At 47.5% G+C, this 57,391-nt stretch carries 57 protein-coding genes, 1 other RNA gene and 1 pseudogene (2 of these 59 only partly in view); 21 read left to right on the forward strand and 38 right to left on the reverse strand.

The features are described 5' to 3' along the window. On the forward strand, positions 1–794 hold the 3' portion of the coding sequence (locus tag ACIFO6_RS10150; RefSeq protein WP_430040498.1) for a YkvI family membrane protein. 313 nt of this gene lie to the left of the window's left edge; the window shows 794 of its 1,107 coding nt (coding positions 314–1,107); the start codon falls outside the window, past its left edge; the stop codon is at positions 792–794. Here ACIFO6_RS10150 and ACIFO6_RS10155 read toward each other — a convergent pair. Further along, positions 791–1,915 carry a glycosyltransferase family 4 protein gene (locus ACIFO6_RS10155; RefSeq protein ID WP_430040500.1) on the reverse strand — a complete coding sequence of 375 codons (1,125 nt, stop codon included), beginning with the start codon at positions 1,913–1,915 and terminating at the stop codon, positions 791–793. The two genes, ACIFO6_RS10150 and ACIFO6_RS10155, sit on opposite strands and share 4 nt — an antisense overlap. 194 nt (positions 1,916–2,109) lie before the next feature. Here ACIFO6_RS10155 and ACIFO6_RS10160 point away from each other — a divergent pair, with 194 nt between their 5' ends. Then, a complete protein-coding gene (locus ACIFO6_RS10160; RefSeq protein WP_430040502.1) occupies positions 2,110–3,303 on the forward strand; it encodes a GGDEF domain-containing protein in 1,194 nt (397 codons plus the stop codon). Positions 3,304–3,411: 108 nt separating this feature from the next. Here the strand turns inward: ACIFO6_RS10160 and ACIFO6_RS10165 are convergent, their stop codons facing one another. Together ACIFO6_RS10165 and ACIFO6_RS10170 are read right to left on the reverse strand one after the other, a co-directional pair. Further along, complete coding sequence (locus ACIFO6_RS10165; RefSeq protein WP_430040504.1) at positions 3,412–4,194, reverse strand: pseudouridine synthase; 783 nt, start codon at positions 4,192–4,194, stop codon at positions 3,412–3,414. Next, the gene (locus ACIFO6_RS10170) at positions 4,191–5,774 is read right to left on the reverse strand and encodes an RsmB/NOP family class I SAM-dependent RNA methyltransferase (protein ID WP_430040625.1); all 1,584 of its coding nucleotides are present in this window, start codon (positions 5,772–5,774) and stop codon (positions 4,191–4,193) included. Before ACIFO6_RS10170 ends, ACIFO6_RS10165 begins: the two co-directional genes overlap by 4 nt. Before the next feature lie 163 nt (positions 5,775–5,937). On the opposite strand from ACIFO6_RS10170, the gene ACIFO6_RS10175 reads away from it, so the two are divergent. Beyond that, positions 5,938–6,465, forward strand: a complete 528-nt coding sequence (locus ACIFO6_RS10175; RefSeq protein WP_430040506.1) for a thioredoxin family protein — start codon at positions 5,938–5,940, stop codon at positions 6,463–6,465. 98 nt (positions 6,466–6,563) lie between these two features. Here ACIFO6_RS10175 and ACIFO6_RS10180 read toward each other — a convergent pair whose 3' ends face one another. From ACIFO6_RS10180 to ACIFO6_RS10190, 3 genes are read right to left on the reverse strand one after another with little or no spacing between them, the layout of a single operon-like run. Next, complete coding sequence (locus tag ACIFO6_RS10180; protein WP_430040508.1) at positions 6,564–7,139, reverse strand: DUF309 domain-containing protein; 576 nt, start codon at positions 7,137–7,139, stop codon at positions 6,564–6,566. Beyond that, positions 7,140–7,952, reverse strand: coding sequence for a GTP pyrophosphokinase (locus ACIFO6_RS10185; protein WP_430040510.1), 813 nt, complete (start codon positions 7,950–7,952; stop codon positions 7,140–7,142). Between the two features lie 34 nt (positions 7,953–7,986). Then, positions 7,987–9,081 (reverse strand): quinone-dependent dihydroorotate dehydrogenase, encoded by a 1,095-nt coding sequence (locus ACIFO6_RS10190; RefSeq protein ID WP_430040512.1) that lies wholly within the window; start codon positions 9,079–9,081, stop codon positions 7,987–7,989. Between the two features lie 219 nt (positions 9,082–9,300). Here ACIFO6_RS10190 and ACIFO6_RS10195 point away from each other — a divergent pair, with 219 nt between their 5' ends. Continuing rightward, entirely contained in the window at positions 9,301–9,447 is a 147-nt protein-coding gene (locus ACIFO6_RS10195; protein ID WP_014280871.1) for a hypothetical protein, read from the forward strand. Between the two features lie 26 nt (positions 9,448–9,473). Here the strand turns inward: ACIFO6_RS10195 and ACIFO6_RS10200 are convergent, their stop codons facing one another. The 3 genes from ACIFO6_RS10200 to ACIFO6_RS10210 all read right to left on the reverse strand — a co-directional run bounded on the left by ACIFO6_RS10200 (position 9,474) and on the right by ACIFO6_RS10210 (position 12,747). After that, positions 9,474–10,904 carry a L,D-transpeptidase gene (locus ACIFO6_RS10200; RefSeq protein WP_430040514.1) on the reverse strand — a complete coding sequence of 477 codons (1,431 nt, stop codon included), beginning with the start codon at positions 10,902–10,904 and terminating at the stop codon, positions 9,474–9,476. A 157-nt stretch (positions 10,905–11,061) separates the two neighbouring features. Then, the gene (locus tag ACIFO6_RS10205; RefSeq protein ID WP_014280869.1) at positions 11,062–11,304 is read right to left on the reverse strand and encodes a ferredoxin; all 243 of its coding nucleotides are present in this window, start codon (positions 11,302–11,304) and stop codon (positions 11,062–11,064) included. Between the two features lie 162 nt (positions 11,305–11,466). Further along, positions 11,467–12,747, reverse strand: coding sequence for a DNA polymerase IV (locus ACIFO6_RS10210; RefSeq protein ID WP_430040516.1), 1,281 nt, complete (start codon positions 12,745–12,747; stop codon positions 11,467–11,469). Positions 12,748–12,994: 247 nt separating this feature from the next. On the opposite strand from ACIFO6_RS10210, the gene cimA reads away from it, so the two are divergent. After that, positions 12,995–14,611, forward strand: a complete 1,617-nt coding sequence (gene cimA, locus ACIFO6_RS10215) for a citramalate synthase (RefSeq protein ID WP_430040518.1) — start codon at positions 12,995–12,997, stop codon at positions 14,609–14,611. Positions 14,612–14,655: 44 nt separating this feature from the next. On the opposite strand, the gene ACIFO6_RS10220 is transcribed toward cimA, so the two are convergent. From ACIFO6_RS10220 to ACIFO6_RS10235, 4 genes are all read right to left on the reverse strand, one after another. Further along, positions 14,656–15,312, reverse strand: a complete 657-nt coding sequence (locus ACIFO6_RS10220; RefSeq protein ID WP_430040520.1) for a TlpA family protein disulfide reductase — start codon at positions 15,310–15,312, stop codon at positions 14,656–14,658. Between the two features lie 146 nt (positions 15,313–15,458). After that, positions 15,459–16,202, reverse strand: a complete 744-nt coding sequence (locus ACIFO6_RS10225) for an exonuclease domain-containing protein (RefSeq protein WP_430040521.1) — start codon at positions 16,200–16,202, stop codon at positions 15,459–15,461. Then, complete coding sequence (locus ACIFO6_RS10230; protein WP_430040523.1) at positions 16,199–17,281, reverse strand: DUF294 nucleotidyltransferase-like domain-containing protein; 1,083 nt, start codon at positions 17,279–17,281, stop codon at positions 16,199–16,201. Before ACIFO6_RS10230 ends, ACIFO6_RS10225 begins: the two co-directional genes overlap by 4 nt. A 48-nt stretch (positions 17,282–17,329) precedes the next feature. After that, positions 17,330–18,733 (reverse strand): ammonium transporter, encoded by a 1,404-nt coding sequence (locus tag ACIFO6_RS10235; protein ID WP_430040525.1) that lies wholly within the window; start codon positions 18,731–18,733, stop codon positions 17,330–17,332. Between the two features lie 296 nt (positions 18,734–19,029). On the opposite strand from ACIFO6_RS10235, the gene ACIFO6_RS10240 reads away from it, so the two are divergent. Both ACIFO6_RS10240 and ACIFO6_RS10245 read left to right on the forward strand, forming a co-directional pair. Continuing rightward, positions 19,030–19,461, forward strand: coding sequence for a MerR family transcriptional regulator (locus tag ACIFO6_RS10240; RefSeq protein WP_044646349.1), 432 nt, complete (start codon positions 19,030–19,032; stop codon positions 19,459–19,461). A gap of 42 nt (positions 19,462–19,503) precedes the next feature. After that, the gene (locus ACIFO6_RS10245) at positions 19,504–20,175 is read left to right on the forward strand and encodes a zinc metallopeptidase (RefSeq protein ID WP_430040528.1); all 672 of its coding nucleotides are present in this window, start codon (positions 19,504–19,506) and stop codon (positions 20,173–20,175) included. A gap of 96 nt (positions 20,176–20,271) precedes the next feature. Here the strand turns inward: ACIFO6_RS10245 and ACIFO6_RS10250 are convergent, their stop codons facing one another. Both ACIFO6_RS10250 and ACIFO6_RS10255 read right to left on the reverse strand, forming a co-directional pair. Beyond that, positions 20,272–21,201 carry a LysR family transcriptional regulator gene (locus ACIFO6_RS10250; protein ID WP_430040530.1) on the reverse strand — a complete coding sequence of 310 codons (930 nt, stop codon included), beginning with the start codon at positions 21,199–21,201 and terminating at the stop codon, positions 20,272–20,274. A 98-nt stretch (positions 21,202–21,299) separates the two neighbouring features. Beyond that, positions 21,300–21,923: a rhomboid family intramembrane serine protease gene (locus ACIFO6_RS10255; RefSeq protein WP_430040532.1), complete on the reverse strand. Its 624-nt coding sequence runs from the start codon at positions 21,921–21,923 to the stop codon at positions 21,300–21,302. 119 nt (positions 21,924–22,042) lie between these two features. Between ACIFO6_RS10255 and tpx the strand changes: the two genes are divergently transcribed. Continuing rightward, positions 22,043–22,561, forward strand: a complete 519-nt coding sequence (gene tpx / locus ACIFO6_RS10260; protein ID WP_430040534.1) for a thiol peroxidase — start codon at positions 22,043–22,045, stop codon at positions 22,559–22,561. Positions 22,562–22,663: 102 nt separating this feature from the next. On the opposite strand, the gene ACIFO6_RS10265 is transcribed toward tpx, so the two are convergent. The 4 genes from ACIFO6_RS10265 to ACIFO6_RS10280 form a co-directional block, all read right to left on the reverse strand. After that, on the reverse strand, positions 22,664–23,056 hold the full coding sequence (locus ACIFO6_RS10265) for a DUF1499 domain-containing protein (protein ID WP_430040536.1): 393 nt from the start codon (positions 23,054–23,056) through the stop codon (positions 22,664–22,666). A 213-nt stretch (positions 23,057–23,269) separates the two neighbouring features. Then, positions 23,270–23,463: non-coding RNA, 6S RNA (ssrS, locus tag ACIFO6_RS10270), on the reverse strand. 52 nt (positions 23,464–23,515) lie between these two features. Next, positions 23,516–24,283: a YesL family protein gene (locus ACIFO6_RS10275; protein ID WP_430040538.1), complete on the reverse strand. Its 768-nt coding sequence runs from the start codon at positions 24,281–24,283 to the stop codon at positions 23,516–23,518. A gap of 217 nt (positions 24,284–24,500) precedes the next feature. Continuing rightward, a complete protein-coding gene (locus ACIFO6_RS10280) occupies positions 24,501–26,090 on the reverse strand; it encodes a DEAD/DEAH box helicase (RefSeq protein WP_430040540.1) in 1,590 nt (529 codons plus the stop codon). A 324-nt stretch (positions 26,091–26,414) separates the two neighbouring features. On the opposite strand from ACIFO6_RS10280, the gene ACIFO6_RS10285 reads away from it, so the two are divergent. From ACIFO6_RS10285 to ACIFO6_RS10300, 4 genes and pseudogenes are all read left to right on the forward strand, one after another. Next, positions 26,415–27,236 carry a YitT family protein gene (locus tag ACIFO6_RS10285; protein ID WP_430040542.1) on the forward strand — a complete coding sequence of 274 codons (822 nt, stop codon included), beginning with the start codon at positions 26,415–26,417 and terminating at the stop codon, positions 27,234–27,236. Between the two features lie 172 nt (positions 27,237–27,408). After that, entirely contained in the window at positions 27,409–27,597 is a 189-nt protein-coding gene (locus ACIFO6_RS10290; RefSeq protein ID WP_430040544.1) for a hypothetical protein, read from the forward strand. A gap of 183 nt (positions 27,598–27,780) precedes the next feature. After that, positions 27,781–28,755, forward strand: a pseudogene (locus ACIFO6_RS10295) (putative glycoside hydrolase); the annotation flags it as partial. A 194-nt stretch (positions 28,756–28,949) separates the two neighbouring features. Next, positions 28,950–30,320, forward strand: a complete 1,371-nt coding sequence (locus ACIFO6_RS10300) for an MATE family efflux transporter (protein WP_430040626.1) — start codon at positions 28,950–28,952, stop codon at positions 30,318–30,320. A gap of 12 nt (positions 30,321–30,332) precedes the next feature. On the opposite strand, the gene ACIFO6_RS10305 is transcribed toward ACIFO6_RS10300, so the two are convergent. The 4 genes from ACIFO6_RS10305 to ACIFO6_RS10320 form a co-directional block, all read right to left on the reverse strand. Continuing rightward, complete coding sequence (locus tag ACIFO6_RS10305) at positions 30,333–30,536, reverse strand: DUF3906 family protein (protein ID WP_014280850.1); 204 nt, start codon at positions 30,534–30,536, stop codon at positions 30,333–30,335. A gap of 118 nt (positions 30,537–30,654) precedes the next feature. Then, complete coding sequence (pfkA, locus tag ACIFO6_RS10310) at positions 30,655–31,626, reverse strand: 6-phosphofructokinase (RefSeq protein ID WP_283655472.1); 972 nt, start codon at positions 31,624–31,626, stop codon at positions 30,655–30,657. A gap of 23 nt (positions 31,627–31,649) precedes the next feature. Next, complete coding sequence (locus ACIFO6_RS10315; RefSeq protein WP_430040547.1) at positions 31,650–32,729, reverse strand: tetraprenyl-beta-curcumene synthase family protein; 1,080 nt, start codon at positions 32,727–32,729, stop codon at positions 31,650–31,652. Positions 32,730–33,254: 525 nt separating this feature from the next. Next, positions 33,255–33,452, reverse strand: coding sequence for a cold shock domain-containing protein (locus tag ACIFO6_RS10320; RefSeq protein ID WP_010348936.1), 198 nt, complete (start codon positions 33,450–33,452; stop codon positions 33,255–33,257). Positions 33,453–33,625: 173 nt separating this feature from the next. On the opposite strand from ACIFO6_RS10320, the gene ACIFO6_RS10325 reads away from it, so the two are divergent. The 6 genes from ACIFO6_RS10325 (at position 33,626) to ACIFO6_RS10350 (ending at position 38,554) form a co-directional block, all read left to right on the forward strand. Next, positions 33,626–33,859 (forward strand): hypothetical protein, encoded by a 234-nt coding sequence (locus ACIFO6_RS10325; RefSeq protein WP_044646374.1) that lies wholly within the window; start codon positions 33,626–33,628, stop codon positions 33,857–33,859. A gap of 7 nt (positions 33,860–33,866) precedes the next feature. Continuing rightward, positions 33,867–34,055 carry a hypothetical protein gene (locus ACIFO6_RS10330; protein ID WP_149094898.1) on the forward strand — a complete coding sequence of 63 codons (189 nt, stop codon included), beginning with the start codon at positions 33,867–33,869 and terminating at the stop codon, positions 34,053–34,055. A gap of 199 nt (positions 34,056–34,254) precedes the next feature. Beyond that, positions 34,255–36,051: an oligoendopeptidase F gene (gene pepF, locus ACIFO6_RS10335; protein WP_430040627.1), complete on the forward strand. Its 1,797-nt coding sequence runs from the start codon at positions 34,255–34,257 to the stop codon at positions 36,049–36,051. Between the two features lie 56 nt (positions 36,052–36,107). After that, on the forward strand, positions 36,108–36,530 hold the full coding sequence (locus ACIFO6_RS10340) for a LapA family protein (protein ID WP_430040550.1): 423 nt from the start codon (positions 36,108–36,110) through the stop codon (positions 36,528–36,530). A gap of 14 nt (positions 36,531–36,544) precedes the next feature. Beyond that, entirely contained in the window at positions 36,545–37,582 is a 1,038-nt protein-coding gene (locus tag ACIFO6_RS10345) for a M42 family metallopeptidase (protein WP_430040552.1), read from the forward strand. Between the two features lie 72 nt (positions 37,583–37,654). Next, positions 37,655–38,554 carry a LysR substrate-binding domain-containing protein gene (locus ACIFO6_RS10350; protein ID WP_430040554.1) on the forward strand — a complete coding sequence of 300 codons (900 nt, stop codon included), beginning with the start codon at positions 37,655–37,657 and terminating at the stop codon, positions 38,552–38,554. 20 nt (positions 38,555–38,574) lie between these two features. Here ACIFO6_RS10350 and ACIFO6_RS10355 read toward each other — a convergent pair whose 3' ends face one another. The 10 genes from ACIFO6_RS10355 to hemE all read right to left on the reverse strand — a co-directional run bounded on the left by ACIFO6_RS10355 (position 38,575) and on the right by hemE (position 50,139). Continuing rightward, on the reverse strand, positions 38,575–39,564 hold the full coding sequence (locus tag ACIFO6_RS10355; RefSeq protein WP_430040556.1) for an aldo/keto reductase family protein: 990 nt from the start codon (positions 39,562–39,564) through the stop codon (positions 38,575–38,577). 291 nt (positions 39,565–39,855) lie between these two features. Next, positions 39,856–41,802, reverse strand: coding sequence for an ABC-F family ATP-binding cassette domain-containing protein (locus ACIFO6_RS10360; protein WP_430040558.1), 1,947 nt, complete (start codon positions 41,800–41,802; stop codon positions 39,856–39,858). 120 nt (positions 41,803–41,922) lie between these two features. Then, positions 41,923–42,507 (reverse strand): TetR/AcrR family transcriptional regulator, encoded by a 585-nt coding sequence (locus tag ACIFO6_RS10365; protein ID WP_430040560.1) that lies wholly within the window; start codon positions 42,505–42,507, stop codon positions 41,923–41,925. Positions 42,508–42,524: 17 nt separating this feature from the next. Beyond that, positions 42,525–43,331, reverse strand: a complete 807-nt coding sequence (locus ACIFO6_RS10370) for a DUF92 domain-containing protein (protein WP_430040562.1) — start codon at positions 43,329–43,331, stop codon at positions 42,525–42,527. A 214-nt stretch (positions 43,332–43,545) separates the two neighbouring features. Continuing rightward, complete coding sequence (locus ACIFO6_RS10375; protein WP_430040563.1) at positions 43,546–44,169, reverse strand: fumarylacetoacetate hydrolase family protein; 624 nt, start codon at positions 44,167–44,169, stop codon at positions 43,546–43,548. 34 nt (positions 44,170–44,203) lie between these two features. Continuing rightward, positions 44,204–44,977 (reverse strand): glycerophosphodiester phosphodiesterase, encoded by a 774-nt coding sequence (locus ACIFO6_RS10380; protein ID WP_430040565.1) that lies wholly within the window; start codon positions 44,975–44,977, stop codon positions 44,204–44,206. Positions 44,978–45,051: 74 nt separating this feature from the next. Next, on the reverse strand, positions 45,052–46,512 hold the full coding sequence (locus tag ACIFO6_RS10385; protein ID WP_430040567.1) for a CapA family protein: 1,461 nt from the start codon (positions 46,510–46,512) through the stop codon (positions 45,052–45,054). A 156-nt stretch (positions 46,513–46,668) separates the two neighbouring features. Continuing rightward, positions 46,669–48,114, reverse strand: a complete 1,446-nt coding sequence (gene hemG / locus ACIFO6_RS10390) for a protoporphyrinogen oxidase (protein ID WP_430040569.1) — start codon at positions 48,112–48,114, stop codon at positions 46,669–46,671. A 7-nt stretch (positions 48,115–48,121) separates the two neighbouring features. Further along, the gene (gene hemH / locus ACIFO6_RS10395; RefSeq protein WP_430040571.1) at positions 48,122–49,060 is read right to left on the reverse strand and encodes a ferrochelatase; all 939 of its coding nucleotides are present in this window, start codon (positions 49,058–49,060) and stop codon (positions 48,122–48,124) included. 14 nt (positions 49,061–49,074) lie between these two features. Next, positions 49,075–50,139: a uroporphyrinogen decarboxylase gene (hemE, locus tag ACIFO6_RS10400; RefSeq protein ID WP_430040573.1), complete on the reverse strand. Its 1,065-nt coding sequence runs from the start codon at positions 50,137–50,139 to the stop codon at positions 49,075–49,077. Between the two features lie 231 nt (positions 50,140–50,370). Between hemE and ACIFO6_RS10405 the strand changes: the two genes are divergently transcribed. After that, on the forward strand, positions 50,371–51,591 hold the full coding sequence (locus ACIFO6_RS10405) for an MFS transporter (protein WP_430040575.1): 1,221 nt from the start codon (positions 50,371–50,373) through the stop codon (positions 51,589–51,591). A gap of 122 nt (positions 51,592–51,713) precedes the next feature. Here ACIFO6_RS10405 and ACIFO6_RS10410 read toward each other — a convergent pair whose 3' ends face one another. Then, positions 51,714–52,358, reverse strand: coding sequence for an O-methyltransferase (locus tag ACIFO6_RS10410; protein ID WP_430040577.1), 645 nt, complete (start codon positions 52,356–52,358; stop codon positions 51,714–51,716). Positions 52,359–52,515: 157 nt separating this feature from the next. Here ACIFO6_RS10410 and ACIFO6_RS10415 point away from each other — a divergent pair, with 157 nt between their 5' ends. Together ACIFO6_RS10415 and ACIFO6_RS10420 are read left to right on the forward strand one after the other, a co-directional pair. Beyond that, positions 52,516–53,676, forward strand: a complete 1,161-nt coding sequence (locus tag ACIFO6_RS10415; RefSeq protein ID WP_430040579.1) for a THUMP domain-containing class I SAM-dependent RNA methyltransferase — start codon at positions 52,516–52,518, stop codon at positions 53,674–53,676. Positions 53,677–53,915: 239 nt separating this feature from the next. Continuing rightward, a complete protein-coding gene (locus tag ACIFO6_RS10420) occupies positions 53,916–55,925 on the forward strand; it encodes an LTA synthase family protein (protein ID WP_430040581.1) in 2,010 nt (669 codons plus the stop codon). 153 nt (positions 55,926–56,078) lie between these two features. Here ACIFO6_RS10420 and ACIFO6_RS10425 read toward each other — a convergent pair whose 3' ends face one another. From ACIFO6_RS10425 to ACIFO6_RS10440, 4 genes are all read right to left on the reverse strand, one after another. Beyond that, entirely contained in the window at positions 56,079–56,348 is a 270-nt protein-coding gene (locus ACIFO6_RS10425; protein WP_430040583.1) for a hypothetical protein, read from the reverse strand. A gap of 93 nt (positions 56,349–56,441) precedes the next feature. Continuing rightward, positions 56,442–56,663, reverse strand: coding sequence for a DUF1450 domain-containing protein (locus ACIFO6_RS10430; protein WP_430040585.1), 222 nt, complete (start codon positions 56,661–56,663; stop codon positions 56,442–56,444). A 23-nt stretch (positions 56,664–56,686) separates the two neighbouring features. Next, complete coding sequence (locus tag ACIFO6_RS10435) at positions 56,687–56,989, reverse strand: iron-sulfur cluster assembly accessory protein (RefSeq protein ID WP_430040587.1); 303 nt, start codon at positions 56,987–56,989, stop codon at positions 56,687–56,689. 182 nt (positions 56,990–57,171) lie between these two features. After that, on the reverse strand, positions 57,172–57,391 hold the 3' portion of the coding sequence (locus ACIFO6_RS10440) for a hypothetical protein (protein ID WP_430040589.1). It continues 47 nt past the right edge of the window; 220 of the gene's 267 nt are visible here — the last part of the coding sequence; its start codon lies off the right edge, out of view; it ends in the stop codon at positions 57,172–57,174.

The raw sequence follows: 57,391 nt of genomic DNA on the forward strand, positions 1-57,391 counted from the left end.
CCGGCTCCGTTTTCGTGGAACGCCTTCACCTGCATTACCAGACCGGACTGCTCATTACACTCATTGGAACGTATCTGCTCCTGAGTAAAGGCATCAAGGCTATCCTGCATATGAACACCATTGTTGTCCCTATGATGATGATCATGTCTATCCTGCTTGTTCACAGCACACTCTCTATGCCAAATCCCCAGAGCTTTATTACAAATACGTCCGATTATAGCATGCTGCGAGCTTGGCTTTCTCCACTGCTGTATACTTCCTTCAATCTGGCAATGGCCCAAGCAGTGCTTGTACCACTCGGCAGCCAAACCTTCTCCCGCAAAACGATCCGCTGGGGCGGGATTTTGGGCGGGATTGGCGTCGGGTTTATGCTCATGTCTGCTCACTTTGCCATGTCGGCACATATGCCAGGAATTCGGCAATTTGAGATCCCGATGGGAAGCATTGCTTACCGCCTAGGGGCCCTGGTCGAGATCATTTACGTTTTACTCATTTTCATGGAAATTTTCAGTACCTTCGTGGCCGACATTTACGGTGTCAGTCTGCAAATCCGCCAGCATATCCAAATTTCACCTAAGCTCATCACACTATTCATTATGCTCACATGTTTTCTAATCAGTCAGTTTGGTTTCAGCTCACTGCTGTCTGTTCTATATCCTATTTTCGGGATACTTAGCCTGATGTGGGTGGGCAAGCTGATCATGGCAGGACGGGGGAGACCCTTCCGTTCCTCGCGTCCTCGCTCCAGCTTCCGGCATTCTGATTCAAAAACAGGTGATACACGCCATGGCTAGTGCTGGAATTTCAAATACATTTTCTTTAGCTCATTAACAGCCCTGCTCAGGGAATAGCTCGATTTAGCCTTGTCGCAAGCAGATCGCGCCAGCTCATAACGATAAGCAGGGTCTGCGATGACCTTTTCCAATGCGTCTGCCAGTGCCCTCGGACTGTCGGGTGGCACAAGCAGACCATTTACCCCATCCTCAATTTGCTCCGGTATTCCTCCCACCTCTGTACCCACCAAAGCCAAACAGCTCAAAGCCGCCTCCGCAAATACGGAACCAAAGGCTTCCGCTCGTGAAGGCAAAACAAACACATCAAAGAAAGGCATAAATTCTTCCGGATGAAGGGTGTATCCATAAAAAATCGTTTCATGGTAAATATCCAGCTGCCGCGCCATCTCTTCCAGCTCGGGTCGAATGGGACCATCTCCGATAATATGCAGCACATAATTCTGATTTCTCTTTTTCAGCTCGGCACAGGCCTGTAACAAAGTATCCAGCCCTTTGGCAGGGACAAGGCGACAGACAGTTATAAGCTGTGTCACTTCATTTTCATGTGGTATGGGCTTGAAGCGCTTCTCATCATATCCATTCGGAATGACCACAATATCTTGCGAATTTTGTACATAAGGCGTCAAGTAATGCTGGAAAGAGCGGGATACTGCAATCAGGCGATCCGCCTTATGCTCCAACTCCCGATATAAGGACACCAGAAATTGATGCTCAGGCCCATTCTCCTCTATTTTACCGTTTAGAATTAACTCCTTCTCATAAGAAGAGTGAATCGTCTGAACGAGCGGGATATCGGGAAAAACAGTTTTCATAGCAATCCCGGCAATTGGATGATGAGCATGAATGAGATCAAAGGGCTTCTGAATGCGAAGCCGGGTCCACCACAAATAGTCACGGTACGTCTGTATATATTTTTGGACAATCGGATATTGTTCATATTGCGTCCAGTCAAAGGTATCAAACAATACTTCTTCCCTGCCCTTGTTGCGAATTCGTTTAGGGATTGAAAATAGCTCCATTTCCCAACGCGAGGACATAAATCGCTCTTGCAGATATGGAATCATAGATGAAACGCCGCCCGGTTGCTCGGGTGGGAAAAAGAGAGCCTGTAGCAATTTCATGACGTGCTTCCCCTTTCAAGCGTTGTACTGCCCGGAACACAGGTTGTATGTATAGGTTTCCGGATTTTCTGAAAAATGATATATTGAGAATAATTGCTAAGTACAAAAGAAAATTATAACATTTTAAATGGAATAATTCCTGTCTATTGTATGGGAACCAGATTCCCCGTTCAATAGACTCACTATCTATACAGATGGAGTCGGTGACGTTGACGTTGTTGTCCTTATCGGGAACCTTCGGTTTCCCATCTCTGGCCGGGGCTGTAAGTGCCGCCTGCGGTTTGTATATTATACTCATGATGGCGCTGATGTGTGTGATCATATATAGCAGACAGCGAAAAAAAGCCTATATCCTTTTTTCGGTTGCCGCTATTTTTATTATGACATATGAAGCCATGAATCTCTATTCGGCAGGTGGCGGCAACATGCCGCTACAAGGCATCGTGTGGCAAAATACGCTGGAGGCGACCGCCTTTGTGCTTACCAATGCCGCCGTATTTCAGCTCTACCGGAAGCTAAAACGTGCGGGAGCATGGACTTTGCTGTTGCTGGGAGCGCTACTGATATTGCCGGTTGGCGCATGGGCTGCCGGAATACTACCCAGTTGGATCAGCGCAGCAAATCTCGTCGGGTTCACCCTGCTTTATCGACTCATTGTGCTTACTTTGAGCCTTGTGTTCATCATCCCACGAATCGGTCAGCCCAAAAAGTTTGCGCTGGGCTTACTGTTCTATTTACTTTGGCTTGGATGTCTGTGGTTGCGAGGTGACATTCCGGCAGAAAAAGGTGCAACCAGTACAGTCCTATGGATGTCATTTTTGCCATTGCTGTATTACACTACGTTGTTTCTAATCCTGTTCGAACGGATTGTGGAGCTGCTTCAACGGATTTACCGTTCCTCCATTACTGATGGTTTGACTGGCCTGTATAACCGTAAATACTTCTCTGGGCGATTGCGGCGATATATGGAGCAAGGAATCCGCGTGTCGGTCATTTTTTGCGATATTGATAATTTCAAAAAGCTGAATGATACACAGGGCCATGCCCGCGCGGATGATGTGCTTAAACAGGTTGCACAGATTATGGAAGAAGAACTGGATGAAATTGGACTGACTGGAAGATACGGCGGCGAGGAGCTGGTCGCGATGGTCGTTGATCGGCGGGCCAAGGTCGGACAGGTCGCAGAACGAATCCGTAAACGGGTTGCAGACGAAAGTATCGTGACCATCAGCGTCGGGCATAGCACGTTAAAAAAGGAAATGAACCCGGATGAACTGGTTAAACAGGCCGATCAGGCTATGTACATATCCAAAACAACAGGCAAAAACAAGGTCACGGCTTATAAGGAAACAGAAGTGAAGAAAAGCCGTGCAGCGCGCGCACAATAAACATGCAGTCTGCCATATGTTAGCTGTAAATCATAGTCCATATAGTAAAATGACGCACAGGGAACTCCCATAAGAGCCTGTGCGTCATTGTTGCTTCCCCTACTCCCATCAAGCCTCTGACGTTGCAGATGCCAAATCCCGGCCGATCCATGCCAGCTCCTCGTTTGTCAGCTCACGATAGCTGCCCAAGGGTAGCTGATCATCTAGCGTTAACGGACCCATCGCCGTTCTTTTCAAATACGTAACCTTTTTGCCAACCGCCTCAAACATGCGCTTCACCTGATGAAACTTTCCTTCATGGATCACAAGTGAAATGGTTGAAATGACTTCTTCATCTGCCTCTTGTGCTTTTTCATGACGAAGAATGGTCAATTGAGCCGGAAGGGTAACATAGCCGTCATCCAGCTCTACCCCTGCTGCAAATTGACGTATATCCTCCTCCGTGACATGTCCCGACACCGTAGCCTCATACGTTTTGGGAACATGTCGCCGTGGAGACAAGAGTTCATGCGCCAGCTTACCGTCATTCGTTAGCAATAGTAGTCCTTCCGTATCCTTATCGAGCCGTCCAACCGGGAAGGGCTCAAAATGCCGTTCCTCCGCACTCAGCAAATCCAGCACTGTTCGCTCTCTTGTATCCTCGGTTGCGGATATAACGCCTGGCGGTTTATGCAGCATGATATAAATGTATTCCCGAAAAATAACCCGTTCCCCGTTCACTTCAATCTGATCGTTATAAGGATGAACCTGCAAGCCGCTATCCTTGATGGTTCGACCGTTCACGGTGACCGTCCCTTGCTTTACCTGTCTCTTGATATCACTGCGCGAACCATAACCCATATGGGTTAGAACCTTGTCCAAACGCTGCGTCTGTCTTCCCTTCCCACTCATACTGATGTCCACCTCCAGCCTGTAGGGTATTCATTTTTGAGCATACCGTCCTGCCATTTGCCCCATCCGGCAGAATATCCGTCAATGCATATGAGAGTGTAACCTTTGGGCTGTGCTTCGTTCTGCAGCGTCATTTGCTGAGCAGGGATGGATAACGTTTCACCTTTCAAATAACGGATGGCATCCGTGTCTGAACTCGAAAGGTTTATACTCCTGACCGCCTCAGAAGGGCGCAAAGCTACCGCCAGCGGATGCGAAGGCACAAACCGACCATTCTTGTCTGTTCCCATAAACCAGCCCGGACGGACCACCTTAAGCCCGTCCAGACGATAGGATTCCAGCGGCGACTGATAAATCCGATCTCCATAGACTACCGTATGGCCTGCAAATGACGCCTCAAGCTGCTCCTGTACAAAATAGCGATAGGACTCCAGTACATCATGTTGTCCGCGTCCATCCCATTTTGCCGTATCTTTACCAGCACGAGACTTGTTCCCGAAACCAAAACCGCGTGCATTCGTTCCTTTACCCGATTTCCCGTCCATCCCTTTTCCATTCCGTTTGTAATCTCCAGTTACAGAGCTGTCCTGTCCGTTTGCCATTGGCGCTTCCTTGATGGACAGTAAACGATTATCCGCTTTAGCTGTACGACTGCCTTGATGCTGCAACACAGCGATAAAATGACCCTCACCCTCTATAAGATGGGGCCAAAGGCGTGCCATTCCACGCAGTTCTGGATGGGCTGCCGCGACTGCTTCACTCACCCATTCCGGGTGACCTGAAGCAAAGCCCGTTCCTGAAGGAGCAGGAACAACGTCAAAATCAGGATGTGCCTCCAGAAACTCAGCAATCATCCCTTCATTTTCTTCCGGTGCAAAGGTACAGGTCGAATAAACAATTCTTCCTCCGTCACTTAACATAGTTGCTGCCACTCGCAAAATATCCCGCTGCATAACTACACATTTGTCCACCGAATGGTTTTCCCATTGCTTCGCCATATCCTCATCCTTGCGAAACATCCCTTCCCCCGAACAAGGTGCGTCAATTAATATTTTGTCAAAAAAATGAGGGAAGGCATCTGCGATTCGATCCGGGCTTTCATTCAACACCACAGCATTTCGCACACCGTATAATTCCACATTTTTAGCCAACGCCTTGGTTCGATCAGCGCTAATATCATTCGTTACGAGCAGACCGCTTCCTTGCAGCTTGGCCGCGATTTGGGTCGATTTCCCACCCGGTGCAGCACACAAGTCCAATACAGCCTCACCCTCAGCAACATTCAGCAATTCTACAGGAGACATTGCACTTGGTTCCTGCACATAGTACAGTCCTGCATGATAATAAGGATGCAACCCCGGCTTGGTGCCGTAGGGAACATAAAAACCTGTATCACACCAAGGATTTGGTCGCAGTTCAAACGGCGAAATCGCCTTAAACGCCTCCACCGAAATTTTTAACGTATTGACGCGTATCCCAGCATGAGGCGTATGATCATAAGCAGCCATAAAAGCCTCAAACTCGTCGCCGAGCAGTTGCTCCATGCGCTTCACAAATGCAGTAGGGAGCTGTACACCCATAATTGTAATCATCCTGTCCAGTTAAAATAAAATTTATTGTACCATACTCAGCCTGTTAAGCTGCAATATCCGTGTGATTTACAAACTTTCACTACAAGCTGTAATGTTGTATAATAATATGATTCATAGCTACATATTTTGTATTTTGATAGGAGAGATGGCATTGAACACCCAAAAATCCAACAAAAAAAAGCTTATACCTGTCATTGGCTTTTTTGTTGTGCTCGTCATTTTGCTTGGGGTGCTGCTCGCTTTAAATTCAGGCACTAAAAACAAGCTGTATGGCGTTTCCACAGCCTCATTAAAGCCTGCCACCCAAGAGTTGCTGAATGATCCCAACTATCAGCAGATTATTAAACCGGAGGATCTTCAAAGCAAAATTGACAAAAAGGAAAACTTTTTCGTCTATCATTTTGCATCCGACTGTGTACATTGCCGCGCCACCACTCCCAAGCTAATGCCTTTGAGCAAGCAGGAGAACATCACCATGCACGAATTTAACCTGCGTGAGTATGAGGACGGCTGGGACAAGTACAAAATCGAGTACACCCCTACGCTCATCTATTACGAAAAAGGCGTAGAAAAAGAGCGTATGGTAGGTGGTTTGAAGGAAAATCCTTCCGACAACGGCTACACACTCGATGAGTTCAAAGCCTTTTTTGAAAAATATAAAAAGAATGTAACTTCCTAAACAATCTCCTAAACGACGTTCACACGGTTTAGACTACTGAACGATAAAACAGCCCGATCCCCTGAAACGGATCGGGCTGCTTGCTTTATAGACACGCCTCAGATTACGTCGTGCCCTTCCGTACTAGCCGAGGCAGAGCAGGAGCGGTGAGCCGCCTGTCTGCGCCTCACCGAAGCCTCAAGCGCCTGCTGACGCTGCTCATGCTTTTCCCCACGCCGCGGGCCTCTCTGCTGCGGGATGTTGGCTGGTATGGACGACGATGCGTCCTCCACATCCTGACGCAGCCCGGGATTGACGATTTCAATCGTCAAATCCCGATAAACCGGCGGCTGGCGCTGGGGATCTGCCGAGCCACCTACAACAGCCGCGGCAAGCTGGCGGGCGCAAGCGCGCGCCTCGTCCACCAGCTTCGCCATATTAATGCCCAGCGCCTGCGGAGACGCATGCTCCAGCTTGTGTACCGCGCTGTCCAGCATCATATGTCCGCCTCGAAAATTTCCGTTGCGAAAATGATACAGCCCAACAGCAATTTGCAGCAAACCTTTATATACAGGGTCACGGTCCAGCTTTATCCACAGCTCTTCCAGTACCTCGTGACATTCAAAATAATCCCGATCCCGATTGAAGTATACCAAATAAGCCACATACAACGGTTCATAGGAAACATTCACCATTTAATACTCATCCCTGTCTTCCTCCTTGGTAGAAGCCGCCAGCAATTCCTTGACTTCATCATGGAGCAGCTTGATCCCTTCCATGTCGTGCCGTTCCCACAGCTCATTGAACCTGCGCTGCGCATCAATCGTTTCACTGATCTTATGATAGAAATACAGACGGTGCATACCCGTCAGCACCTTGGATACGATATTCGCTTCATCCTCAAACTTCTTCTGCGCTTCTAATATTTCAAGACGCATCGAAGACATCTCATTATCCAGTACAAAGGCCGCCTCAGCTGCCTTTTTCAACCGTGTCCGCATATTATCCGGCAAGCTTTCCCGATACTTATAGCTAAGGGAATGCTCAATGGTTGCCCAGAAATTCATAGCCAAGGTACGGATCTGAATTTCAGCCAACACAATTTTTAATCCAAGCGCTGTCTGCACTGGATATTCTACAATCATATGAAAGCTGCGATATCCGCTATCTTTATAATTGGTGATATAGTCCTTTTCATACAGTACAGTCAGATCCTTGCGTCTTCGAATATACTCGGCTACCCGCCGGATATCCTCAACAAATTGGCACATGATGCGGATTCCTGCAATATCCTCGATTCCCGTCTCCAGCTGATCAGAAGGAACCTGTAATCTCTTCGCTTTATCGAGGATGCTTGATATTTTTTTCACCCGTCCGGTTACGAATTCGATAGGAGCGTATTCCTCGCGCTTTTTCAGCTCCGCACGCATTGTTTTGAACTTGACCTTAAGCTCCTCCACCGCCTGATCATATGGCAGCAAAAATGTTCCCCAGTCTCTTCCGTCCATCCCCGTACCTCCTGTCTCTTCCGACAACACTTTTTTATCTGTGATCTGCACCAACAGCCTCGGTAATGTGTCTAAAGCCGTCCTTTCGCAGCAGCTCGCGCAGACCGGCATGTAATGTCCGGTTCACTTCCGGTCCCTCATAGATCAATGCTGTATAAATTTCAATCAGGCTTGCGCCTGCTTTAATTTTGTCGTAAGCATCACGACTGCTGAAAATGCCGCCCGATCCGATAATCGGCAGCTTGCCATCTGTTTGGCGATACACTCGTCCGATGACCTCTGTAGAACGGTCACGCAGGGGCTTACCACTCAGCCCGCCCGTCTCACTCGCATTCCGATGCGTCAGGCCAGCCCTCGAAATTGTCGTATTCGTCGCGATGATACCGTCTACTCCACTGGCCGCAATCGCATCTGTCATATATTCCAGTTCCTCATCTGATACGTCCGGCGCAATTTTGACCAGTACAGACTTGGCTCCGCCATACTTCGTCGCCTGTACTCCCATCTCTGCTCGAACAGCTTCCAGCAGCGATTTGAGCTCACTGCCATGCTGGAGCTTTCGCAAATCCGGCGTATTCGGTGAACTGATATTCACTACAAAAAAATCCGCATACGGATACAGCGCAGAAATACACTTCTCATAATCCTTATGGGCATCCTCATTAGGCGTGTTTTTGTTTTTACCAATATTAACAGCGACCGGAACAGGCCGATGTTTTAGCGCAGCCAGACGTTTAGCCATGCTTTCCACACCCAGATTGTTAAAGCCCATCCGATTCACTAACGCCTCATCGGGAGGCAATCGGAACAAACGAGGTCGGTCATTGCCGGGCTGTCCCACAGGTGTCACCGTGCCTACTTCCATAAAACCAAACCCGATCGAGGAAAAGCCAGCAACTGCTTCCGCATTTTTATCCAATCCCGCAGCCAGTCCAATCGGGTTGGGAAAATGAAGGCCGAACAGATCAACCGCAAGATCCTCCGTTTCCTTGACTCCGTACATTCCCCGCAGCGTTGCTGCTCCACCGGGAAGCGCCCCAGCATACTTCAAGCCATCAATGACGACATGATGGGCCGTCTCTGGACTCATTTTGAAAAAAACAGGTTTCACAATCCTTCGATACAACACGATTCATCCACTCCGTTCTATGCCCTTGCGCAATCCTAAAAAAACATCTCTACAAAATAGTTTAGCTTTTTCCATACCAAAAAGAAAGTAATTTGCGGCGTGCAGTATCAGGAACAATTCGTTTGTCATGGAGACGTCATTGAAAATGTATAATCAAACCATTTACAATGGAGATAGTAAGACAGGGCTATAGCCCGTCAGAAAAGAGGGATTGCCGATATGAAGACCAAGCGCAAGCCGCCAAGTCTGCAAAAGAAAAAGGACGAGGTGAACAAGAAAGCGATTGTATGGACCGCCGTCAGTTTTGTTCTCCTCATCATTGTGATTGTTCTGGTCGTTGTTTTGGCACAGGCAGGAAATCGTTAAACTTCATGCAGGAATAGCATCTTAAGCTAATTTAGCCAGTGATAGGTTTTGCGGGGATTGGTCTGGTCGTGCTGCGGCTCAGTCGTAAATCGGGAGCCAGGCACAAGCACTTGACTAGGCAGTCCCCCGTTACCAATGATCACCTCTGTACCCGAAGGTACGAGAGCAAATAACTCCTCCACATCCTCTTTGCCCATGCGAACGCAGCCTAGCGACTCATTTTTACCAATGCTGTCCGACTCGTTGGTGCCGTGGATGGCATAATTCGTTGCAGACAGCTGCATACCGCGGCTGCCAAACTCACCGTTGGACTTACCGTTCGGATTTACGACTTTATCCGTAATCACAAACTTTCCTTCCGGAGTTCGATCTCCACCCAATCCGATAGGATAATTGCGGATCAGCACATTGCCACTCACCAATCCAAGCCTGTGTTTCGACTTGTCTACCACAATCCGCAGCGGCTGCCCCAGAAAAGGCCGTCCATACAGCGACGACGCCAGCAAAGGACTGCTTTCAGCCGACGAGCCAGCTTGTTGACTTGTTGCTCCTTTAGCCCTCTGTCCCTGTGAAGCAAGTAAATTACGCATAGGTGTAAAAGCCTTCTTCATTCCGTCTGCCGTACCGTACATCATATTATCCGGAAAGCTTCCGGTCAGCTCATCGAGACTTCGAGGAAGACGTTGATGCTGCGTACGAAAAGCACGCATGGAGCTATTCAGCACAGCCAGTTCTTCCTGTCCCACAGCCCAATTCAGACCTGCCTTTCGAAGCTTTTCACTGTCAGACGGCTTACAAGCACACGCTGCTGCGTCGTAAGACTGGACAGCCAAGCCTCCATTTCCTTTGTTTTGCAAGCTAAGCAGCGGCTGCATACGATCTCTCCAGAGCATCCAGGAACCGCTTTGCTCCATGCCCAGCACTGTGGTCTCGGCTGGTAGACGACTAGCCTTTGCCAACATATCTGCAAGTGCCGTTCCTGCTGAACTGCCTGTGCGCGCTTGGGCCGTAAACACGCCACCAGCACCAAGCCCACCGATCTGAGCCACTTCATCCGGGTCATAAGTCTGTACTCCTGCCACTTGGACATTGTCGGTTGCCACAGGCTCTGTTCCTGATGGAACGGATGCACTTTCCCTCGAATGGCCCGGCGAATTGGCTGAAGGCACCCATATCAGAAGAAGTACCATCAACGTAGTTAACAAATAACGCGTTCGAGCCGTTCTCCGCGTCTTCTCCTTTGACATCTGAACCAGTTTATCCTGATACTCCATCCATACGTCTGCCGGAATCTGTTTATGCTCGAAGGCTTCGAACACCTCCCCCGCGCGATTGAAGCAATAATTTGCTTTGCCCTCCTGACCACTGCTCTCATACTCTTTTCCGAGCAAATACCAAGCCATTTTATTATCAGGGTGCTTTTTTACATACGATTTAAGATGAGGCGAATGATTCATCGGATCCTCCTGATCGTGTAGTCTTGCCCTATTGTTTACTATGTATATCGGCCAAAATAGATCATATGGATAGCACATAAAAAAAACAGCACTGGCAGCACCTTTTCACCGTTATACGGCAAAGAGTGCTGTCGGTGCTGTGCCTATCCAAGTAGACTTAACCTTCTTTATTGAATGGCTCGTCTGCAACTTTAATAGAATCAGTAGGGCAACCGTCGCAAGCATCCTGCATATCATCAAACAGGTCGTCTGAAATTGCCTTGATTCCTTGGTTTCCATCTCCATCAAAGATCACTTCAGCCAAGCCCTCATCGTCATAATCATAAATGTCCGGTGCTGTAGCACCACAGGCTCCGCACGCAATGCATGTATCTTTTTCTACCCAAGTGTATTTAGCCATAACTCTCCTCTGCCTCCTATACAATCAAACAAACCAGCTTTTGCATTCTATTCACATATTAATACAAACAATAAATTATTACAAATTATTTTCATTGATCCTTTATGCAAAAAATACTTATAGCGTACACCTCCGCTGCTTCGTATAAACTCACCAAAAAGTTTACTCAGGCGTCTGGAGATTGTCTTTTTGCAGCGAAGTTCCGCGCAGCTTGGAGTTCCGAAGAAGTACCGAAGGGTCATCTCCAAGCATCCCGGCGGTCAGAACTGCATTTTCGCCAAACTTGTCCCGTAGCGCATCCATCGTTTTCAGCAGGCTTTCCTTTTTGGGCTGGTCCTTGTATTCAAAAAGATCCATTTGAACGGCTGCTTCTTCCTTCGGGACTAACTGCTGAAGCGTAATTCCCAGCAAACGCACAGGTTTGCCCTCTCCCCAATGCCGCCGATACAGCGCACAAGCTTCCTTATATATGTCCTCTGCACTTTCCGTAGGACTACTCCTTACCTGAGAACGCGTAAAGGTTTTCATCTCCGGCGTCCGAATGGTCAATTGAATACCTCCTGCCAGCATGCCATGCCGTCGAAGCCGACGGGCTACCTGATCGCTGATATTGAGAAGCACTCGTTGGGCTTCCTCCAGCTTCACCACATCCATGGGCAAGGTGGTGGTGTGTCCGATGGACTTGTTCGGCTCCCGCTCAATATTGACCGGAGAATGATTAATCCCGTTAGCAGCCAGCTTTAACCACGAGCCAGTCACGCCAAATACGCCGATCAACATATGCTCGTCTGCCTTGGCCAATTGGCCAATGGTGCGAATGTTCATTTGCCGAAGCTTGTCGGCTGTTTTTCGTCCCACACCAAACAATTGACCACAGGGAAGATTCCACAAAATATTGGGCACATCGCGCAAGCGCAAAACAGATATCCCACGTGGCTTTTTCAGGTCAGAGGCCATTTTGGCCAGCAACTTGTTGGGTGCCACACCGATGGAGCAGGGCAGTCCCAGTTCGTCCGCTACTCTGCGCTGAATTTCCCCCGCGATCTCCATAGGCGTTCCAAACTGCCTGGAACCTGTAATGTCCAGATAACATTCATCAATTGAAGTTGCCTCCAACATAGGCGTATACGAATAAGCAATGCTCATAAAAGCTTTGGAATAACGACGGTACAGGTGAAAATCAGGCTGAATCACAATAAGCTGCGGACAAATCCGCCGGGCTTGCTGGACGACCATCCCTGTTGAGATGCCCAATCGCCGGGCTTCATAGGAGCAGGTTACGATTACACCTCTGCGCAGCTCACTGCTGCCCGCGACGGCGGTAGGTAAACCCTCGTACTTCTCCGGTTCCTCCGCTGCATGAACAGAACAGTAAAATGCGTTCATATCGACATGCAGAATAACCCGCCCACCAATCGGATAATAAGCACTGACATCTCTCATGCTCAACCCTTCTTTTAACTATAAATTATAAAATGACTCTATGCCCTATTTTACATGAAATTAAAAGTTTTGCGGTCAAAAATGATATTTATATATTACATTTGAAGTCATAAGTTGATATAATCAAAAATCATACGAAACAAGGCAAGCTGACACCTTTGTATTTTCACGCGTTAAATGATTAAATAATCTGCTTAAAAAAGCAAAGCACTACCAATCTAATGCAATCTGCGAAGGAGGAGTCCTCATGTCCACCGCTATCTCTATCTTCGATACAACACTGCGCGACGGAACTCAAGGAGAAGGAATTAGCTTGTCTGCTGACGACAAATTGAAAATCGCCAAAAAACTCGATGATCTCGGTGTTCATTATATTGAAGGCGGGATTCCCGGGAGCAACAGCAAGGATATCGAATTTTTCAAACGAGTGCAGGAGTTGGGACTCAAGGCCAAGATTGTTGCCTTTGGCAGCACACGCCGTAAAGATAGCATAGCGGCACAGGATGCCAATTTGCAACGGATTCTGGAATCCGGCGCTCAAGCTGCTACTCTCGTCGGAAAATCATGGGATTTCCATGTACACACAGCCCTACAGACGACGCTAGAAGAAAATCTGTCCATGATTTACGACTCCATCGCCTTTTTAAAGCAAGGGGGCATGGAGGTTATTTTTGATGCCGAGCATTTTTTTGACGGATATAAAAATAATCCTGAATACGCACTTGCCGTTATGAAAAAAGCAGAAGAAGCAGGCGCAGATTGGCTCGTTATGTGCGATACTAACGGCGGTACCATGCCGCATGAAATACAGGAAATTGTCAACATACTGCAAAGCCAGCTGACAAGTTCACAGTTGGGCATTCACACACACAATGACTGCGAATTGGCTGTTGCCAATACACTGAGTGCAGTGCAGGCAGGCGCGAGACAAATTCAGGGTACGATTAACGGATACGGCGAGCGCTGTGGTAACGCTAATTTATGCTCCGTCATTCCAAATTTGCAGCTCAAGCTCGGCTACGATTGTTTGGACTCAGACAAACTAAAGCAGCTCCACAACACGGCCCGCTTTGTCAGCGAAGTCGCCAACGTGAATTTGCCTGTGAACCAGCCTTATGTCGGTAATGCTGCCTTTGCTCACAAGGGCGGTATCCACGTATCAGCTATTCTGCGCGACTCGCGAACCTATGAACACATCGCCCCCGAACTGGTGGGCAACAAGCAACGGGTGCTGGTCTCTGAACTAGCCGGACAAAGCAATGTTGTGTCCAAAGCTCAGGAGCTGGGTATTACCCTTGATCCGTCCAGCAATGAGGCACGTGGCGTCATCAGCCGCATTAAGGAGTTGGAGCATCAAGGCTACCAGTTTGAAGGAGCCGATGCTTCACTGGAGCTGCTCATTCGTGAAGCGGGCGGTGAAGTGAAGGAAATGTTCTCATTTGAGTCCTTCAAGGTGCTGGTTGAAAAAACAGCAGGGCGTGCGGTTGTATCCGAAGCATTCCTTAAGCTGAATGTTGCAGGTACAAGCGTTTATACTGCCGCCGAAGGCAACGGTCCGGTCAACGCACTTGATAACGCACTGCGTAAAGCTCTTTCTCAATATTTCCCGTCACTGCGCGATATGCATCTGGCTGACTACAAAGTACGTGTACTTGACGAAAAAGATGCCACCGCTGCCAAGGTACGTGTGCTCATTGAATCCAAAAATTACGAGGACGTCTGGAGTAACGTGGGCGTATCCGAAAATGTAATTGAAGCCAGTTGGGAAGCACTGGTGGACAGTTTCCGTTATGCGTTGCTGGAAGCACCATCTCCGAAAAATCAGCAGACCGACCTATCGCCCCAAGGACTGGTAAATCACTGATTTGATGAGTGCTTATTTTGTTAATAAGCGGTGTCTTTCGCGGTCTATTCGGCCCCCAAAGACACCGTCTTTTTTTGCAGCAACTCTATTTTTCGTTCCAGCTCTCCTTCGCTGAGCATGCCGATTATGATTTCACGTACCTGTCCATGACGGTCAACCATGATATGAGTTGGAAAAGCCGCACCCCCAAGCCGTTCAAACAGCGCCCCTTGCTCATCAAGCAAAACTGGAAATTGGAGCTTTAGGGAGCGGGAAAACTTTTGCACATCCTCCAACCGATCATAGCGTGTTACATTAATACCATATACGTCCACATCGTGCTTGTACTTGTTATATAGCTCATTCAGTACAGGTGCCTCCAAACGGCACGGATCACACCATGAGGCCCAGAAGCTGATTATCAGCGCTTTATTACGCTTGGCTCCTATATTGTAGGACTTGCCGTCCAAGCCTTTTAAAATTATGGCAGGAAGCGGTTGACCAGGCTGTATCTTTTGCATCACTTCTATAGTATCTAACTCTGTATTTGTCCCTTTGCCAGCTTCAAGCCTTTCTCCGTCCTCATTTTCCTCCTGAGTTTGCACATTTTTAGCCGGTATGCTTGCCGCATACGTATAAGTCATGTTTGTTTCTACTCCCCATAAAGCCACTCCTACCACCAGCATAACCATCAGGATTTTAATAAAAACAACTTTTTTCACAGTCCAATCACCCGGCCTTTCATCTGGATTACTCTCACCTTCTCCATATGGTGCCCCTTCTGCTCCCACCTCTAACCCTTCCAATCTATACAGATGCAAAAAAACAGCAAACCCACGAATGATCGCAGACTTGCTGTAATGTTGTTCTATATTGAAGCTTGGCTTAAATGAGCATACACATCTGCCAAATTGGTTACATTACGCTTCAGCATTTCCTGAACGTACGCCACCCACAGCTTTGCCGTCATTTTCGCGTCCTCTAAGGCATGATGCCGTCCCTGAATCCGTATGCCCTGATAGGTTAGCAATTCATCCAAACTATACGTTTGGTGCTGCTGCGGCTCCAGCCATTTGGCGAGCATCATCGTATCCAGAACACGATGGGTCAGCTGCACTTTAGATGTTTTCCATAGCGCAGCATTCAAAAAAGCCTTGTCGTGAGCGCTGGCATGCGCTACAAGCACCCGTCCTCCTACAAAGGACATAAAATCATGCAGCCCATCCATAAGCGGCAGAGCCTCATCTGTCATTTCCCGGGTAATCCCGGTAAGCTCCGTAATGTGCTCAGGAATTGCTGTACGTGGATTGACAAGCGTGTAAAACTGCTCTTTTTCCATAATCGTATCCCCGACCACCCTAATCGCACCGAACGATAAAATCTCATCTCCGTGCTGCGCTGAAAATCCCGTGGTTTCCAAATCAAAAACAACCGTCTCCAAACGCTCTAACGGGGTCCGCAATACTTCAGAGCGCCGTTGCTCCCGGGTCAAGGAACGGATAAAGGCCATCTGCTGAGCCGTAGGAGCTCCCATTACAGAAGCGATGGCTGATGGCACCCCTCCTCTGCGAAGAGCGCTCCAAAAGCCGCCTCCCTGCGTTGGCTCCTTCATGACCTTCTCCCTTCCGTAAACCGCAATTGTCTTTGCAGCGCACGATGCAGCCGCCGCACCGTTGAAAGCGCCTCACGCAGTTCATGCCAGCCCTTATCTTGCTTTAACGGTTTGACAGCAAGGTAGCCCTTGCTAAGCAAAAGCCCGTTCTTCTCCTGCACCGACGTAGCCATCCGAAGCTGAAGCGCGATCCGAAAGGCGCGCTCGCAAGCATCCAGCAAAGGAGACGGTGCTGCTTCCAGCAGCGCGAGCCGCCTGAGCCTTTTCAACGTAGAGGTCTCCTCCACCCCGTGCTGCAAAGCCCAAAACCGTACGGCATTTACCAACGGGATGTATAAACCGTATTTCACATCAAAATCGCCCGCGTGCTCCCCGAAGCGCTCGGTAACGATCTGACCCAAAATATTAAGTGTCGCTTTATGCCTTACCGTGTTCCTAAGTACCGCGGACGGCAAATCGGGATGCTTGCGCAGCAACGCATAAAAGCTTCGTTTCCATTCTGCTGACAATCGCCCATCTCCAGCGATATGCCTCATATCAGACGAGATAATCAGATACCGAATCGGCTCCCATGCAAAATCATCCGACCATGTTGTCAGCTGCTCCTGCCATTCAGACAATGTTTGTCGCCATAGCGGCTCTGAACACATCACTTTCCCTTCACATTTGGGATATCCCAAATATTCCAGCATTGCAGATATCCTCTGGCCGAACTCCATAAAATATGATTCTTTCCCGACAGATGCAGTGTCACTAATAATCATACCGTTATCTTGGTCACTCCATAGCGTCGACTCCGAGCGTCCCATGCTGCCAAAGGCTATAAATGCGTAAGGGACGGGAGGAGGGCCGAAGCCATCCTCAACCATCCCTTTTTCGCACATATGCACAGCTCTGGCTGCAATGCGGTCATGCATATCATTCGCCGTTTGTAACCAGTCTGATAACGGAGCGGAGGCTTGGGAAGCCAGCAGCCATTTTTGAGAATCGACCCTGGCCTGCCTTAGCGATTCAGGCGTATCTGCATGATCAATCGCTTCGGCTGAACTCACCCAAGGTGCCGTATTTTGCAGTTCCATACTTCCATCTCCTCCGCTCATCCTTACTGGCTCTTTATATTTTACATATTAGCTTACAGTCCCAGAACGCTTCTCAGCCTCGGCAACCAGTTTCATTTGCTCAGGATAGCCGTACGTACCATGCTCGCTGATATCCAGCCCCATCGTTTCTTCTTCTTCCGTAACTCGAATTCCCATAATGGCTTTCATCGCACCCAGAATAATGAAGGAAATGACGAATACGAAAGCAAATGTCCCTACCAGTCCAAGCAACTGTACTCCCAATTGCGTAAATCCGCCACCATAGAACAGCCCGGCTTGACCAACACCTGTTATTTTCACCAGCTCAGGAGTAGCGAACAATCCTGTGGATATCGCACCCCACATCCCTGCAATACCATGGACGGAAAATGCATATACCGGATCATCTACTCTTGCACGCTCAAACCATTGTGCTGTGAAGAAGGTAATAATCCCTGCTACCGCACCGATGACCAGAGCCGCCCAAGGAGCTACAAATGCGCACGCCCCTGTTATTGCGACCAAAGCCGCCAGTACACCGTTCAGCATGGACGGAATATCCGCTTTTCCATAGACCATCCAGGATACCAGTAGAGCAAATACTCCACCTGCCGCCGCAGCAAGATTCGTGGTTACCGCCACATACCCGAAGAAACCGTCATTCATGGCCGATACAGCACTACCCGGATTAAATCCGAACCAGCCAAACCAGAGAATAATAACACCCAGTATGGAATACACCTGATTATGTCCAGGAATAATATTCGGCTTACCGTCTTTATTGAACTTGCCCAAACGCGGTTTCAGCAGCAGTGTAGCGACAAGTGCCGCCGTAGCGCCCGTCAGATGGACTACCGTCGAGCCGGCATAATCCTGCATGCCCAGCTTGCCAAGCCATCCGCCTCCCCAGACCCAGTGAGCTACAACCGGATAGATCACGATGGAGAACAAAATACCGAAAATGATGTATACACTTAACTTTGCACGCTCTGCCATTCCCCCACATGCGATAGAAAGAGATACAGCAGCAAAAGCAAAGTGGAACAAAAACATGATTGTAATGGGAACATCCAGACCTGAAAGGGAGTCAAACGATACAGCAGCATCCGTGCCGCTCATGAAAAATCCCGTCAGCCCCATAAATCCGTTGCCGCCATCGTTACCGAAGCCTAGTCCGAACCCGAGAGCCCAGAATGACAATGCAGCAACGCCCGTGGTGAGTATCGTTTTACCAGCGACATGACCCGCATTCTTCATTCGTGTGGAGCCAGCCTCCAGCAATGCAAATCCCGCCTGCATGAAAAACACAAGAATAAATGCCAAGAAGGTAAACGCTGTGTTTAATCCAGCTTGAAGCTGAATATTTGTCGGACCATCAGCAGCGAATGCCCCCACCGGAAAAGCCAGTACCGTCAGCATGGACAGTAATGCAACAAACCACTTTTTTCTCATGAAGCCCACTCCCTCGAATGTTAAGTTTCTTTACATTTCGTGAAATTCTTATTGTCATTATAATCAGAATACATGAAATTTGACAAGATTTTTTTTATTAACTTAAAAAAAAATCAATATCGAACTTCACATGTTATGTTTACTAACTATTAAAGTAGCTTGTATCATACCCTAAAAAAGCATGACGTTTGACTGTACGGTTGGGAATCATGTAAAATATTTTTATAAGCACTCTGTTTGCAGATGCGTAATATGGAAGGCTGAATGAAGAGCGCGAGGTGAGGACAGATGGGGATATGAAGCTATTTCGAATTGGCGAGCTAGCCAAGACGGCTGGTGTCAGCGAACGGACCATTGATTATTATACGAAGCTTGGTTTGATCACACCTGAAGAACGATCTTTGAAAAATTATCGGCTATACAATGATGAAACTTTAAAAAGACTTGAACGTATTAACCAAATGAAACAAGAGAAGTATAGCCTCGAGGAAATCAAACAGACCTTAATGAAGTGGAATTCAGTTTCAGGCGAAGAGCATGTCACCGACAAGCTGACAAGTCTGGAGATGCACATGCAGCGCTTGGAGCGCGAAGTCAATGAGCTACAACCTCTTTTGGGGCAGCTCAAGCCCGTTCAAGCGCGTAAGCTGCTTACAGGTCTACTACCGCAAAGCGCCGCTTGTATCGAAGCTCTAAAGTATTTGCTGGAGCATAGCTCCATGATGTAGATTCCCGGGCTGTATGATGAAATAATAATGGAGGGTTGCTTTATGATGGGAATGTATATATTGATTATTCTTGCGTTCGGCTTATCCTTATGGGCGCAATTTCGCGTGAAAGGTACGTTTAACAAATGGTCTAATGTGCCCAACGAAAACGGCATGACAGGCTACGATGCCGCCCGGCACATGCTGGATCGCAACGGTTTGCATGATGTGCCCATTGAACCTGTGCCCGGTGCGTTATCTGACCACTATGATCCGATGCAACGAATAGTACGCTTGTCCGAGCCTGTGTATTATGAAAAATCTATTTCCGCAGTTGCTGTGGCTTGTCATGAGGTTGGTCATGCGATTCAGCATAAAGAGCATTATCCTATGCTCGCACTACGTCACCGGATTTTCCCGGTTGTCAATTTTGCATCCGGTATTGCACCGTTTCTGCTGATTGCCGGGTTCCTGTTCAGCTACACTAACCTGATCGGCATAGGCATTATCTTTTTCTCAGCTACTGTCGCCTTTCAATTAATCACATTGCCAGTCGAATTTAATGCTTCCAACCGAGCCCGTGAAATTATGGTGTCCGAAGGATTTATCCGCAGTGATGAAGAACGAGGTGTAGCTAAAGTATTGAATGCTGCTGCATTAACATACGTGGCCGCTGCCCTCGTTTCCTTGCTGGAGCTGATTCGCTTGATCGGCATCTTCAACAGCCGTGACTAATCGCTTTTGTAGCAAAAAAGGTTGTTCCTCCGCCATGATGATGGTAGAGGAACAACCTTTTTATGTTCTATCCAATTCTCTATACTCACCTGTCCGTCAGTCCGCTTTAACACTTCCATCCGTCACAGTGCCACTACCTTGAAGTCCAAAATATTGCAACAAAAAAGTGCGGAACGATTTGGCAACCAACGGAAGCTTGTCATCTCTGCGGTGAATTAAGCCAATGGTTCGCGTCACCTCGGGATCAACAATCGACACTCTCGCGGGTTGGAGCGGATTGGTTTGGAACAACGCCATCTCCGGCAAAAGGCTGACCCCCATGCCTGCGGCAACTAATCCACGGATCGTATCCGTCTCCTCGCCTTCAAAAGCGATGTCCGGCGTAAATCCGGCCTCTAGACAAGCCTGCCAGACAATCGGACGCAAGGAGTAACCATCTCTGAACAGAATGAACTTTTCTCCTTTAAGCTGATCCAGCGTGATGTGCCCGGCTGAAGCCAAAGGATGGTTAGGGGGCAGGACCGCAAACAGTTCCTCAGTAAGCACCACATCTCCCTCGACATGGTCATGACGATCTGGAAAAGGGGATACAAAAGCCAAATCCACCTCACCCGCTAACACATCACGGATCAAGCTCGGATACATTCCCTGTTTAAATCTGAATTTAACATTTGGATACCGTTTACGAAATTCAGCTACAACCGTAGGAATAAGATGAATGCCCAAACTGTGCGGGAAGCCTATACGAATTTCTCCACCCTCCGGGTCTAAAAACTCATGGACCTCCAGAACAGCCCGCTCCAAATCCTTTATAATCGTTTCAACCCGCTTGCAAAATAACTGTCCCACCGGTGTAAGCTGCAAGTTGCGGCCCTTTTGCATAAAAAGATTCACACCCAGCTCCTCTTCAAGCTGATGAATTTGCCGACTGACCGCAGATTGCGCCACATGCAGCTCCTCGGCCGCCTGAGTGACATGTTCCTTTTGCGCTACCTTCATAAAGTATTGCAACTGTCGTAGTTCCACTCCGTTATTCGCTCCAATCTGTTTTTCAACATCAGGAAGAAGAGGTTAGGTGAACCTCTCCCTCTTTTTTGCTGTGCTGACTTACGATAAAGCCGTCTTTAGTGACGTTTACGTTGGCCAGTCAATCTGATCATCAATCCATACAGGAAAAACCCGCTGAGCAGTCCTCCAAAATGGGCGGTCCAGTTAATGTTCGCCACAGCAAACGAAAACAGGATGCCAAAGCCGAGCAGCGTGTACAGTGTTTTGCGCGAAGCCTCATCCATAAGTGTCCGCTGGAACAGGGCAACGTACAGAAATGCACCGTAGATGCCATATATCGCTCCTGAGGCCCCTACAGAGACCGTAGTTTCCGCTACCATGTTGTAATGCGCAATAGACATTACGTTTCCTACAATGCCTGTAGCAAGGTACAACAGTACGTATCGAAAGGACCCTAGCAGACGTTCCAGCGGCGGAGCAAATACGAGAATCGCAAAGGAATTAAATAAAAGATGATCAAACCCCGCATGTAAAAACATAGCTGACACATACCGCCATAACTGGTCGGTAAAGGGCTCCTCATTGATCAAGGCTCCATACCGAATCAGTGTTAAACTATTTTCCGATCCACCATGAACAGTCAGCACAATAAACATCACGATATTGATAAGCAGGATCAAACAGGTTACCGGGTAAAAACGCAAATAACTCTTCCAGTTCTCATAACGTAAAAAAATCAAGGCAATCCTTCCTTCATGGGTGTCTCCACCTTATTCAAATTGGACAATGTCTTTTATAAAAGATTATAATAGATTTCGGCACCGATAACCAATGCTAAAAACCAAGGAGGCTATTACATATGGCACAAGAACGTAAAGAAGTTGCTACTTTTAAAGGCAATCCTTTGACTCTCGTGGGTCCTGAACTGAAAGTTGGAGATCAGGCACCTGATTTTAAATTGCAAAAAAATCTGCTGGAAGCTGCTACGCTTCAAGACTTTGCAGGTAAAGTCAAGCTAATCAGCGTTGTTCCTTCTCTTGATACAGGCGTGTGTGACGCACAAACCCGTCGTTTTAATCAAGAAGCGGATTCTCTTGGGGATCAAGTCGTGATACTGACTGTCAGCGTGGATCTGCCGTTCGCCCAAGCTCGTTGGTGTGGTGCTGCGGGCATTGACCGTGTATTGACACTATCTGATTACAAGGACCATTCCTTTGGAGATGCCTATGGGGTGTTCATTAAGGAATTCCACCTGGATCATCGCGCTATTTTCGTTATTGATCAAAACGATAAAATCGCTTATGTAGAATACTTGAGCGAAATGTCTGAGCATCCTGACTATGAGCAAGCGATTACAGCGGTGAAGAAGCTCGTTTAATTCATGCCACTTACGTTGATTCGAATATTAAAAAAGCGAGTGAAGGGCTGCCTTCCTCGCTTTTTTACGTTATCTGTCACTTTGCTGCCCACATGTCTGCAATCACTGTACAACCTTATGAGTGGACAGTTTCTTGTCAATCACAGCGAACAACTGCAAGATAATGCGATAATTTGCACCCATGTCCCCCAGCGATCCACGTGAAGCGGAATAAATATCCACAGCGCTCCGAACTGGCGAAACGGACAATATAGAAACGGTAATATCCACCGTTCTGCCGAATGCTGTTCGCTTCTCAAGCGTAATCTCACCTACGGATGGTACTTCATGCAACACCTTGTAGCCAGGAATCTTTTTTAAAACGGACGATACCTCCTCCCAGGCCTTGTCTCTCGATAAGCTATAATAGCGCGTCTTCAATTGGGGGTCTTTGACCCGGTCGCTTGTACCTTCTTGGCTGCGCACAATCCCTACCAGAGTCCTCTTCAACGACAAGACATTTCCTCCTTCATGATAATCGTTGCTGAATACAGCACATTGATTTCCCTTTGCTGCAAGCGCTTTTATAAAAAAGTTAAAACAACAAAGTAAACCCGATCATACCTGCGGTATGCGATTGAGTACCTTATTTCTTATTTTAGCATTGTTACATACAAAAAACACCCTGTTTCTGCACGGAGCAGTATCAGGGTGTGTTGATTACATTATAGAGTACCCGCCGATGCCGTCCGACCATAGCGTCTTCTGAACCTGCTTTAGCAGGTGGGTGACCGCAGGACAAACTTTTGAAGTCCCCTTGTCAGAATTGACAGGGCTTTTCAGCTGTCCACCCGTATTGATCTCCCTAGACATTGTCATTGGTTCAAAACAACAAATGACCGTAACGTGCATCGCAGGATGTGACCTTATTATAGCGCTTCTCACTTGGAAAGTAAATGCTAGGAGAAATCTGTTTTATTTTTGGAGGTTATCACTTTTTTTGTCTTCCGTGCTTGCTGCCTCTTCGTCTTTCTGTTTCATCTTTTCCATCTGATCCTGCATTTTGAGGAACGTTCCATAAAAATTAAAGAAAGCGAACCAGGCTACCACACTACCAATGAAGAACAAGAACAGCACAGGGTATTTGACCCCAATAAAGATAACAACCGCGCTGCCGAGCATGGTAGAAAATACACGGAACGGTCGAATGAGCGTCAGCAAGACCGCATTTTTGATCAGTTGTCCGATGGACATATGATAATGAGCAACCATCGAGAAAAAGTTAAACATGGATACGAGCAAAATAATGATGAGAATAAGCATGATAATGCCTACAATTTGCAAATTGCTGAGTTGTGTCATATACACGGTATAATCCACATACATAATGACAAACAGCAGCGTGTAAAAGATGCCTCCGATCAGGCTCTGCTTGTAGTTTTCCTTGTATCCTTTAAAAAAGGTACGAAACACACTTGAATCCGTATCGCCCATTACCCATTTACGAACGACGCTAAACATGGCCGTTGTAGCCGGGAATAAAGTAAGCGGTGCCAAAACAGCCATCGCCCAATTCATTTGTAAAGATTCATTAACCAAGTTCTGATTCATCACAAGTAGTTTGAGTATGAGACAGAACATAAAAGGCGACGAGCATAACACCCATAACAAATTGGTAGCCGCCAGTCTGGTAATCCATTCAGTCAGGCGATAAATACCACCCATAGCTCCTTTAAACTCCAACGTTAATCTCTCCCTCCGCAAGCCTTGGCAGTTCCACGGCTCATGTTGCTGTGCCTGTATTCCGGCTGTGACTATATCATACCGTATTTCATCCCCAATACGCCAGTGAAATCAATACTTCAGCCGTCGATGCAGATTGCTAAGAATTTTATACTTTTTGATCATATAACAAAAAACCGAAGCGAGAATCACTTCGGCTTTCCTGTTATTTCAAATCTTATTCAGAAGAGGAATCTTCGCGTCTTGCAGGACGACGAGTTTCTCCGCTACTGCTTGGACGTGGTCTGCGATCTCCGCTATTGCGGCTCGCGGAATCACGGTTGTAGCTACCGCCTTCTTTACTGCCACGGTTGTAGCCACCATATCCGCCTTTGCTGCCACTACCACTGCCGCCAGTACGGTTGGAGTTATAACCACCGTTACTACGTCCGCTGTAGTTAGACGGCTTGCGTCCGCCGGAACGAACATCCGGTTTACGACGTTTTGCACGAATTGGATCTTCCGGAGTCAGTTCAACAGACGCTTCTCTCTTCTCGCCAGTCATCAGCTTCAGAGCTGCGGAGAGAAGTTGTACGGAGTCATACTGCTCCAGCATTTGAATAGCCAAACCTTTGTATTCGTTCAGCTCACCGCTTTCTACAGCCTCCAGGAGACGTTCTGCGATGATGCGTTGTTTGCCTTCCAAAGCTTCAGCCAAGGTTGGAAGCGGCTTACGCGCAATACGGTGACGAGTTACACGTTCAATGAAATGCAGATGATCAATTTCACGAGGCGTTACGAAAGACCATGCTTCCCCTTCTTTACCAGCACGTCCAGTACGTCCAATACGGTGAACATAACTTTCCGGATCTTGTGGAAGGTCAAAGTTCACAACGTGAGTTACACCTGAAACGTCCAAACCGCGGGCAGCTACATCAGTTGCTACGAGCACGTCAATGCTTCCATCGCGGAATTTGCGCATTACAGCATCACGTTGGTTCTGAGACAAGTCACCATGCAAACCATCGGCAGAATATCCACGTTTTTGCAGAGCTTCAGCCAGCTCGTCTACCCGACGCTTGGTGCGACCAAATACGATAGCTAGTTCTGGAGATTCCATGTCGATCAAACGGCTCAAAGCTTCGAATTTTTGACGTTCAGGAACTTCAATGTAGGCCTGATCAATCAGTGGAGCACTAACTTGTTTAGGGATAACTGAAACATGCTCAGGGTTTTTAAGGAATTGTTCAGCCAGTCTTTTGATATTAGGAGGCATCGTAGCCGAGAAAAGCATCGTTTGACGCTCGTCTGGAACCTGCTTCAGAATGGATTGGATATCTTCCATAAAGCCCATATCCAACATTTCATCCGCTTCATCCAAAACGACGGTGTTCACGTCTTCCAGCTTGATGGTTTTGCGGTTAATATGGTCGAGCAAGCGACCTGGTGTACCAATGATAATTTGAGGTTTCTTTTTCAAAGCGCGAATCTGGCGCACGATATCTTGTCCGCCATAGATCGGCAGGGTACGAAGGCCTTTGAAACGGGACAGCTTTTCGATTTCTTCAGCTACCTGAATGGCAAGCTCACGTGTAGGAGCCATAATCAGCGCTCTGATTTTGTCGTCGTTTTTAGAGATTTTGCTGATCAACGGAATACCAAAAGCTGCGGTTTTACCTGTACCTGTTTGGGCTTGGCCAATCATATCTCTTCCTTGCAACGCAAGAGGAATGGATTGGGATTGAATCGGCGTCGCTTCTTCAAAACCAAGCTCTGTAATCGCCTCAAGTACTTTCGGTTCAAGATTAAATTCTGCAAATGTCGTCAAATTTATTCAAACTCCTTCATAATGGTGGATGTGGTGGACAATCCACAATGTTGTCTGTATTCTTAAGTAGCGATATTATTGTATAGGTTTTCCCAATACAGTAACAGTTTATTTAGACCTATAACTGCATCTTTCTGTATAAACTCGGGTAACCTTATCCGATACATCTTAAACGAATTTATCCTTTTTAAAACAGTTTAAATTTTAAGTGTTTCTCTGGACAGAAGGTCCCTACTCAAGAATATCCACATCGCATTATAACACAAAACAATTCATGAATACCAGCAAGTTGCTTTCCGTATATATTAAATGAGGTGAAAAACGTTGTTAAGAATAGTGTTAAACTGTTTTGTTGTCATTTTGGGAGCCGCTGCTATAGCAAGCGGTTTTAATCTGTTTCTCGTGCCCCACCACCTGTTGAGCGGTGGAGTAGCAGGGCTTTCCATGTTAATCGGCTACTTTTCAAAATTCGATATCAGTGTGATGTACTTTGTCCTGAACATCCCAATGCTTATTGCTGGCTGGTTTATTTTAGGCAAACGATTTATTAGTATGAGCATTTTGTCTGTTATCGCCACAACATGGATTTTGGCCTGGATTCCGGTGCAACCTCTCGTTAAAGATCCGCTGCTTGCCTCCGTTTTTGGTGGAGTGCTGATTGGCGTTGGAGCAGGGATCTCCTTTCGGGTGGGAGGGTCTACTGGCGGTTTTGACATTATCGGCTCCATCGTCACCCGTTACCGTGATTTCCCTGTAGGGACTGTGCTCGTCGGTTTGAATGGGCTGGTTATTCTGGCAGCGGGATATTTGAACCAGGACTGGAATATTGCCCTTGTGTCCATGTTATCCATTTTCGTGACCGGCAAGGTTTTGGATCAGATTTATGTGAGTCACACCAAAATAACCGTTTACATCATTACTGGGCATACCGAGAAACTGCTCAGCCGAATGCTGACGACGCCACGTGGAGTCAGTAAAATTAAAATTGAAGGTGCATTTTCTCATACCGAAAAGGATATGCTGATGACAGTTACAACACGCTACGAGCTGGCAGAACTGAAACGCATTATTAAGCAAGTGGACCCCTCTGCTTTCGTTAATATCGTGGAAACAGTAGGAGTCATGGGCTCTTTCCGCCGAAGATAAGCATGAACCCAAGTGTCAAAATGTCATTTCTGTGGTACACTATACGTGCGCTGTTCCCATATTATATAAAGACCAGCTTTACCTGCTATTTCACAGGCAATTTGCTTTTCCGATTCGTACCGAATGATTCTTATGGAATGATTCCGAGCAGGAAAGGGTGATTTTTGTGGAAATGGAAACGGTAAAACTGTCCGACATTGTCTTGAGATGGTATCCAGAAATGCTCCCGTTTCTCAAAAAGAATGAGCTGGACTCGATGATTGTACTTCGGGACGGGATGGCCATTCTCAAGCCCACGGATGCGCTCGAAATTATTCAGTACAGTATTTGTGAGCATCAGGACAATATGTATCTTCATTAAGTATCTCCATTAAATCTCTCCACCAAGTGCCGCTTCTTCCGGTTGTAATTCGCAACCACGAAGAAAGCGGCCTTATTTATGCCATTTTACGGATTCAATAAACACGGGTTGGGTTAATCATGTAAGACTATGCCTGATGATTCCAGTATTGGTTAAAGCGACATACATAAGGAAGAGAGTTAGGGCATTTATGTCACAGCTTATAGCGCAGGCGGTTCGCGTATGACCGAGCTGCTTGAACTGCTAGACAAAACAGAGCTCAATTCTATGGTTATTGATATTAAGGATGATGCAGGTTACATCACTTATCCAACGACCAATCCCGCGCTGTTGAAATTGGGTAAGCCGCAAAAATTTATTGGAGATATCTTCAGTTTGATGGAGCGATTGAAAAAGCATAACGTTTACCCGATTGCCCGTATTGTTGTATTTAAAGATACAGTATTAGCCAACAAGAATCCCGACATGTCCTTCCGTAATCCTGACGGCTCTGTCTGGAAAAACGGCAAGGGTGATGGCTTCGTTAATCCCTACAATAAAGAGGTTTGGGATTATAATATTGCTATTGCCAGGGAGGCAGCAAAGCTGGGCTTCAAGGAAATTCAGTTTGATTATGTACGTTTCCCTGAAGGCTTTGAGAAAAGAGCCGACAAGCTGAAATATACCAAATCCAGTCAATCACGTGTAGAAGCAGTCGCTGAGTTTGTGCAATATGCCCATAAAGAGCTTGCTCCACTGGGTGTGAGGGTATCCGTAGATATTTTCGGGTATGTCGCATCCGTTCCCGCTGCGGAAGGAATCGGACAGGATTTCGCCAAAATTTCCGAAAACGTGGATGTCATTTCTCCTATTATCTATCCAAGTCACTATACAACAGGCTGGTTTGGTGTAAAGGACCCTGACAAAAATCCGTACCAGACCATTAAGGGTTCGATGGCGGATACGCACAAAAAGCTTGACCCGACAGGTAAGCTGAAACCGATCATTCGTCCATGGATTCAGGGTTTTACCGCAAGTTGGTTGGGAAGCGGTCATTATGCCAAATATGGTAAAACCCAGGTCGAGGAACAAATTCGAGCGCTCAAGGACATGAAAGTGGATGAATATTTACTCTGGAATGCTACAAATCGCTATACGAGCGGAGTAACGTACAAATAATCCATGTATCCCGGTCTTATATTACTTTTAAGGAATACACTAAATCATTTAGAGATTTCCAAGGCTGCCCCATTCGTTCATTATGGGTGCAGTCTTTTTTGTTGCTGTTCAAATGCTGCCGCATCCCTTACAATAAATACTTGACATGTTATGATATATACGTTTGATAACTCCAAGTAAGTGAGGACATGAAAATGCATTTGACTCTAACTAACAGTCAGAAATGGAAGCAGCTTTTTAACATTTTGCTCCCTATTCTGGTAACACAGCTTGCACTATCTGCGATGACTTTTTTTGATACTAATATGTCAGGACACTTTTCTTCTGCCGATTTGGCTGGTGTGGCCATCGGAGTGAGTCTGTGGGTACCCGTGCAAACAGGTCTCAACGGAATACTTATGGCCATCACCCCTATTGTATCGCAGTTGGTTGGAGCACAGCGCAAGGACAAGGTTTCTTACTATGTCATTCAGGCGCTGTGGCTCTCACTCACTCTATCTATGATTGTTCTGATTGCAGGTATTTTTCTCGTTAAGCCCATTCTTCATGGAATGAATCTGGAGTTGAGGGTTCATAACGTGGCCTTGTACTACCTTTGTGCGATGGCCTTCGGCATTGCCCCGCTCTTTGCCTATACGGTCCTTCGGAGCTTTATGGATGCACTAGGACAAACTCGGTTTACAATGACCATCACACTGATGTCGTTGCCTATCAATGTCTTGTTGAATTACTTACTTATCTATGGAAACTGGGGTTTTCCCCGTCTGGGTGGTGTGGGCTCTGGAGTAGCAACTGCCGCCACATACTGGATTGTTATGCTTGTCACTGGCATCATCGCACATCGGGGAAGGATATTTGCCGAATATGGGGTTTTCAGCAAGATATACGGCATCGCTGCTAGCGCTTGGAAAGAGCTTATCAAGATCGGCGTACCCATCGGCTTTGCGATCTTTTTCGAGACCGCTGTCTTCGCAGCTGTTACCCTCTTCATGAGCAGTTATAATACGCCTACAATTGCGGCTCATCAGGCCGCTATGAACTTTGCGACAACGCTGTATATGATTCCACTCAGTATTTGTATGGCGCTCACGATTCTAGTGGGGTATGAGGCAGGGGCAGGACGATCGCGGGATGCAAAAATATACAGCGTAATGGGGATCAGCTGTGCAATTGGTCTGTCATTGATCACGGCTGTTGTGCTTGTGATCTGGAGCGAACAAGTAGCGCAGCTGTACTCCACCGATCCACAGGTTATTCTGCTAACGCAACATTTCCTGCTCTATGCGATTTTCTTTCAAATATCCGACGCTATAGCTACACCTACTCAAGGAGCACTGCGTGGATATAAGGATGTCAATTCGGCCTTTCTGATTACGTTTCTGGCCTATTGGGTTATCGGACTTCCTATAGGATATATTATCGCACGTTGGACATCATTTGGTCCCTACGGCTACTGGATTGGCTTGATTACAGGTTTGGCCGCGGGAGCAGTGGCACTTCTCCTCCGCCTGCTGGCTGTACAACGACGTTTTACTGAAAAAAAACGACACGCAGAGGCTGTTTAGCCTTTGCGTGTATCAGCGTGTCTCCATGACATAGGCAGTACCCGAAGTTATTCTTTTTTTCTCCACAATAGCGACTTCGTTCAGTTTCGGAGGATACAGAAAATGTCTCTCCACATGCTGATCCACAGCCTGAAATGCCTGCTCCTCATTTTCCGCAACGAGAATAACAGTTAAGGCTCCTTCCGAGCTGTCTACTTCGATTTTGAACAAATACATGGTTTATTTCCTCCAGATCTGCTTTAAATGTTAAAAAATAAGCGGATGACAGGGGTCATCCGCATGAGTTTAAGAATTCCTAGATGTGAACCAATTTGTTACATAAAACGGCTATTCATTACTGGGACAACCGCAAAGCCAGCTCGTAAAGCTCCATGTTGAATTCTTTTTTCGTATTTACGACCTTGTCAATATCAGTGGCTACCAGCTTGCCATCAATCGTTCCGCAAGCCTTGTCCGATATACCCTCAATCAATTGACGAACAGCAAAGTCACCCAAACGGCTTGCCAGATTACGGTCAAATGCGGTTGGTGTGCCTCCACGTTGAATGTGTCCAAGCACCGTTACACGCGGCTCATAATCCGGACAGTTTTCCTGGATTACCTGTGCTACGGTTTCACCTTTGCCTGCGCCTTCAGCAACGATAATGATACTGTGGCGTTTGCCGTGCTTAAAGTTTTGCTTCATCCGATCAGATACTTCATTCAGGTCAAACTCTACCTCGGGTACCAAAATCGTTTCCGCACCGGAAGCCAGACCTGCATGCAAAGCAATATCGCCGCAATGACGTCCCATAACTTCTACGATAGAAGAACGCTCGTGCGATGACATGGTATCACGTAGCTTGTTGATGGCGTCCACTACGATACTAACCGCCGTATCAAAACCGATCGTATAGTCAGTGAAGGAAATGTCATTGTCAATCGTACCTGGAAGACACATTGTTTTAATTCCTTGCTTGGTCAGTTTGTTAGCCCCTTGATAGGAACCGTCGCCACCGATCACGACTACGCCATCAATTCCACGGTTACGCAAAATTTGTGCGCCTTTTTTCTGCCCTTCTTCAGTCGTAAATTCCTTGCATCTTGCAGATTGAAGTACAGTACCCCCACGTTGGATAATATCTCCGACACTTCTCAAATCCATCGGGAAAATATCATCATTCAGCAGGCCCTGATATCCGCGCTGAACCCCGAATACTTCAAGTCCAAAATACAAGCCGCTGCGCACAACGGCGCGAACTGCGGCGTTCATCCCCTGTGAATCTCCACCACTCGTTAATACTGCGATTTTCTTAACTGCTGTCATGATTTATGACCTCCTCAAAATGTTCATAAAAGCCTTCTTATCCATCGACTGTTTAATAAGAAAAACAAACGCATAAGCGGACTGTTTTTCATTAAACGTTTCGAAACCGCGCGCACTTCCTGCTGCTCGCTAACTTTGGGGTCGGATAAATATAACGCCAGCAATCCCTCGATAATCATCCGGTGAAAGGAGCTGGCAGGGACATCTGCAATATCAACCCGCGCCCGATTCACAACGTAGGCGATCCGGTCCAGCATCATGTCGGTATCTTCATAGTAATTGCAGAAGTTAAGATCTCCGCCCTTCCGGTCTTCGTCTTGATCGATTAGATAATCCAGCAAAATATGAAGACTGCACACATGTGGAAAATACGATGCATGTATTGAGGCAGCCCCCGCATCCGTGAGATGCCGGTCGCTGGCAGCAAGAAACAGCATAAAGACCCCCAGGGTTGAACCGGTAGCCGCAGCAAATTCGTTCCAGCGCAGCTCCGGTGTACGGCCCTTATGAACCGACCACCAATCCAATAGCGCTTGTTCGCGCAATTCGGGTTTAATATGCTTGTAAACTTGCAAATCCGTGTATAATCCCGCCAGATCCTGAACGTAAGGCATTGCCGCCTCATACCCCGGAAGCCTGCTTACACAAGACTGACAGGTTGTCACCAGCCCGGTCAAATAACCGCCATCCTCCTGCTCACGACGCAAAGCGTAATAATTCACTGGCTTGGCTGCTGGGTTGATCGCATCTAGCATAGACTGATGCAACAGCCTGAAATCATCCGGGTCCATGGACGTGCTGCGATCACACAGGTTGTCCAGATAATCGCTAATCGTCTGGTACGCCACAATAAGCGGAATTAACGTCTGCCGGGCAGACATATTCCCTGCGGCATAAACCGCCCCGCCTACACAGTGAAACGTCTTTTCCGCTATGCTTGCAAGTGCCTGACTTCTCAGCTCGGGATCCGGAATCTGTTTAGCCTTGTGTTTCCAATTTCCCAATTCCTGCTTCGTTTCGGGGAGAATGTGCTTGTACATTCGGCTCATTAGACCTATGGGGCCTCTCGGAACTTGATAACGTCCTTGCTCAACATAACTCAAATGACGGTGCCTCCACATTGTTGTCTACGTAATTATACCTATCCAAACCATACTCATTATAATATGATCGTCCTTTTAGCACAAATGAACAACCTCACTTTTTCTTTAATATTTAAGAAAAATGAGCCATTTTCAAAAAAAATCTTTATACCTGTCATGACCACATACACAAAAATTGAAATTAAACAAAATTTACCCTGATAAAATTTTTATTTCAAAATAGGTTAAAAGCCCTGCCTATCCCTCATCCTCTACTGGCTTTAAGCCTTGAAAGGCATCCCAGTTCCAATATCCCGTATCCGTTAATCAAATTCATCAACGCAATTGCACTGGAGGAGACAGCACTCTTCTGTTTTCATTACGGTATAATACCCTATTCCAGCTCAGCTTTCTCATATCATAAACTTTTTTTTGCAAAAAAGCGCAGTCCCTTAAATTACAAGGAACTGCGCTCTAAATTCATCGTTTAACCGTAATATATAAGACATCCGCATGAGCGGAACATTTCTTACTATTCAGTTACACTTACAGTTTATTTACGTTAGCTGCTTGGGGTCCACGGTTACCTTCAGTGATTTCGAATTCAACCGCTTGACCTTCTTCCAAAGTCTTGAAGCCGTCGCCCTGGATTGCGGAGAAATGTACGAATACGTCCTCGCCACCATCCACTTGGATGAAGCCATAACCTTTTTCTGCGTTAAACCATTTTACTGTACCTTTCAAGTGAACAACCTCCTAAAAATACCGCCATATATGGCGAATATCCATATTATACTTCATGCTTTTTCACAATGCAATTGATGTTTTGAGGGCTTTTGCAGGCTGGAATGATTTGCTTTTGCGGCGGAAACTGCGGTATCATGAACCAAAACATCTTTAAAATCGGAGACATGCATATGATGAAAAAACACGAAATATACAAAAAAGACAATTGGAACATGATGACTGTCGAGGTGCAGGGCCGTTACATCGTTTTACGGGAAATATCCGATGACTGGGGCGAAGAAGCCCACACGTTTTTGAGCCGTCCGGCACTGATGCATTGGGCTCAAAATCGGTTTCCCAAGCAGTCCTTTCAAGATAACGAGGAAGAGTGGCAGCAGATCATGAACGCTTTCAAACAGGTATAGCGCATTCATGGTATCCAATAGCTTTCTCATCTTCATTATTCTGGCCTTTACGCTGGGCGGAGTGCTGATCATGAAACGTGATACGTTACCGACTCCTCTCAAAAAGTGGATGGCCCTCACTGCCGTAATCATGGTTTGCTTTGCCTTTTATCTTATTGTATACAGCTTATTAAATATAGGTTCCGACCCAAGGTAAAGAAAATTATACTTTTGGGCGCAGGAGGTCATACTATGGCATAACAAGCCATGGTATAAGGAGGATATGCCGTTACATGCATGCCACAAAACCTCTTGCTCTGCTGCTCACGGTCAGCGTGGCGGTTTCTTCATTTTGGCAGCCGTCCCTTACCGCCGCAGCCCCACCCCACATTTCGTTCGATCAGAGGAGGCTCTCCATGAGTGAAATCGTAAAACGCGCAGATGCGCCTGCGGAGAATACCTGGAAGCTTGAAGATCTGTTTCCAGACCGCAAAGCATGGGATCAAGAGTACGAAGAAGTTAAACAACTAGCCAAAAAGGCTACACAATTCCAGGGCAAGCTGAATTCAGCCGAAGTGATTGTCAATTGCTTTAAGCTGGAAGATGAACTATCGCTCAAAACCGAGCGCGTATACGTATACGCGCATCTACATCATGACGAGGATACGGCTGAACCTACATATCAGGGCCTTTCACAAAAAGCCAAAAAATTAGGCGTTGAGGTTAGTGAAGCCCTGTCCTTCGTGACACCTGAAATTTTGGCGCTGCCTGACAATCAGCTCGATGCATTAATTGATGATCCGAAGTTGGCAGATTATCGCTTTACGCTCCAAGAAATGAAACGGGAGAAAGCGCATATTTTGGGTAAGTCGGAAGAAGCCCTTCTCGCACAGGTTGGTAACCTAGCTCAAGCACCGCAAACTATTTTCGGTATGCTGAACAATGCCGATATGAAATTCCCCAAAATCAAGGATGAAAACGGCAAAGAGGCTGAGCTGACACATGGCAGCTATATTCAATTTCTTGAGAGCCCGCACCGCGAAGTACGTGAGCGTGCTTTTAAAGCGGTCTATGATACGTATGCCAAAAATAAAAATACGATTGCTTCCACACTGAGTGCCAATGTGAACAAGAATGTTTTTTATTCTAATGTTCGTAAATACCCTTCTGTACTGGAAATGTCACTCTATGGCGATAATATTCCGAAGAAAGTGTACACCAATCTGATTGATACCATTCACGAGAGCTTGCCTTTGTTGCATCGTTATATCAAGCTGCGCAAAAAGCTGCTGGGCGTGGATGAGCTTCATATGTATGACCTGTTCGCTCCGCTGGTGGACGAATACAAGCTTGATATTTCGTATGAAGAAGCTAAAAAGCAAACGAAGGAAGGTCTAAAGCCGCTGGGCAAGGACTACCTGGCTTCGTTGCAAAAAGGCTACGATGATCGCTGGATTGATGTGTACGAAAATGAAAATAAACGTACAGGCGCATACAGCTGGGGTGCTTACGGCACTCACCCTTATGTGCTGCTGAACCATAAAGATAACCTGAACAGCATGTTTACGCTCGCCCATGAGATGGGCCACGCACTGCATTCGTATTACTCGGATAATGCGTTGAAGTATCGGGATGCCCAGTATACCATTTTCCTGGCTGAAGTAGCATCGACAACGAATGAAGCGTTACTGATGGACTACTTGCTGAAAAAGTCTACCGATCCAAAAGAGAAAATGTACCTTCTTACCTACTATGCGGACCAATTCCGCACAACGGTATTCCGTCAAACGATGTTTGCGGAGTTTGAGAAAATCGTACATGAGCGAGCAGAACAGGGAGAGTCCCTTACACCGCAGCTTCTTTCAGAGATTTATTATGATCTGAATGTGAAATATCACGGCCCTGGCATGAAGGTAGACAAAGATATTGAAATGGAATGGGCGCGTATCCCCCATTTTTATAACAGCTTTTATGTCTACAAATATGCTACCGGCTTCTCTGCGGCAACCAGCTTCTCGAAACAGATTCTGGAAGAAGGACAGCCAGCCGTTGACCGTTATTTAGGATTCCTGAAGAGCGGCGGTAGCGATTATTCGATTAATATTTTGAAGAAGGCCGGCGTGGATATGTCCTCTCCGCAACCGATTCGCGAAGCGATGAGCGTATTCGAGGAAGTTATTACGGAAATGGAAAAGCTGACCGCTGGAAAGTAAAACCATACACGATTAAAATCCGGCATTGAAACGATGCACGGATAAATCCCTTGTCCATGACGGGCAAGGGATTTTATAATGTAGCGGAAGGTGGTGGCATTTTGAAAACACAATGGTCTTTGATCGCAGCTCTTGTTATCGCTTTGTTAACGGGTGTATTCGCTGTCATTAACGTGAAATCGGTCCAAGTAAATCTACTATTTCGTACGGTCAACGTTCCTTTGATTTTACTTATTCTCGGCTGCACTCTTCTTGGAGGGCTTATCGTCGGTTCCTTCGGTATTTTCCGTCAATATAAGCTTCAGAGAGAAATCAAACGTCTGACCACCCAGCTTCATACACTGCAAGAAGAACACACACCCGCTGTGGAAGCATATGCAGATACCGTCTATAATACGTCTGGTTCGTCCAGTGCGGTGTCTACATCTGACAAGGATACAGAGCAAACGTCCTCTGACCTTGACCGGTTGTCCAAATGAGGAGGAGCAACAACATGACGATTCATCTGAACGAAAATTATATCATGACCTTCCTGAATCAACTATTGAACACCCCCAGTCCCAGCGGCTACACGCATCATGTGATGGAACTGATCCGTACAGAAGCCGCAAGCCTTGGGGTGCCCTTAGAATGGAACGCCAAGGGCGGTGCCATCTTGACCCTAGAGGGCCAGCAGACAGACCGTACAGTTGCGCTGAGCGCGCATGTGGATACATTGGGTGCGATGGTACGCTCAATGACCAGTCATGGTACCTTGCGGCTGACATCTGTCGGCGGCTTCATGATGAACAGCATCGAAAACGAATACTGCCTGATTCATACCAGAAGCGGACAAACATATACAGGCACGCTTCTGTCGAGCCATCCGTCTGTGCATGTCTATGATGATGCACGTAGCTTTGAACGCAAGGAAAGCCATATGGAGGTGCGGATCGACGAGCTTGTCGAATCCAAAGAGGATGTGCTTCAGCTCGGCATTGCGGTAGGCGATTTTATTTCGTTCGACGCCCGTCCGGTCGTGACACCCAGCGGCTTTATCAAGTCGCGGCATCTGGATGATAAAGCCAGCGTGGCTGCGCTGTTTGGTGTATTGGAAGCCGCTACACGCGAAAACTGGAAGCCCCGTCATACCGTTAAGCTGCTCATTTCCAACTACGAGGAAGTCGGTCACGGAGCTGCTTACATCCCCGAAGGAATCAGCGAAATGATTGCCGTCGATATGGGTTGCATAGGCGAGGATCTGAGCTGCAAGGAGACGGATGTATCCATTTGTGCCAAGGATTCCTCCGGGCCTTATGATTATGACATGACGACTCGTCTGATTCAGCTGGCCAAGGAGCTGAATATCCCGTATGCGGTTGATATTTATCCGCACTATGGTTCTGACGCTTCGGCTGCGCTGAAAGCAGGCAACAATATCCGTGCTGCGCTGATCGGCCCTGGCGTACACGCCTCCCATGCGATGGAGCGTACGCACAAGCAGGCTGTAGTGAACACTGCTCGTCTGCTCGCCGCTTATGTGACGGTTTAATCCGAATGATGACGACCGGCCTGTTCCACTGAGAATAGGTCGGCAAAGGCTTGGCGAAAGGAAATCACAACTATGTATCTGAAGAAACTACGTTACTTTATCGCAGTGGCAGAAGAACTACATTTTAATCGTGCTGCAAAAAAACTGAATATCACTCAGCCCCCCTTGAGCCAACAAATCCAAAGCCTTGAGGAAGAGCTTGGCGTGAAACTTTTGGAACGAACCAAAAGGCAAGTTCGACTTACGTCCGCAGGAGCCATCTTTTTAGAGGAATCCAGAAACATGGTTTCTCAATTGGAAAAATCCATTAAAATGACACAGCTTGCAAGTCAGGGGAAATTCGGACATTTATCCATCGCTTTTGTTGATTCGGCATCTGGCGGTCTGATGGTTAACGCCTTAAAGAAATTCCGGGAGCGTTTTCCAGACGTGAAGCTTACGTTGTTTGAAATGACATCTGCCCAACAACTGAAAGCTATACACGAAGGCAAAGTTCATGTGGGCTTCCTGCGCTGGGCAGATCCATCTATACATATCACCTCTCAGCTCTACAGCAACGAATCACTCATTGCCGTACTTCCCGCAACACATCCGCTAGCCCACCACCCAACCTTGTCTTTACGTTCTTTAGCGGAAGAATCTTTTATCCTGTCTCCACCTCATATGGGAGCGTCTTTTCATGACCTCATATTAGACTTTTGCAGACAACACGGCTTCCAGCCCCAAATCGTACAGGAAGCCGTTCAAATGTATACAATCGTTAACTTGGTAGCTGCTGGTATAGGCATCTCCATTGTTCCCTCTTCCGTTTCTGTTTTCCAACGTAGTGATGTCGTATTCCGTTCTTTTCACGAAGATTCTCCGTCCGTCCCACTTTACGCTGCATGGAAAACAGATGCGAAGGACGCTCCTCTGACTCGTTTTTTGGAGGTGGTTGAAGAAACAGCTTGTAGTAAGCCATTAGACATGTAAACACCCATCAGCACGCAATCTTAACCCGTTTTACTCGGATCACGTTCAACAACGCTGTTTAAAATACTGTCAATTTGTCTCATAACCTCCCCATCGAGACGGACACCCGCAGCTTTTACATTCTCCTTCACCTGCTCTGGCTTGGAAGCACCGATAATAGCTGAGGACACTTGCGGGTTTTGTAAAACCCACGCTACTGCAAGCTGTGGTAGCGTCAAACCATTTTCCTGTGCAATTGGCCGGATCTGCTCCACTGCCTGAAGGACCTCTTTACGTAACCATTGCCCGGCCAAGCGTTCGAAAAATGGTGAACCTGCTGTCGTAGAAGCACGTGAACCCTCGGGAAGCGGCTTGTCTACTGCATATTTGCCAGAAAGAATACCCTGTGCCAGAGGTGACCAAACGACCTGTCCAATTCCTTCCTGCTCACAAGTGGGAATCACTTCAGCTTCAATGATACGCCATAGCATGGAATATTGGGGTTGACTTGCCACGAAGGGGACCTTTAGTTCTCTCGCTAAATCCGCTCCTTGCTTTATCTGGTCTGCTGTCCACTCGCTCACCCCTACATACAAAATCTTCCCCTGACGAACCAAGTCGGATAATGCCAAAAATGTCTCTTCAAGCGATACGGTTGGATCAAAACGATGTGCATAATAAACATCAATATAATCCGTCTGCAAGCGTCGAAGGGAAGAATGGCAGGCCTCCATAATATGCTTGCGGGATAGCCCTTTATCATTCTGTCCGGTACCTGTTGGATGAAAAACCTTTGTGCATAGTTCAATACTTTCACGTCGTATTCCCTTTAAAGAATGACCTAAAACCGTTTCCGCCATCGTATCTGAATAAACATCAGCAGTATCAAACGTGGTGATTCCTGAATCTAATGCAGCATAGACACATGCTTTCGCTGTGGTGTCATCCACTTGTGCACCGTGGGTTATCCAGTTCCCCAATGCTATCTCGCTTACCCTCAAGCCGCTTTTTCCAAGTTTACGATATTCCATTTTGAATGCCTCCTTCCATATAAATTTGATTATAGCAAGCAAATTTTAATATTAGAAATATATAATAATCTACTTATTAATATGAAAAACATATTAATAAGTTCATTCATACATTTGCATAATGATAGGTAGCTTCGAGTTTCCAAGTCAGGACATGAGTTATTTCCACAACAATTCCACGACCGATGTACTGGAATAAATACGAAAAAGCAAGTCTCCAGCGCTTAACGGAGACTTGCTTGTTTAAGTAACGACGGAAAAACGATTCACGCAATATACTTGTTTCGTATTTTAAGATTTGCTTTGTTCAATTTGCTCGGCCAGCTCGTTCAGATAGGTCCAGCGCTCCATTTGATGCTCCAAATGCTGTTCGGCCTTTGTTTGCTCAGCCATAAGTTCTTGTAGTCGTGCGGAATCATTGAAAGACTCTTCCATCTGTCGCTGGATGCTAGCCAACTTCTCCTCAGCCTGTTCGATCAATTCGTCAATTTGCTCATATTCCCGCTGTTCCTTAAAGGTGAATTTAAGCCTGGTTTTGCTTGTCTCCTTAACTGAATCCGAAGCATCCGCAGACTTAGACGTGGAAGACTGAGCAAAAGAAGTCCCCGCTGGGACAGGCGGATTCGAAGCGGATTGAGCATTTTTACTGATCCATTCTGCATACTCGCTGTAATCGCCCACATGCACACGTACCTGTCCTTCTCCTTCGAATGCCAGTACCTTGTCTATCGTGCGGTCCAGGAAATACCGGTCATGGGAAACGATAAAAACAACACCCGGAAATTCATCCAGATAGTCCTCCAGCACGGATAGAGTCTGAATATCCAGATCATTCGTTGGTTCATCCAGTAACAGTACATTCGGTGCGGACATCAGCACACGCAGCAGGTACAAGCGCCGTTTCTCGCCCCCTGACAACCGGGAAATGACCGTCCATTGCGCGCTTGGCGCAAACAGAAACCGCTCCAGCATTTGTGCGGCTGTAATAGCCGAGCCATCTGCTGTCCGGATGACTTCTGCTTCTTCCTTAATATACTCGATAACACGCAGCGATTCGTTCATTTCCTGATGCTCCTGGGTAAAATAACCGAGCTTTACGGTCGGTCCCACGATTACACTGCCTGAATCCGGTTCTACGCGCTGTGCAATCATTTGGAGCAGAGTCGATTTTCCGCTACCATTGGGACCCACAATCCCGACCCGGTCACCGGGCACAGCGATATAGCTCAAATCCTGTATCAGCTTTCGGGAATCTACCGATTTGGACAGATGCTCCAGCTCCAGTATTTTTTTACCCAAGCGCGTGGAGGCTACCGACATGTCTACAGACCCGGAACGGGCTTCCGGTTGTTGATCCTTAAGCTGCTCAAATCGTTCAATACGCGCTTTCTGCTTGGTCGAACGGGCTTTTGCCCCCCGGCGAATCCAGGCTAGTTCATTGCGCAACAGGTTTTGCCGTTTCTGCTCCGATGACGCTTCCCGTTCCTCGCGTTCCGCCTTTAGCTCCAGAAAACGGGTATAGTTAGCTTCATATCGGAAAAGTCGACCATGATCCAGCTCTAGCATGACAGTTGCTACTCTATCCAGAAAATAGCGATCATGCGTAATCATCAGCAACGCGCCGCGTCTTTTCTGCAAATACTGCTCCAGCCATTCCACCGAGTCATTATCAATATGGTTCGTAGGCTCGTCCAGAATGAGCAGCTCACAGGGCTGGATCAAAGCCGCTGCCAAAGCAACACGTTTACGCTGTCCACCAGAAAGCACGCCCATACGTGCCTCAAACTGCGTGATACCCAGCCGGGTCAGTATGTTTTTGGCCTCACTCTCCAGCTGCCATGCCTGGAGCGTATCCATTTGCTGGCTTGCCTTCAACAGGCGGTTTTGAAGCTCCTCGCTGCCCGGATTCAGCTCCAGCATCTCCATCGTTTCCGTATATTCGCGCACGGCCTTCATTTCAGGCTGGGTGCCGTGGAAAATGTGCTGGAGTACCTTCACCTCGGGGTCAAACTCGGGATTTTGCGCCAAATATTGAATGCGTACACCGTTGTTGACCGCAATATTGCCATCATCCGGTGGCTCTAAGCCGGAAATCACGCGTAAAAACGTTGATTTACCAGTGCCATTCACACCAACGACCCCTATTTTGTCACGTTCATCCATGCCAAAGGAAGCATCCTCAAACAGCATTTTTTCGCCATAGCTTTTCGTTATATGTTCAACGGTCATAATATTCATACGGATTCCCTGCTCTTCCCCTATTTTGTGATGCATCTTGTTTATTTTAACACAGTCACACCCAATGATTAAAAAAACCGTGATCTGAACGAAGTCAGTACGGTTTCTGGCTTTACAATATCACAGTCTGCGTATTCCGCTCCCGGCTTTACAGCCGTGCATAAACAAGTTAGCCGCAAATTCAGCCGTCTGATCCACATCGTATTCACGATAATCTTTATCCAGTAAAATGTCCATTTTCAGGCGCTCCATCATGCCAATGAATGCCTTCGCATGAAGCTCAGGCTGCTGCACACCCTCTGACGCCAGCTTGTTTTTGACCATATCGGTATAATCCTGAATGAATCCGCGCATAAACTCCATTAAATCAGGGTCATTGTTCGGGGTCATAAAAAACAGTTTGGTATGCTGCTTGCGCTTGTAGTAGTAATGCAAGTGCAGATTTGCCATTCGCAGCAGCCCCTCCTCCAAAGCGCGGTTAGCCAATGCGCCCTCCATCTCAGCCAGGTATTGCTCGCAATCTCTGCGCGTGACCGCTGTAAACAGCTGTTCCTTGCTTTTGAAGTACAAATATACCGTACCTTTGGCGACACCCGCCTGTTCTGCAATCTCGGAAATCCTGCTTTCATAAAAGCCTTTGGTGCCGAAGACTGTGTAAGCGGCGTCCAAAATGGCCTCATATTTATCTCCATGTATACCGCCCATCTTCGCGCCTCCCTGTACTAGAGTATAAACAGAATGCCTGCCAGAGCGACCAGCCCCCCGAAAATCGAACTGATGCTATTCACTCGATCATTGCTCATCCAACGCCAGCCCCGCACATAGACCGTCGGTTGTCCACAATGCGAGTCTACCTCTACTTCCCGGCCGCAAACCGTGCAGGAACGCATCATTTGTACCGTAGCACCAAGATAGGAGTCGGCAAAGGCCCCTGCACTACCAGATATTCCCCCGATCAGTGCCCACAGCCATAGCGGCAAGCCTGGCATTCCTATGGCGTATCCAAAGCCCCAGGCGCCTATTCCAATCAGAACTCCCCCAGCCAAGGCCGCAGCTGTCCCCAGAACAGATACACCTCCCGAGGTTCCGGGTGCCAGCACCTTGCCATTCAGTATCGAGCGAGGCGGCTTGCGGCTCAGGCTGCCAAATTCCGTTGCCCACGTATCCGACGTGACTGTAGCCATGACGCCAACAAAAGCCAACTGCCAGGCAACATGAGGCCAGATTGCATAGCACAGGCATAACAGCATACCTAATCCCCCGTTGGCCCATACCTGACCAGCATCCCGATTTCCGGTTTTGGCATACGATTTTTCAAGCTCTGCCTTGCGCTCCTTTTTAAACCTCGACAGCAAGGTCGATGTAATGAAGAACAGGAGCAAGGTCCCGAACCAAAACAGGTTACCTGCACCATAATACACGGTTCCCATCAGCACAGCCGCCGCAAAGCCCGATAAGGTTAAGGATTTTTTATAAAAAGCAGCCCCCGCCACTATAGTAGCGCCAAGCAATCCGATGATCCAATCCATGATATACCCCCACTTTGCAATGAATCTCTCGTTTTTCATTGTTCAGTTCGTAATTTATTGTACAACGCTCTACACTTATATAAAAGCCGCGTCCCATGCTATGGCACAGGACACGGCCCTTACATTCTTGCCTGCGGAAATCCTTCCATACTGCCCAACTACCAAGAGAACTCCCTTTTTAACCAACTTAATTGATGCAATCACACGCATCAGCTTAACCGATTGTGCAGCTTCCTTGACGGTCAGTTCCCCAAAATAGCTCGAAACGATCTCCACTCGTTATAGGCCCTACACCTGCCGGAGTGCCTGTAAAAATAATATCGCCCTCACCCAGTCCATAATGATTCCCTATGTAATCAATGATATGCTTAATGGAAAAAATCATATCCTTGATATGGCCGCGCTGTACTTCCTGTCCATTTTTGAGCAATGAAAAATCCTGCTGCTCCAGCGAGTCCAGTTTCTCTAAAGGCAAGAACGGTGTAACGGGAGCAGAAGATTTGAACCCTTTAGCCGCCGTCCAGGGGTGACCCTTTTTCTTGAGAACGCTTTGTACATCACGCAGGGTAAAATCAATACCAAAGGCAAATGCACTCAGAATCGTTTCCGCAGACATACCCGGTTCGTAATTACGGCCTACCGCCACAATCAGCTCTGTCTCATAATGAATGTCTCCTTGATCTTTAGGCAGCTCCAATGTTGCTCCATCCAGCGGTACTACCGCATGGGAAGGCTTTAAAAAAATCATCGGTTCTGTAGGAACCTCATTTCCCAGTTCCTCGGCATGCAGCTTATAATTGCGCCCGACACAGTAGACATTACGAATTTCCACGTTCATTACGACCATCACCCTTCCCGCGTATATAGTCCAATTATTTTATAAATAGATTACGTATATAGTGCCACATCCGGTGTTTGGAATGCAAAAAAACCTGCGCCCAGCGATCTGGCCAATTGGTACAAATCATCAATTCAGGATGTAATGAGGCCAATCTTCGCATGATGCTACGATCATCCACCGTCCACGCCATGACTGTGATACCGCGTCCGGTCAAGTCTTTCATCAGCTTTCGATCCAAACGCGGGTAGCCCATGGATAGAAAAGAGCATTGCAGCCCTTCCAACTGCTTTGCCAGATCCTCCGGACGAGCATCAATAATCAGCCCGGTACGGATACCTGGCGTCAGCTCTTTGGCCCGACGTAAAGCGGAACGCTCAAAAGAGGTCAATACCACTTCATTCTCCATATCCCGCGCCACAATTTCACGGAGTACCGCCTTCTCCAGCCCCGGATACATATCCCCTGCGGTTTTTAGCTCAATATTGAGCGATACGCGGCCACGACACAGATCCAGCACTTGTGCGAGAGTAGGAATCCTTTCTCCTTGATATTCCGCGCTTTTCCAGCCACCAGCATCCAGACGTTTCAGCTCTTTCCAGTCCGTATCCTTCACTCGACCTGTGCCGTTAGTCGTGCGCTCCAACGTGAAATCATGGATGACCACCGGAACGCCGTCCTTCGACAGTTGTACATCCAGCTCAATCCAGCGAACAAACAGCTGATCGATCGCAAGCTTAAATGCCGCCAACGTGTTCTCGGGAGCAATTCCCGAAAAACCACGGTGAGCCACGCACAAATGATCCATTCCGGTTATGACCTCCATCCACAAGTGGTAGCCTCAATACAGACCAGCCTCGTGTAAAAGATTTCCTTCAACAACTATCGGGCGCTTACTGTACCGTCTGCGCCTACAGAAATATTAGCCGGTGACATCGCCGCTACTTCTTGTAAAATTTTGCTGGCCTCCGCATCCTTCATTGGAACTGGTTGACCCAGCTCTGCCCGGTAAGGAGTCAGCTTCATGCTGCAAGCCCCGGCCCGGGTACAGGTTGCCTGAAATATCGCTGTATCCCAGGTGGCTGGTACTGTAGATTTAGAAAAAATAAAATTGCCTGTGCTGTATGCAATCCATTTGCCTTTATACTGCTCCATCCCCTGTAGCACGTGCGGGTGACCTCCAATGACGAGATCTGCCCCTGCATCAATAAAAGCATGCGATAGCTCGGTTTGATGAGGCTCCAATACAGTCACGCGCTCCTTGCCCCAATGGGCAATGATAATAACCAAATCAGCCTGCTTGCGCGCCTCACGAATCGACTTCACGATCGCGGTCGAATCGTAGGCTCCTGCAACACCGGGCTGTTTGGCGCCTGCATTCCAGTTGGCCTCGGGCATAACCCGTGTAGCTCCCAACAACGCAATTTTAAACCCTTTACGTTCAAAATAGTGCGGAGCATACGCTTCTTTTGCATTACGCCCGGCTCCGGTATACGCTATATCATTTTCTTTCAAATATTTCAGCGTATCCAGTAATCCGTCTGTGCCCTGATCCAAAATATGATTGTTGGCCAAATTTACAGCGTCTATTCCTGCCGCAGCCAACGCAGTCAACGCCTTGGGAGAAGATTTATACACATACGTTTTATTCAGCGCACCCACGCCCCCGGTTGTAACCGGCGTTTCCAGATTGGCTATCGTCAGATCGTCCTTGCGAAACAGATTTCCAAGATATTGATATGGAAAATCAAATCCGTTCTTTTCCAACCGCTGCTCAACCTTACCGGAAAACTGCACATCCCCTACAAAATGGAGCGTGACTGTCGGTGAAGCTGTTCCATCTGATGCCACGTTCTTTCCCAGCTCCGATTCGTTGGGGTCAGTAGAATTCCCGCTGTCCGGTGATTGCCCGGCGTTCTCTGAAGATACTCCTGATTGTGACGAGTTGCCTTCGGGAGCAGTCGTGTCAGACGTTGTCACCGGGCGACTGTCTGTATCTGTAGCAGTATCCGAAGAAGGCTCCGTTTTATCGTCAGCAGCTTGCTCGTCTCCATTGGAGCTATCGTTCATTTGTTCATTTGAAACAGCAGTAATGTTCTCTGTTATCGGGCTAGAAGACTGTCCTCCACCCGCAGAATCCGTTTTGGCCTTGTTATCCTGTTGCAATAGTCCGGCGTTTTCCGCAAGAGAGCTACTCTCCCTGTGTTCAAATATGTAATAATATCCAAAAAGACCTACGATCATAAGCAGCAGGACAAGATTCGTAATGATCCAGGCCTTGCCTATTTTTCGCTTCCTTGCTTTCTTTCGACCTTCATTTTTCTGTGATCTGGGAGGGTACATTCTTCACTCCTTCTATGCTGTTGCATATGCATTACTTTCTTAAATGATCCAACGCTTTTGACACCTTCTCCATTATATTATCAAATTTCGGTATAAATAGAACCCCTCGCTTGGGATTGCGAAGGGTTCGTTATTCAAGCTGCTCCATTCATTTAATTATACCTGTACCTCGACCGCTTCCCGTTCCGCAGCTTGGACGGCAACAGAGGCCCATTCCTTGGCCTGACGGATACAATCCGGCAAGCCGATAGCATCATAGCCGGCACCCAAAACATACACTCCCGGCATCGCTGTACGCAGTTCTTCCCTCAGATCGGCGATAGCCTGCGGGTGTCCTACCGGATATTGCGGCATGGAGTGGCGAAGACGGGTAATTTCCGTAAATAGCGGAGTCGCCGTAACGCCCATCATATCCTGCAAATCCTTACGTACCAGCGCAGTCAGTTCATCATCGGGTAGCTCCACTGTTTCTTCGGCTCCGGCACGCCCCACATAACATCGCAGCAGTACCTTATCGTCCGGACTGGTATGCAGCCACTTGGCAGATGTCCACGTACATGCCGTCACACTGCGTCCCTCTTTACGCGGAACCAGAAAACCGGAACCATCAAAAACATTCTCAATGTCTTGTTTATGAAAGGCCATGACCACATTGGCCACGGACACATAATCAACGGCTTCCAGTGCGGCCACATTCACATGTCCCTGCAACAGCGGTGCAGCGGCAAAATTCGGAGTCGTGATAAATAGATCGTCCGCCTCCAACGTCTCCCCATTATCCAGTACAACATGGTAGACGCTTCCTTCACCGTCTGCTGTCTTTGTGAACTCTGTAACAGCAACGCCTGTGCGCAAATCACAGTCACGCAAGTCATTCAGTAGCGCATGTACCAAACTTTGCAGCCCTTGACGAAAGGTCAAAAAGACACTTTTTTTCGTACCTGTATGCGTCTCTGCCGGTTTTCTTCCGGTCATCATCCCGTGAATGAGGCTCCCGTATTGCTGCTCTACCTCAGCAAATTGCGGAAAGGTCGCCTGCAAGCTCAGCGTCTTCATATTGGCAGCATATATGCCAGCCAGTAGAGGCTCGGTTACATTCTCCAGCACTTCTTTGCCCAATCGACGTTCAATAAAATCACCCAAGGCTTCATCACCCGGTACGCGACGGGGCTGAATAACAAAATCCATCATGGCCCGCAGCTTGCCGCCCAACGAGATCAATCCGCTGCGCAGAAACGGTTTAAGCTCCGTCGGAATCCCCAGTACCAGACCGGGGGGCATCGGATGAAGCTGACCTTCATGCAAAATGTATGTTTTTTTCGCCTCAGGATTCGTGCTTACCAGTTCATGATCCAGATCCAGCTCTTTCGCCAGGTCGATCATAGCCGTTTTACGGGCCAGAAAGGAGTCCGGCCCTTTTTCAATCACAAATCCGTCTTTATGCAACGTTTCGATTTTCCCGCCCAGCACCGGGGCCTTCTCCACCAGCGTAATCCGTGGTGTGTAGCCTGCTTCTTTGTACATTTTACGTGTATAAAAAGCTGCGCTCAGTCCGGTCAATCCTCCGCCTACAATCACAATGTTGCGTAATTTTTGCTCCATTATGTCTTCATCCCTTTTTCCATTGGTCTATGATGACATCGCTAAGCGTCTCCATGTACAATGGATCACTGTTAAGCGAATCAATCCGCTGGAAACGCATATCCAGTTTCTTCGCCAAAGCCTGCGCCTCAATATCCAGATCGTACAGTACTTCCAGATGATCGGAAACGAAACCGACTGGTGCAGCCAGCACATATTCAACCTGGTCTTCATTGAGACTATGCATGGTATCTAGGATGTCAGGACCGAGCCAAGGCTCTGCTGTGCGGCCTGCACTCTGCCACGTAAACTGCCAGTTGGTGATTCCTGCCTTATCCGCAATTGCTTGTGAAGTAGCCATCAATTGCTCTACATAAGGGTCACCCATCGCCAAAATCCGCTCAGGCAAGCTGTGCGCACTGAACAATACACGTACCTCGTCCCGATTCGCCCCTGCCTCTTCGAAAAGCGCCAGCTTGGCATTTACACGCTCGGTTAACGTCTTGATCAGCTTTGGATGAAGATGATAGCTTTCCACAAACGATATAGCCAACTCCAGTTCCTGTGCCTTGGCCTGTGCACGCTTAATATAAGTGCCTACACTCATTACAGAATAATGCGGAGCCAGCACGACACCTACCGCTGTACGGATACCGTCATGCACCATAGCCTCCACGCCATCCTCGATGAACGGCTTGGCATGTTTGAGTCCCTGATAACAGATAAATTCAATATCCGGGTTACGATTTTCCCGATTTAAGGTTTCTTGCAGATTGTGAACCTGACGATCCGTATTTTGACGTAGCGGAAATACACCGCCAATGGCTTCATAACGGTCCTTTAATTCTTTCAATTGCTCCGGGGAAGGAGCGTTACCACGACGAATATGCGTATAATAGGCTTCCACCTGATCCAAACTTTCCGGTGTCCCGTAGGACATAACCAGTACACCCACTTTGGTTTTCATCAGCACATCACCTCTTAACATTTTGGATTGATTACTTCTTTGTTCAAAACGGAACGGGAATACTCGTGCACATACTCTGTAAGCTCTCTCAGCTTATCTAACGAAGCTTCTGGAAATAAACCGTGACCCAGATTAAAAATATATCCCGGCTCCAAAATTCCTTCATCCACAATCGTTTTCGCATACTGTTTAATTACATCTATCGGCGCTGTGAGCACGTAAGGGTCCAGATTTCCCTGCACACCAAAAGCATTACCCAAACGACGGCGTCCTTCAGGTATACTCACCCGCCAGTCCAGTCCGATCACATCGGCTTTTACCCCGCCCAGCAGCGGAAGCAACTCACCCGAGCTTACACCGGGAAAATAAATTTTCGGTACGTCCAGATCGGACAGCTCATGGAAAATACGTGTAATCGTCGGCAGCACAAACGTTTGGAAATCACGAGGCGAAAGCGCCCCTACCCAGCTGTCAAACAGTTGAAATGCCTTGCCGCCATTAGCGATATGGGCACGCACGTATGTAATTACCATGTCCCCAAGCTTGTCCATCAGCCGACGCCATAATTCAGGTTCTCCGTACATCATAGCTTTAGTGCGGATATACCCCTTGGACGGTCTGCCTTCTATTAAATAACTCGCAATTGTAAAAGGAGCTCCGGCGAACGTAATCAGCGGTACTTCCAGCTCACGGTCTAAAATACGGATCGTTTCTAAAATATGACCCAGATCTCGTTCTACATCAATCGGGCGCAGCTTGTCCACGTCCGCCGCTGTACGAATCGGATGTTCAATAACCGGACCAATATTTTTGACAATATCAAAATCAACCCCCAGCGAGGCTACCGGATTCATAATATCAGAATATAAAATAGCAGCGTCCACCCCAAGCTTGCGCACGGGCATTAAGGTCACTTCTGCGGCCAGCTCGGGCTGACGACAAATTTCAAGCAACGTGTATTTCTCTTTAATTTTGCGATATTCAGGATCATACCTTCCGGCCTGCCGCATGTACCATACGGGAATATGATCCACAGCCTGCTTGCGGCAAGCGCGGATAAAGGTATCGTTGTAGGTCATGACTTCAGCCTCCAGTTCGAATCGTAACTACTGTACTATATTATGCCCTTTTTCAGGAGTCGTAACAACCGCCGCTGGCGGACAATCCATGACAAACCCATGACATTTGGATAAAGTTTCAATGAAGTGTGCTATACTAAAGAAATGGCTTTTTAAAGCTCCGGGAAGTTCTATTTAGGATAAGTAGTGTTTTGCATCAGCAAGAAATGACAGAAAGGAAGTGAAAGCACATTGAAAACGCGGGAGACGTGGAAAGTCAATCTCATTGTGCTTTGGTTCGGTCAGTTTCTGGTCAATGCGGGTATTACGATGATTACTCCATTCCTCGCCCTCTATCTGGCTCAAGACCTTCATGTGAAGGGAGAACATAATATCGGCTTGTGGGCCGGAGTTATTTTTGCCGCAAACTTTTTGACTTCATTTATGTTCCAACCCCTATGGGGCAAGCTGGCTGACCGATATGGGCGCAAAGCAATGCTGCTCCGCTCGGGTTTTGGTATGGCTCTGGTGATCGGCTGCATGGGTTTGGTCACCCATCCGTGGCAACTGTTGGCGCTTCGTTTGCTAAACGGTACGATTTCTGGCTTCAATCCAGCTTCGATTTCCCTGGTGTCGGGTACCACACCCAAAGAACGGACTGGTTTCGCTATGGGGATTATGCAATCTGGTCAGATGGCGGGTACGATTCTCGGCCCTCTGATGGGTGGTTTTTTGGCTGACTGGGTTGGATTCAGACCGATCTTTTACATTACAGGCGCTCTTATTCTTGTAGCCTCTCTCATCGCAATGTTTCTGGTTAAGGAAGATTTCAGCAAAGCCGAAGCTGCACGAACACCGCAAATTTCGGTTCTTGCCGGATTAAAGGAGCTAAGCCATACGCCCCAGCTTCCGGCTCTGTTTACCGTAACGTTCCTGCTCCAGTTTGCCATGATCAGTACGGTATCTTTGCTGCCGTTATATGTGCAAAAGCTGTATGGGTCGGCAGAAGGAATTGCGCTCATTGCCGGCTTTGTTACAGCCATTACCGGCGTGTCGAATATGGTCGCTGCGCCGCTGCTTGGAAGATTGAGTGACAAGATCGGGGCGCACCGTATTTTGACCCTCGCTCTACTCGGAACCGCACTTATGCTCATTCCGCAGGCTTTTGTCAATCAGGTATGGCAGCTCGTCACGATCCGTTTTTTCATGGGTATATTTATGGGCGGACTGCTACCAAGCGTAAACGCGCTGATTCGCACGTATACGCCGGAAGGCATGGAAAGCCGTTCGTTCGGCTTCAATACCAGCTCGCTGTCGCTTGGTAATATGCTGGGCGCTGTTATTGGCGGGGTACTGTCCGGGTTTATAGGCATCGAAGGATTGTTCATCATGTCGGGTGTCCTGCTGATCGTCAATATATTCTGGGTACGTATGAAGCTCTATGATCGTAAGCCTGCACCTGATTTCAGGTAAGATAGCCTTCTGGTAAGGTCAGCCTTCCAGAACAGACAAGAACCTCCGCTCCACAATTTTGTGGACAAGGAGGTTCTTTTTGTATAGCACTTTTTGCATAGCTATATAAGTAACATTACAGCCTATTTTACACGGGCCAAAGCCAATCCGTCATAGGCTGGCAAAAGCGTACTGACCAGTCGCGGATCCGTAGCTATCGTTTCGTTAAAGCGTCTCACGGCCTGTACGGCAGGACCGTTCTTGTCCGTATTCAGCGTCCGTCCACGAAGAAAACAGTTATCTCCTGCAATAATGGCACCTGGATTCGCCAGAGCAATCGCATATTCCAGATACACCGGGTAATTTTCCTTATCCGCATCAATGAAGAAAAAATCGAAGGTTCTCCCCTCTTCCTGAAGCTTCTTCAGGCTGTCCGCTGCAGGTCCGATACGATATTCGACACGGTCACCGTAGCTATTTTCCTCCATATGTCGATGTGCCAGCGCCGCATACGCTTCTTTCAGCTCCAATGACACTATGCGTCCCTTTTCTCCCAGCCCACGGGCCAGACATAATCCGCTGTACCCGCCTAATGCACCAATCTCCAGTACCTGCTGCGCGCCGGATACCTCAATCAGAAAGGTCAGCAGCTTCCCGTAAGGATGAGCCACCGATACCTCAGGCATCCCCTCTGCAACAATGGCCTCCCTGATGCCGCGTAGCGCTTCATCCTCCTGTACCAGTTGGTCTACATATTGTTCAGGTGTCATATTGGGTGTAATTTCCACGTTTCATCTCTCCTTCTTGCTTTATCATAACGCAGGTTGGACACGGTGTCCTTCGCAAATTTTTTACCTTAAATGATTTGTCTCTTCGTTTACAATGACCTATACTATAAGGATTGAACCAAGCTTATATGATTATGGGACGGAGTGAATACGTTTAATGACTCAACTGCAACTAATTGCAACTGCGCCGATGGGACTTGAAGCTGTCGTGGCTCGGGAGCTCAGAGAACTCGGATACGAGGACCTGACCGTCGAGAATGGCCGCGTCGTTTTTTCCGGGGATTATATGGATATATGCCGGTGTAACCTGTGGCTGCGCACATCAGACCGCGTTCTTATTAAAATGGGTGAATTTCCCGCAACCACCTTCGACGAGCTGTTTGAGGGCACCAAGGCTTTGCCATGGGAGGATTGGATTCCTATGGATGGTGAATTTCCTGTAGAGGGACGCTCGCACAAATCACAGCTTAGTAGCGTACCAGCCAGTCAGGGAATCGTCAAGAAGGCGATTGTGGAAAAGCTCAAGGAAACCTATCACACGGATTGGTTTGAGGAGGACGGCCCTCGTTACGTTATAGAGGTCATTCTCTTAAATGACCGTGCATTGCTAACGCTCGATACAACGGGTCCGGGGCTGCACAAGCGCGGCTACCGCAAGCTCGTGACGGAGGCTCCGCTCAAAGAGACTATGGCTTCGGCTCTTATTCAGCTTAGCCGCTGGACCCCGGATCGACCATTCTATGACCCGTGCTGCGGTTCCGGTACTCTGCTGGTAGAAGCAGCAATGCAGGCATGGAATATTGCCCCGGGATTGAGACGTACCTTTAACTCTGAAGACTGGCCTGTCATTGGTCGCGAGCTATGGGATCAGGCTCGCGACGAAGCGATGGATTTGACCCGCGATGACATTCCTTTCGAGATTGCAGGCAGCGATATTGATCCAGGTGCCATCGAAGTTGCTGAGGCTGCTGTCAAGGCGGCAGGCTTCGCTAAAGATATCTCATTAAAGGTGATGCCTGTAACGAAAGTCAGACTTGAAGGCCAATATGGTGTGATGATTACCAATCCACCTTATGGTGAAAGACTAAGTGAGCAAACCGAGGTAGAGAAGCTGATCCGGTCAATCGCACGCACGGCAGCGGAAATGAAGACATGGTCCTTCTTTGCTATCAGCTCCACCAAGCAATTCGAGCACTATTGGGGCCGCAAAGCCGATAAGAGACGCAAGCTGTTTAATGGCCGGATCGAATGCCAATACTATCAGTATCTGGGCCCTCTACCGCCGCGCCGCAAAGATACTCCGCCGTTGCAGTCTTAAATAGATGATGCCCAGGCCAGGAGGCGAACGGATGGTTCGCTTCCTGGCCTGATTTGTGCTGTTCATCGGATAAAAATATGGATTTACCCTGCTATACTGGAAGGAAAATGCTGTATTTTCTTTACTTAATCATTGAAATGCGCGGGATGAGCGCTATAATAATTAAAGGCGATTTCGGTTTTAACATTACGTTAATATGTAGTTTGTACTAGCCGAACATTGATGCCGAAGGGGGTAAAGTGTTGGTTATTCGCACGGCCGGTGCAAATCGCACTGGAAACATGTTCAGCAGAATACTGCTGTCCCGATATTTCGGGTTTGGTCTGTTTTTTGTACTTATGATTGGCAAGCTCGTTCTGATCCACCATAACCTGCATGCCCAAAATATTGACATGAATCCGCTGGATTATGTCATCGCTATCGGTTCGCTCTTGCTTGTGAGTTTTTGGACCTTATGGCTGTCAAGGCGCGGACGTTTGGTCGCTCTTGTGGTGCTCGATATTTTGCTTACTGCTCTCATTTATTCTGACATGGTTTATTATCGGTATTTTCAGGATTTCATTACGATCCCCGTCTTGCTTCAAGCTGGACAAGTTGATTCCCTGGGTGGAAGTATCGCAGCTCTGATGTACTGGTGGGATCTTTTCTTTTTTGCAGACTGGATTCTGTTCATTCCGTATGTGATGTTCGTAGCTTCCTTACGGCGTCGGTATGTAACGAGTGACCCTTACATGGAAACGTCCCGCCGCTCATTCACCAAAAGCTTTCTGCTTCGCTTCTCCAAAGGCGCGCTGGCCTTCCTGATCGGCTATATTTTTACCTTTGGACCGATTAAATATTATACGTCCACGTGGGCAACCGGCATATTCGTCGGTAACTGGTGGTCGATGGCCCTGTACAATGTAACCGGGCTGATCGGATTTCACGGGTACGACATTTACCGCTATAGTCAGGACCATCTGGGACCCCAGCCTACGCTGGCTCAGGCGGAGTCCGATAAGGATAAGGAATGGTTTAATCAGCATCAAATGCTGCTCCAGGTGAAAAATGACCTGTCCGGCAAGTATAAAGGTAAAAATGTGATGGTCATTCAAGCCGAAGCGTATATGAACTTTTTTATCGGCAAGCAGATCAACGGTCAGGCCATAACGCCTAACTTTGACAAGCTGATGAAGGAAAGCATGTATTTTAACAATTATTATCACCAGACTGCACAGGGTCGTACCTCGGACGCGGATTTCTCTACACATGCTTCTCTGCATCCGCTCCCTACAGGCTCGGTATTCATCCGTTATGCGGACCATAAATTCGATACGTTGCCTTCTATTCTAAAAGATACTGGCTACAGCCCTAATGCATTTCACGTATACGACAGCAGCTTCTGGAATCGCTACACAATGTATAAGGCAATGAACTATGATAAGTTCTACAGTAAAAAAGACTTTAAAATAGATGAGCCACTAGGCTGGTCACTGGGAGACAAATCCTTTTTCCGTCAAACGCTCAATGATCTCACCACTGAGGTCAAACAGCCGTTCTACGCCTATATGGTCGGAATTTCGAGCCACCACCCGTACAATCTGCCACCAGACGCCGTGGATTTGGACGTTGGTGAGTTTGAAGGGACCATGTTCGGAGACTATCTGAAATCCGTCCATTATGTGGACGAAGCACTGGGCGAACTGGTCGATCAGATGAAGAAAGACGGATTGTGGGATAATACGATCCTCATGTTCTACGGGGATCACGACAATTCTATTAAAGATAAGGCACTGTATGAGAAATTTCTGGGTAAGCCACTCACAGATCTCGACATGCAAAAAATCATGAACCAGGTGCCACTGCTAGTGCACCTGCCCGATGGAAACCATGCTGGAACTTACACTGAACCGGCAGGACAGCTTGATCTGACACCTTCGGTGTTGCATCTGCTCGGCATTTCAACGAAACCGTATTACTTTATGGGAAATGATCTGTTCAGCGGGAAGTCTCGCATGGTCGTGCTGCGCAGTGGTGCTTTCACTGATGGCCGTGTGTACTATATTCCATCCGAGGACGGCACATTCTCCAAAGGAAGCTGTTACAACCTCACCACAGGCCAGCCTACGGATGTGAACGCCTGCGGACCGGGGTATACTGAAGCTCTCAATCGGTTGAACATTTCCGATCAGGTGATCACGTATGATCTCATTCGCCAATGGGGACCGGAAATCAAAGAAGTCACTGCGATTCCTTCCACATCCAAATAAATTTGCTGAGGAAGGTTGCTTACACAGCACCCTCCCCAGATTCCCGAAAAGATGATACCCACAAGAAAAGCCCGACCAAGCAGCAACATGCTGATGATCGGGCTTTTTGTATTCTTGAGCTAGTAAACCGGGCTCATATCCATTTACGAATGCTTATGGGCGCAATGCTTTTTTGGCTTGCTCCAGCCGCTGTGTCTCTTCACCAAGCATTTCCTCGGCAGCCTCTACCGCATCGTTGCCAAGGCTGTCCTTTGCCTGCTCTATGGCATGCTCCACATGAGTACGGGACTGCTCCGCCTGCTCAATCAGTTGCTCAGCCGGATGTGACAGTGCCTGAGAAACGGCATGGTGAAGCTTGTCCACCGAGTTTTGCGTTTGGGCCTCGACACTGTGATTGTCGAGATTGGAATCATATTGGGCCATGTGTCACTCCTCCTTCTGGGCAGTGGTCTGCATCCATTAGCATGGATCAGAAGAAGGGGAACTATACAAAGCTGTGAATGCTGCGTACTGGAATTATTTTATAAAACGCGCAGCCTTCTCCAATACTTCATCCTCTGTAGCTGCACTTATATAACGTCCGTTCACATATACAAACGCCCGCTTTCCACAAGGACCGCAATACGATTTGCAACCGATTTTGATCTGCGCATCTGGTGCCATCTTTTGCAGCTTGGGCAGGATCGTTTTCAAGCGAATATGATTGCATTCATCACATACGCGAATATCATTGGCCATCTGTCATCCCTCCGTGCTCCGGCTTAGTGGTCGCCGTGATTACCTTGGGAAGGGTTAGTAATGACAAAGCCTTCTTCGGGGAAGTACAAGTAATCAATTTTTACACCATCCAGCAACGGCTGGCCGTTTTCCAAAATAACATCAATGCCTTTATCTGTAGATACGACGGTATCTGTTTCTTTAGGCGTGTTCAAATCCAGCCCGTAATGAGCATGGTCTCCATGGGAATGAGTAATGACAACGCGCAGGCTCTTCCCTTGGTTTTCTTCTTTATCCAATTCAAGCTTTAATACTTTAGCTGCGTTGCGAGTAATTTTGCAATTCATCAACTTCATCTCCTTCATATTAATCAAATGAAGTGTGGTCCATCGGAGTATGAATATCCGTGCCACACCATTTAACAGGTAAATTCAACAACTACAAATAGCCTCTATACTAGAAAGGCAATATTCCTATTGTAAAGAAAATCGCGAAAAATCGCAATCACGAAATTCATAAGCTTTTATTCCTACCGGACACGTACGTGCTGCTTCTCAAGCACATCGGGATATTTACGTTCAGCGCGGGTCACAAACCAGTTCATCAGCAGCAGCGTCACCCCAATGTCGTCAATGGGCATAAATGGCATGACATCTGGCAACACCCAATAGAGCAATACAGGGACGGCAAACAGCAATTTTTCACCCAATGGAATCTTCGACGAAGTAATAAACCGGGGCATGCGACGA

This window comes from Paenibacillus sp. NRS-1781 (assembly GCF_050467745.1).
Classification (GTDB): Bacteria; Bacillota; Bacilli; order Paenibacillales; family Paenibacillaceae; genus Paenibacillus; species Paenibacillus terrae_A.

Excerpts from the sequence above, each read along its gene's own strand:
- ACIFO6_RS10155 (WP_430040500.1), bottom strand. The coding sequence starts at position 1,915 with ATGAAATTGCTACAGGCTCTCTTTTTCCCACCCGAGCAACCGGGCGGC.
- ACIFO6_RS10160 (WP_430040502.1), top strand. The coding sequence starts at position 2,110 with ATGGAGTCGGTGACGTTGACGTTGTTGTCCTTATCGGGAACCTTCGGT.
- ACIFO6_RS10165 (WP_430040504.1), bottom strand. The coding sequence starts at position 4,194 with ATGAGTGGGAAGGGAAGACAGACGCAGCGTTTGGACAAGGTTCTAACC.
- ACIFO6_RS10170 (WP_430040625.1), bottom strand. The coding sequence starts at position 5,774 with ATGGGTGTACAGCTCCCTACTGCATTTGTGAAGCGCATGGAGCAACTG.
- ACIFO6_RS10180 (WP_430040508.1), bottom strand. The coding sequence starts at position 7,139 with ATGGTGAATGTTTCCTATGAACCGTTGTATGTGGCTTATTTGGTATAC.
- ACIFO6_RS10185 (WP_430040510.1), bottom strand. The coding sequence starts at position 7,952 with ATGGACGGAAGAGACTGGGGAACATTTTTGCTGCCATATGATCAGGCG.
- ACIFO6_RS10195 (WP_014280871.1), top strand. The coding sequence starts at position 9,301 with ATGAAGACCAAGCGCAAGCCGCCAAGTCTGCAAAAGAAAAAGGACGAG.
- ACIFO6_RS10200 (WP_430040514.1), bottom strand. The coding sequence starts at position 10,904 with ATGAATCATTCGCCTCATCTTAAATCGTATGTAAAAAAGCACCCTGAT.
- ACIFO6_RS10205 (WP_014280869.1), bottom strand. The coding sequence starts at position 11,304 with ATGGCTAAATACACTTGGGTAGAAAAAGATACATGCATTGCGTGCGGA.
- ACIFO6_RS10210 (WP_430040516.1), bottom strand. The coding sequence starts at position 12,747 with ATGAGAGATGTCAGTGCTTATTATCCGATTGGTGGGCGGGTTATTCTG.
- cimA (WP_430040518.1), top strand. The coding sequence starts at position 12,995 with ATGTCCACCGCTATCTCTATCTTCGATACAACACTGCGCGACGGAACT.
- ACIFO6_RS10225 (WP_430040521.1), bottom strand. The coding sequence starts at position 16,202 with ATGAAGGAGCCAACGCAGGGAGGCGGCTTTTGGAGCGCTCTTCGCAGA.
- ACIFO6_RS10230 (WP_430040523.1), bottom strand. The coding sequence starts at position 17,281 with ATGGAACTGCAAAATACGGCACCTTGGGTGAGTTCAGCCGAAGCGATT.
- ACIFO6_RS10235 (WP_430040525.1), bottom strand. The coding sequence starts at position 18,733 with ATGAGAAAAAAGTGGTTTGTTGCATTACTGTCCATGCTGACGGTACTG.
- ACIFO6_RS10240 (WP_044646349.1), top strand. The coding sequence starts at position 19,030 with ATGAAGCTATTTCGAATTGGCGAGCTAGCCAAGACGGCTGGTGTCAGC.
- ACIFO6_RS10245 (WP_430040528.1), top strand. The coding sequence starts at position 19,504 with ATGATGGGAATGTATATATTGATTATTCTTGCGTTCGGCTTATCCTTA.
- tpx (WP_430040534.1), top strand. The coding sequence starts at position 22,043 with ATGGCACAAGAACGTAAAGAAGTTGCTACTTTTAAAGGCAATCCTTTG.
- ACIFO6_RS10290 (WP_430040544.1), top strand. The coding sequence starts at position 27,409 with ATGGAAACGGTAAAACTGTCCGACATTGTCTTGAGATGGTATCCAGAA.
- ACIFO6_RS10300 (WP_430040626.1), top strand. The coding sequence starts at position 28,950 with ATGCATTTGACTCTAACTAACAGTCAGAAATGGAAGCAGCTTTTTAAC.
- ACIFO6_RS10305 (WP_014280850.1), bottom strand. The coding sequence starts at position 30,536 with ATGTATTTGTTCAAAATCGAAGTAGACAGCTCGGAAGGAGCCTTAACT.
- pfkA (WP_283655472.1), bottom strand. The coding sequence starts at position 31,626 with ATGACAGCAGTTAAGAAAATCGCAGTATTAACGAGTGGTGGAGATTCA.
- ACIFO6_RS10325 (WP_044646374.1), top strand. The coding sequence starts at position 33,626 with ATGATGAAAAAACACGAAATATACAAAAAAGACAATTGGAACATGATG.
- ACIFO6_RS10330 (WP_149094898.1), top strand. The coding sequence starts at position 33,867 with ATGGTATCCAATAGCTTTCTCATCTTCATTATTCTGGCCTTTACGCTG.
- pepF (WP_430040627.1), top strand. The coding sequence starts at position 34,255 with ATGAGTGAAATCGTAAAACGCGCAGATGCGCCTGCGGAGAATACCTGG.
- ACIFO6_RS10340 (WP_430040550.1), top strand. The coding sequence starts at position 36,108 with ATGACGGGCAAGGGATTTTATAATGTAGCGGAAGGTGGTGGCATTTTG.
- ACIFO6_RS10345 (WP_430040552.1), top strand. The coding sequence starts at position 36,545 with ATGACGATTCATCTGAACGAAAATTATATCATGACCTTCCTGAATCAA.
- ACIFO6_RS10350 (WP_430040554.1), top strand. The coding sequence starts at position 37,655 with ATGTATCTGAAGAAACTACGTTACTTTATCGCAGTGGCAGAAGAACTA.
- ACIFO6_RS10355 (WP_430040556.1), bottom strand. The coding sequence starts at position 39,564 with ATGGAATATCGTAAACTTGGAAAAAGCGGCTTGAGGGTAAGCGAGATA.
- ACIFO6_RS10360 (WP_430040558.1), bottom strand. The coding sequence starts at position 41,802 with ATGAATATTATGACCGTTGAACATATAACGAAAAGCTATGGCGAAAAA.
- ACIFO6_RS10365 (WP_430040560.1), bottom strand. The coding sequence starts at position 42,507 with ATGGGCGGTATACATGGAGATAAATATGAGGCCATTTTGGACGCCGCT.
- ACIFO6_RS10370 (WP_430040562.1), bottom strand. The coding sequence starts at position 43,331 with ATGGATTGGATCATCGGATTGCTTGGCGCTACTATAGTGGCGGGGGCT.
- ACIFO6_RS10375 (WP_430040563.1), bottom strand. The coding sequence starts at position 44,169 with ATGAACGTGGAAATTCGTAATGTCTACTGTGTCGGGCGCAATTATAAG.
- ACIFO6_RS10380 (WP_430040565.1), bottom strand. The coding sequence starts at position 44,977 with ATGGATCATTTGTGCGTGGCTCACCGTGGTTTTTCGGGAATTGCTCCC.
- ACIFO6_RS10385 (WP_430040567.1), bottom strand. The coding sequence starts at position 46,512 with ATGTACCCTCCCAGATCACAGAAAAATGAAGGTCGAAAGAAAGCAAGG.
- hemG (WP_430040569.1), bottom strand. The coding sequence starts at position 48,114 with ATGGAGCAAAAATTACGCAACATTGTGATTGTAGGCGGAGGATTGACC.
- hemH (WP_430040571.1), bottom strand. The coding sequence starts at position 49,060 with ATGAAAACCAAAGTGGGTGTACTGGTTATGTCCTACGGGACACCGGAA.
- hemE (WP_430040573.1), bottom strand. The coding sequence starts at position 50,139 with ATGACCTACAACGATACCTTTATCCGCGCTTGCCGCAAGCAGGCTGTG.
- ACIFO6_RS10415 (WP_430040579.1), top strand. The coding sequence starts at position 52,516 with ATGACTCAACTGCAACTAATTGCAACTGCGCCGATGGGACTTGAAGCT.
- ACIFO6_RS10425 (WP_430040583.1), bottom strand. The coding sequence starts at position 56,348 with ATGGCCCAATATGATTCCAATCTCGACAATCACAGTGTCGAGGCCCAA.
- ACIFO6_RS10430 (WP_430040585.1), bottom strand. The coding sequence starts at position 56,663 with ATGGCCAATGATATTCGCGTATGTGATGAATGCAATCATATTCGCTTG.
- ACIFO6_RS10435 (WP_430040587.1), bottom strand. The coding sequence starts at position 56,989 with ATGAATTGCAAAATTACTCGCAACGCAGCTAAAGTATTAAAGCTTGAA.